This is a genomic window from Gammaproteobacteria bacterium (genome assembly GCA_028817225.1).
In the GTDB taxonomy this organism is placed as follows: Bacteria; Pseudomonadota; Gammaproteobacteria; order Poriferisulfidales; family Oxydemutatoraceae; genus Oxydemutator.
This window is the reverse complement of record JAPPQC010000047.1, coordinates 1-57671: the sequence shown is the minus strand read 5'-3', so window position 1 is coordinate 57671 and position 57671 is coordinate 1. Positions and strand designations below refer to the sequence as shown.

Here is a 57671-nt window from a genome sequence, read left to right as displayed (position 1 = left end):
TCGCCGACTGTTTCGCGCGTCTCGGCGCCGCCGGCAGAAAGGCGCTGGTGCCGTACCTGATGGCGGGCGACCCGTCGCCCGGCGACACCGTGCCGCTGATGCACGCGCTGGCGGCGGCGGGCGCCGACATCATCGAACTCGGCGTGCCGTTCACCGACCCGATGGCCGACGGCCCGGTCATTCAGGCCGCCGGCGAACGCGCGCTGGCGGCGGGAATGAACCTGACGAAAGTTCTCGGACTGATGCATGAATTCAGGCGCGACGATGCGCGCACGCCGGTCGTGCTGATGGGCTACCAGAACCCGATTGAGGCGATGGGCGTCGAGCGTTTCACCGCCGCCGCCGCCGCCGCCGGCGTGGACGGCGTGCTGACGGTGGACCTGCCGCCGGAAGAGGCCGGCGGGTTGCTCGGCGCGCTGGGCGCACCGCAGTCGCCGGCGCCGATCTTTCTGCTGTCGCCGACGACGACGCCGGAACGAATCCGGCGCATCGTGTCGGTGGCGCGCGGCTTTGTCTATTATGTGTCGCTGAAGGGCGTGACCGGTTCCGACCGCATTGACCCCGCCGACATCGCGCCGAAAGTCGCCGCCATCAGGCAACTGACGGATTTGCCGGTCGGCGTCGGCTTCGGCATCCGCGACGGCGACACCGCCGCGCGCATCGCGCAAATGGCCGACGCGGTCGTCGTCGGCAGCGCGCTGGTTGGCGTTATCGCCGCCGCCGGCGACGCACCGGCGCGGCTGTCGGCGGCGTCGCAATTCGTCGCCGGCCTGCGCCGCGCGATGGACGCCGCGGTGCGCGCGCCGGCGGCGGCGGGCGAGGTGGCGTGATGGGCTGGTACGAGAAACTGATTCCGTCGCGGATACGCGCCTCCGGCGGCGGCAGCCGCAAAATCCCGGAAGGGCTGTGGCACAAGTGCCCGGCGTGCGGCGCCGTGCTCTACCGCCCGGAACTGGAGGAAAGCCTTGATGTCTGCCCGCGCTGCGGCCACCATCTGCGGCTGTCGGCGCGCCGCCGCCTCGACCTGTTTCTGGATGCGGGCGGGCGCGAGGAAATCGGCGGCGACCTTGAGTCCGCCGACTTCCTGAAATTCAGGGACAGCCGGCGTTACCGCGACCGCCTCGCCGACGCGCGCAAACGCACCGGCGAGAGCGAGGCGCTGGTCGTCGTCAAGGGCGCGCTCGAGGGGCGCGCGCTGGTGGCGGCGGCGTTTGAGTTCGGCTTTATCGGCGGCTCGATGGGCTCGGTCGTCGGCGAGCGTTTCAAGCTGGGCGTCGAACGCTGCATCAGCGACGGCGTTCCGCTGGTCTGTTTCTCGGCGAGCGGCGGCGCGCGCATGCAGGAGGCGCTGGTGTCGCTGTTGCAGATGTCGAAGACCGGCGCGGCGCTGGCGAAGTTGTCGCGCCGCCGCCTGCCGTTCGTGTCGGTGCTGACCGACCCGACGATGGGCGGCGTCTCGGCGAGTCTGGCGATGCTGGGCGACATCATCGTCGCCGAGCCGGGCGCGCTCATCGGCTTCGCCGGGCCGCGCGTCATCGAGCAGACGGTGCGCGAACGCCTGCCGGAGGGCTTTCAGCGCAGCGAGTTTCTTCTGGAACACGGCGCGATTGACATGATCGTGCCGCGCGCCGGGATGCGCGCGCGCATCGCCTCGATGCTGTCGCTGCTGGCGCCGCCGCCCGCCGAAGCGCCGCCGTCGTAGCCGCGCGGCCCGAAGCGGCGCATCACCTTGCGGCGGCGGGCGAGGCGGAGTCTCCGCAACAGGCCGCCGTATTCAGACACATCGTCAGGCGAGAAATTCGGCGGTGGTTCGCGCGATGCGCCGCGCGTCGTCGGCGGTCACATGCGGGTGGCACGGCAGCGTCACCAGGCAGTCGCGGATGCGCCGCGCGCCGGGGAAGCGCGCGGCGTCCACCTCCATGCCCTGGTCCACATACATCCAGCTGGCCTCGATGCGGCGCCGGTGCAGGTGCGCGATCAGGCCGTCGCGCGCGCCGGCGGCGACGAGGCACGGGTAGCGGATGTAGTGCGTCTTGCCGAGGCCGGGGTCGCGCTCGATCAGTTCAACGCCGCGCGCGCCGCCGAGCGTCTCCTCGATGATGCCGGCGTTGCGCCGCCGCACCTCGATGTGGTGTTCCAGTTTCTCCAGCAGCGCCATGCCGACGCCGGCCTGAAAGTCGGAGACCGAATCGAGCGCGCCGCCTTCCGGCGCGTAGTCGTATTCGGCGCGTGTCTTGCGGATGGTGTCCTCCATCGAGAAGCGCCGCCGCAGGTTGACTTTTCCGATTTGCGCGGCTTTGATGAAAAGGCCGTAGGCGTGCGGATTGGTCAGGATTCTGAACGCCGCCAGCGTCAGCATCCGGCGCCCGCGCGGGCGCCGCCGCGAAAACCCCGGCACCCGCTCCATGGCGTCGCCGTGGCGGGTGACGACCGCGCCGCCGCCGATGGGCAGCGCCTTGCCTTCCTGGAAGTTGAGTATCGCAAAGTCGCCGAGCGTGCCGAGGCGCGCGCCGCCGGATTCGGTGCCGATGCCGTAGTCCACGCCCTCGACCAGCGCCGCGCCGCCGGCCTTGCACGCGGCGGCGATGTCGCGCACCGGGTAGGCGAGGCCGAAGAGGTTGGCGCAGACCACGGCGCACACCTGCGACAGGTCAATGCGCCGGAAGCATTCCATGTCGAAGGCGAGCGTGCACGGGTCGGTGTCGCAATACTCGATCTCAAGGCCCGCGGCGAGAATGCCGTGCGCGAAACTGGGGCAGGAGTAGCGCGACAGCACGACCCGGCGGCGCGTCGAAGTTCCGCGCACCGCCAGCATGCACGCCTTGACCGAACGCATCAGCGAGCCGAATGTGCAGGCGTGCGCGCCGCCGAACCAGGCGCCGAGCGCGCGCTCGAATTCGGCGACGCCGTCGCGCGCGGCGGCGGCGCGCGCGCCGCGCGCCAGGTCGGCCCAGGTTACCGGCGTGACGGCGGCGGCCAGGAATCTCATGTCGCGCGGGGAGTCATCGGTTTGCGGGATGATTTGATGCGGTTGCGGTTTGATAGAATACCGAGTTTATCCGGTTTTTCATGAAAACGACATCTGAAATCAGGCGGTCTTGCGCGCGCCTGCGCGAGTGACCGTGAACGGGACGGCCATCAACCGCGCCGGCGCCGCGGACGACCTGCGGTGCTGGCTCAGGCGGCACAAGCGCGCCCACCCGGCGGAGATAGAACTCGGGCTTGAGCGCGTGCGCGAGGTCGCGCTGCGCATCGGGCTGCTGCCGGCGCCGTGGCCGGTCGTCACGGTGGCCGGCACCAACGGCAAGGGTTCGACGGTGGCGCTGCTTGAATCCATTCTGCGCGAGCACGGCTGCGCGACCGCGAGTTACACCTCGCCGCACATTCACCGCTACAACGAGCGCATCCGCGTTGGCGGGGAGTGCGCCGGCGACGCGGCGCTGTGCGAGGCGTTTGAGGTCATCGAGCGGCAGCGCGGCGACATCAGCCTGAGTTTCTTCGAGGTCGGCACGCTGGCGGCGCTGTGGCATTTTCACCGCTGTTCGCCGGATGTCGTCATTCTGGAGACCGGCCTCGGCGGGCGGCTCGATGCGGTCAACATCGTGGACGCCGATGTCGCCGTCATCACCGGCATCGGCATTGACCACACCGAATGGCTCGGCAGCGACCGCGAGTCCATCGCCGCCGAGAAGGCCGGCATCGCCCGCCCCGGCAGGCCGTGCATCTACGGCGACCCGCAGCCGCCGCGCGGCGCCATCGAGCAGTTGACGCGGCGCGGCGTCGCGGTCGAGCGTTTCGGCGTTGACTTCAACTACCGCAAACACGACCACGGCTGGGACTTCGTCGCGCGCGGCGGCGGCCTTGAGAATCTGCCGCCGCCGGCGCTCTACGGCGAGATTCAGTTGCAGAATGCGTGCTGCGCGCTGGCCGCGCTCGCGCACTTGCGCGGCCATTTCCAGGTCGCGCCGGACGCGGTGCGCCGCGGACTCGCCAATGTGCAACTGCACGGGCGCTTCCAGATACGGCGCGTCGCGGCGCCGGACGGCGAACGCCTGCACATCTTCGACATCGCGCACAACCCGCACGGCGCCGAGGTCATGGCCGGCAACCTGCGCGCGCTGGACGGCACGGGGCGTTTGCACGCGGTGTTCTCGATGCTGTCGAGCAAGGATGTCGAGGGCGTCGTCCGGATCGTCGCGCCGCTGGTGGACTGCTGGTACCTGGGCGAGGCCGGGTCGTCGGACGCGCTGCCGCTCGCGCAACTGTGCGAGATTGTGCGCCGCCACGCCGGCGCCGGCACGGTGCGGCATTTCCCGTCGGTCGCGCAGGCGTACCGCGAGGCGGCGTCGCACACAGGCGGCGGCGAACGCCTGCTGGTGTTCGGCTCAATGCTGACCGTGGCCGAGGCCCTGGCCGGGACGGCGCCGGCGGCGCGATGACCGATGCGCCGGGATATCTTGTGTATGCATCCGTCGGCTCGACCGGAGGCCTGATACACAACTTTTCCAACCTGGGAACGCAAATCAGGGAGGCGGCCTGCCTGGGGCGCACGCTGGTTGTGCCGCCTCCCAACCTGGAGGCCCGGCACAACCGCGGACATCTTCCGCCGCCCGGCTGGAGCCGCTACACGGATCTGGAGAATTCCCTGTTGCGAATACAGTACAGAAACGGCGACAGCAGGGATTGCCAGCTGTCCGTCGTGTCGCGGGATGATTTTGGCTCGCTCGGAATCCCGGACACGGAATGCCTGCGCCTGCCCGGTGTATCCCCGGTCTCCGACGGGCAGAACCGCGACTACCGCGTCATCTCCAAAACGCTGCCCGCCGATGCGATGACCCACGCCACCATTCCGCTGAATCACTACTATGATCGTGCGCGCATTGCCGGCATCGGAGTGGGGTTCAAGCCTTCCGCGCTGGTGGAGTCGCTGGCAGGCCCGGTGCTGCGCGCCCTCGGCGAAGAGTATGCCGCCGTGCATTTCAGGATTATCCGGCTGGAAGGAGTGCTCAGCCGGAGGAAATTCCCCGGTTTCGGGGCCGTGTGCGGCTGGCTCACCAACTGCTTCGTCAAGGATTTGAAGAGGCTGATTCCGCGCGGCATGCCGTTGTACTTCATGACGAACCACCATGCCGGGAATTATCACGAGCATCTGGCGAAACATTTCACGGTTTTCACGCACCGCCGGTTTCCGGAATTGAGGCGGCTGTTGTCGCCGTCCGAAGGGCCGCCGGACAACTACCTGCTGGCGCAGACGGAGTACCGCATCTTCGCGTCCGCCGACATCAGAATCGGCACCAAAGAGTACGGCGCGCCGACGCCGATTACCCGCTACCTGATCATGGCGGGTGAGAAGCCGGACAGCGGGCCTCCCTTCAATCTGGTCGAGGCCTCCGGCAATTTCCTGGTGCGCGTCCTGAAACGCGACGGCCACCTTTGAGGGTTTCGGCCTTTGCCGGGAATTCCCATATAATAAGGGCATGGAGCAGCCGATGAAGGAGAGGCTTGCGGGGGCCGTGATTGTCGTGGCGCTTGCGGTCATTGTGCTGCCGGCGTTGTTTGACGGCGAGGGCTACCGCGAGTTTTCGCAGGTCAGGATTGAGGCGCCGGAAAAACCGGCGATTGTTTTCGGGCAGCATTTTCCGGCGCTTGAGCGGGCGCAGGGGGAGGCCGCCGGCACGACCGGCACGGCGGTGCGGCGGGCGCCGATGAAAGGGCCGCTGCGGGCGGCGGCGCCGGTTGTCCGCGACGGCGCGGCGCGGGCGCCCGACGGCGCGGCGCGGGCGCTGTGGGTTGTGCAGGCCGGCGTTTTTTCGGTGCGGGAGAACGCCGACAGTTTGCGCGCCACGCTCAGCAAGGCGGGGTTTGATCCGGTTTTCTTCAAGGAAGCGCAGGACCGGCGGGGCGCGCCGGTTTATTTCGTCAGAATCGGCCCGCACAAAAGCCGCGGCGCGGCGGAGCAAATCGTCCGCGACCTGAAAAAGAAACACGGCATCACGGCGCTGGTCCGCTCGCAGGGTGACGACGACGACGGCCACGGCGGTTGAACGGCATCTGCGACAATGGCATATCCCGATATTTTCACCCCGGTCGTTGACGGCTGAACGGAGTCTGCGGCGATGGCGTATCTCGATATTTTCATCTTTGTCATTGTTTTTGTCTCGATGGTGCTGGGCATTTACAAGGGTTTTGTCCGCGAGGTCGCGTCGCTGGCGACGCTGTTGCTGGCGTTTTTCGCCGCGTTTCGTTTTGCCGACTACCCGCTGCGCTGGCTGCCGGAGGAATGGCGCGGGCGCGAACTGGCCGTCGCCGGCCTGACGGCGGGCGCGGAAGACCTTGCGCGGGCGGCGTCCTTTGTCGCCATCGCGCTGCTGGTGCTGGTTGTCGGGCGCTTCATCGCGCGCCGCATCAACCGCGCCGTCAACGCCGGCGCGCTCAGCGGCGCCAACCGCTTTTTCGGCGGCGTCTTCGGCCTGGTGCGCGGCAGCGCCATCGTCGTTTTGCTGGTGCTGCTGTTCAGCCTGACCGAGGTGCCGTCCTCGCCGTGGTGGCGCGGCGCGCTGTTTCTGCCGCCGTTTCTTGAAGGCGCGGGCTTCGTCGTGTCGGTGCTGCCGGAACCGTACTCGGACTACTTCATGCTGAACCCCGGCCTGCGGCGCGGCGCCGACCCGGAGGACTTCATCTGATGTGCGGCATTCTCGGCATCCACAGCCACGCGCGCGTCAGCCAGACGCTCTACGACGGCCTCGTGCTGCTCCAGCACCGCGGCCAGGACGCCGCCGGCATCGTCACCTGCGGCGACGGCAAGATTTACCAGCGCAAGGGCAACGGCCTGGTGCGCGATGTGTTCGATTCCGGCCACCTGCACGGCCTGCGCGGCAACACCGGCATCGGCCATGTGCGCTACCCGACCGCCGGCAGCGGCAGCGAATCGGAGGCGCAGCCGTTCTATGTCAACAGCCCCTACGGCATCGCGCTCGCGCACAACGGCAACCTGACCAATTCCGAACGCCTGATCGCCGAGTTGTTCGACCAGGACCGGCGCCACATCAACACCGAGTCCGACTCCGAAATTCTGCTGAATGTGTTCGCCCACGAGTTGCTGAACCAGCGTTCGCTGGTGCCGGGGCCGCGCGAGGTCTTCAACGCCGTCAGCCGTCTGCACCACCGCTGCCGCGGCGCCTACGCCGGCGTCGCGCTGCTCGCCGGCTTCGGCCTGCTGGCGTTCCGCGACCCGCACGGCATTCGCCCGCTGATTTACGGCGTGCGCGAGAGCGGCGCCGGCGCCGAGTATCTGTTCGCGTCGGAAAGCGTCGCGCTGAAGTCGTTCGGCTTTGACATCGTCCGCGATGTGGCGCCGGGCGAGGCCATCTACATTGACCGCGACGGCGAACTCTACGCCGAGCAGTGCGCGCGCTCGGCGCGCTACCACGGCTGCATCTTCGAGTATGTCTATTTCGCGCGCCCGGATTCGGTGATGGACGAGGTCTTCGTCCACAAGGCGCGGATGCGCATGGGCGAGAACCTCGCCGACAAGGTCAAGCGGCAGTGGCCCGACCACGACATTGATGTCGTCATTCCGGTGCCCGACACAAGCCGCACCGCGGCGCTGGAATTCGCGGTGCGGCTGGGGCTGCGCTACCGCGAGGGTTTTATCAAGAACCGCTACATCGGCAGGACTTTCATCATGCCGTGGCAGACCGAGCGGCAGAAGTCGGTGCGCCAGAAACTGAATCCGCTGGAGCCGGAGTTCAAGGACAAGAATGTGCTGCTGGTGGACGACTCCATCGTGCGCGGCACGACCTCGCGCCAGATCATACAGATGGCGCGCGACGCCGGCGCCAGGAAAGTCTATTTCATGTCGGCGTCGCCGCCGGTGCGCCACCCGAACATCTACGGCATTGACATGCCGGTGCCGGGCGAGTTGATTGCGCACGGGCGCACGCCGCGCCAGGTGTGCGATGTCATCGGCGCCGACCGCCTGATCTACCAGGACCTGAAGGCGCTGGTGGACTCGGTGCGCCGCGGCAACCCGGCGCTGAAGCGTTTCGATTGCTCGGTGTTCGACGGCGACTATGTGGTCGAGCCGGAGAGCGGCTATTTCGACCGGCTGGAACGGTTGCGCGGCGACGACGCCGGGCGGCGCGGCGGGCGCGGTTCCGGTCTTCGCAGCGTCGGCTGAGCGGCGCGCGGGGTGAAGGTCGTGCGTCCGGGCTTCGACTGGCGCGGTCAGGCGAAACGCCTTTGCCGCGAATACCCGCGGCGCGCGCACCTGCCGCTGGCCGTCGTGGACCCGGCGACGCAGCAGTTGTGCGTTGTTTCCGGGCGCCGCCTGCGGGCGTGCTACCCGGTCTCGACCTCGCGCTACGGCCTCGGCGGCGACGAGGGTTCGTGGCGCACGCCGACCGGCGCGCATTATGTCTTCAGGAAAATCGGCGACGGCGAGCCGCTGTTCTCGCGTTTTGTCGCGCGCCGCCCGGTCGGGGAAATCGCCGAACCGGACGCGCCCGGCGGCGATGACGCCATCTGCTCGCGCATCCTGCAACTGGCCGGCCTGGAGCCGCGCGTCAACCGCGGCGGCGCGCGCGATTCGCTGCGGCGCTGCATCTACATTCACGGCACCGTGGATGAAAAGCACATCGGCTCGCCGGCGTCGGTCGGCTGCGTGCGCATGAAGAACGACGACATCGTCGCGCTGTTCGGGCAACTCGCGCCGGGTTCGCTCGTCTATATCCTGGACGGCGCGCCGAAGTGACGGCTTCCTGCGGGGCGTCCGCCGCGTCCGCCGCGCGCGCCGACCTGGCCGACATTTTCAACGCCGGGCTGGCGCGCGTGCGCGGGCGCGACGCGGTTCGCGCCTACTTCGCCGCGCATCCGCCGCCGCCGTCGCCGGTGCATCTGGTCGCCGTCGGCAAGGCGGCGTCGGCGATGGCCGCCGGCGCGTTTGATGCGCTGCCGCAGCACATTGAACGCGCGCTCGTCATCACCAAGCACGGCCATCTGGATGACGATCTGGCGCGGCGCCCCGGCGTGCGCTGCATTGAGTCCGACCATCCGGTGCCGGGCGCCGCCAGCCTTGAGGCCGGCGCGGCGCTGCTCGACTGCCTCGGTTCATGGGCGCGCCCCGGCAACCGCTTTCTGTTTCTGCTGTCGGGCGGCGCGTCGAGCCTGGTCGAGGCGCCCGCCGACGGCCTGACCCCCGGCGGCCTGGAACATCTGACGCGCGCGCTGCTTGACAACGGCCTGGACATCGCGCGCATGAACACGGTGCGGCGCGCGGTGTCGCGCATCAAGGGCGGGCGGCTCGCGCCGCACCTGAACAACTGCCCGGCGCTCAACCTGCTGATTTCCGATGTGCCGGGCGACGACCCCGGCGTCATCGGTTCGGGCCTGCTGACGCCGGTGCGCGAGACCTTCAACGCCGCTGATTATCCGCCGCAAGTCGCCGCCGCGTTGCAAGGCGTTCGCGCGGTGCCGGCGCCGGACGACGCCGCGTTCGCCGCCATTGAGACGCACATCATCGCGCGGCTGGCCGACGCCCGGCGCGCGTGCCTGCAAAAGGCCGCAGCGCTTGGCCACGACGCCGCCGACCCCGGCGATTTTCTCGACGGCGACGCCGCCGACACCGCGCGCCAGGTCTGCCGGCGGCTGTGCGAGGCGCGGCGCAGCGTGTTGGTGCTCGGCGGCGAGACACTGATGCACCTGCCCGACAAGCCGGGGCGCGGCGGGCGCAACCAGCATCTGGCGCTGGCGGCGGCGGCGGCGATTCAGGGGCGCGACGATGTGTTTCTGCTGGCCGCCGGCACCGACGGCACCGACGGCCCGACCGACGCCGCCGGCGGCGTCGTGGACGGCGGCACCATCGCGCGCGGCGAAAGCGCCGGACTGTCCGCCGCCGACTGCCTGGCGCGCGCCGACAGCGGCGCTTTTCTGGAGGCGTCGGGCGACCTCATCGTAACCGGCCCGACCGGAACCAATGTGATGGACCTGGTCATCGGCCTGAAGTTGGCCTGAGTTCTGTTTTCAGATTGCGCCGGGCAGCGCCGCCGGTGTATGGACTTGGGCATCAGCCTGGGTTGGCCTGAGTATTGTGTTGAAGGTGCGCCGAACAGCGCCGCCGGTGTCAGTCCGGCGGGCGCGTGTGCAGGCGTCCGTTGTCCAGTTCAAGCACGCTGCCTTGTTCGTACCAGTCGCCGAGCACGATGCGCTGCGCCGGTTCGCCGTCCACCGTGAAGTCGTGAATCGCCGGGCGGTGGGTGTGGCCGTGTATCAGCCGCCGCACCGAGAAGCGGCGCATGCAGGCGGTGACGGCGCGCTGCTCAACATCCATCACGGTCTCGCTCTTGCCGGCCATCGCGCGGCGGCTGCTTTGGCGCAGCGACAGCGCGATGCGCCTGCGCCAGTCGAGTTTCAGACGCCGCGCCGCCGCCATCGCCAGCGGGTGGCGGATGATGCGGCGGTAGCGCTGGTAGCCGGTGTCGGCGGTGCACAGCAGGTCGCCGTGCATCAGCAGCGTCGGGCGGTCGGCGTCGAGGACATGCAGGTCCGGCAGCAGGCGGCAGCCGGTGCGCCGCGCGAATTGCGCGCCGGCCATGAAGTCGCGGTTGCCGGCGATGAAATAGACCGGAATGCGCGCGCCGAGTTCGGCCAGCGCCCGGAAGACGCCGGCAAATTCCTCCGCCGGGTCGTCGTCGCCGACCCAGTAGTCGAACAGGTCGCCGAGGATGAACAGTTGGTCGGCGCGCCTCGCGCGGCCCCGCAGGAAGCCGGCGAAGCAGTCCATGATGTGCGGGCGTTCGGGACTGAGATGGCAGTCCGAGACGAACAGCGCGGTCATTCAGCCGCGCCGCCCGCCGCCGCAAACGGCGTCATGATTCGCCGGCGACAGCCGCCTTCCTGATGGTGACGGCTTTTTCGGGCACATCGCCCGCCGCAAACGGCGTCATGATTCGCCGGTGACAGCCGCCTTTTTGATGGTGACGGTTTTTTCGGGCACATCGCTGTACGGGCCGGCGCGCACGGTCTTGCCGGCGGCGATCTTGTCCACCACATCCAGCCCCTCGACGACCTTGCCGAACACGCAGTAGCCCCAGCCCTGCGCGTTCTGCGCCTTGAAGTCGAGAAAGGCGTTGTCTTTCAGGTTGATGAAGAACTGCGCCGTCGCCGAGTGGGGGTCGTTGGTGCGCGCCATGGCGATGGTTCCGCGCAGGTTGCGCAGGCCGTTGTCGGCCTCGTTCTTGATCGGCGCGCGCGGCGTCCGCTGCTGCATGCCCTCCTCAAAGCCGCCGCCCTGAATCATGAAGTTCGGAATGACGCGGTGAAAAATCAGGCCGTCGTAGAAGCCGTCGCGCGCGTAGGCGAGGAAGTTTTCGGTCGTCACCGGCGCCTTGGCCGGGTTGAGTTCAACGACGATGTCGCCGAGGCTGGTCGCAAGGCGCACGCGCGGGGCGTCGGCGTCGGCGCACGCCGTCATGCCCAGCGCCAGCAGTGTGCAGCAGGCGGCGGAAAAATTCGGAAGCAGTTTAGACATGGTTTGTATCCCGGGTTGGTGGTGAATCAGGTCTTATATGTTACCCGTTCTCGCGCCGGTGTCCACAACCGCCGCCCGCGCCTGCGTTATGGCGCTTGCGTTATAATCGGGCGCGGCGGGGCATGGCGCAGTCTGGGAGCGCACCTGCTTTGGGAGCAGGAGGTCGGAGGTTCAAATCCTCTTGCCCCGACCACGGCGCCTGTAGCTCATCTGGAAAGAGCATCGGTCTTCTAAACCGGAGGTAGCAGGTTCGAGTCCTGCCAGGCGCGCCAGAGGTGGGCGTAGCTCAGTTGGTAGAGCACAGGATTGTGGCTCCTGATGTCGTGGGTTCGAGTCCCATCGCTCACCCCACCCCCCGCGCCGCCAAAGGCGCGAATTGGCCGGTGAACGGCGGTTCGGGTATAATGCCGCGCCTGGACAGGGGCATGCACGGCCTTTGTTCCCGCACATGCACCAGGTGTGAACAGATTCCATTCATTCGCTTTTGCGACCCTGTCTCTCGTCGTCGGCGCGGTCTTGTACCCGGGCGCGGCGACGGCGCAGGCGCCGGAGGTCTCGATTGCTCCGGCGAACCAGACTGTCAGCGAGGGCGGCAACGCCGTCTTCACGATAACGGTGCACGGCACGACGGCGATGGCGACGACGGCCACTTACAGCATCACCGGCGTCGGCATCTCCGGTTCGGCGCAGCCGCAGGACCTCGGCGCTCCCGGCACGACAACGCCGCTGGAAAGGTTTTTGTCGGCGCAGGAAGTGCGCGTCGAGGCTGGCACGAATGCCACCGCCGACATCACCATTCCGGTGTTGCGCGACGGGCGCAACGAGGCGGTTGAACTCTTCGCCGTCCGCCTGACCGGCGCCGAAGGCGGCGCCACCGCGCTGTCCGGCAGCCGTTTCGCCGTCGTCGAAATCAGCGCCAGCGCCGACTTCATCCTGTCGCTGCAAGGCCCGGCGACCGCGGTCGAGGGCGACACCGCCGAATACGACTTCCTCATCAGCGGCGACGCGCCGGTCAGCACGCTGCAAGTGCCGTACGAAGTCGCCGTCGGCGGCGCCGCCGCGCCCGCCGACCTGCAAATCCTGACCCCCGGCGCCACGTCCTTCGGCGGCGCCCCGGCGGCGGCCACCGGCTACCTCGCCATCGCCGCCGGCACCACCGCCGGCACGCTGCTGGTTCGCATCGCCGACGACGATGTCACCGAGACGGCGGCGGAATCCATCCAGGTGTCCGTCGGCGGCGCCCCGTTCCGGGGCAACGACGGCGTCTTTCCCATCATCGGCGCCGCGCGCAGCGTGCAGACCACGCTGACCGACCCGTCTGATGGCCGCGTGCTGCTGTCCGCAGGCCCCGCCGCGGCGGTGGCCGAGGGCGCCACCGCGACTTTCACCGTGCGCGTTGTCGGCACCATCGCCGACACGACCACGGCCACTTATGTTGTTTCCGGTTTCGGCGCCAACCCGGCGTCTGCGGCGGACTTCGCCGGCGGTGAATTCCCGTCCGGCGAAGTCGTCATCCCTGCGGGCGCCAATCCGTCCGCGATGATGGAACTGTCCATTCGGGACGACGACAGCCTGCCCGAAGGCGAGGAAACCTTCCGGATTTTGCTGACCGGCGCCGAAAGCGACAGCGCGGTGGCGCCGGCGGCCAATTCGCTGCTGGTCGCCGCCATCGCCGCCGACGGCGTTATCATCGCCGGGCCGTCGGCGGAAGTCGCCGAGGGCGGCGAGGCCGTTTTCACCGTTACTGCGCGCGGGCAAACAACGCAGAACACCGTCGTAACCTGGTCGGTGTTGCCGGGCGTGTCGTCGCCGGCGTCGGCGAACGATTTCGGCAACGCCGGCAACACCGCGCCGCTCGCGGCATTCCCGGCCAGCCGCATGCTGACCATCACGCCGGGCGTCAACAGCACCGCCCAAATACGCCTTCCGGTGTTCAACGACGCCGGCAACGAAGGCGCCGAGACTTTCAGCGTGTTGCTGACCGGCGCCGAGGGCGGCATGACCGCGACCGGCCCGCCGCCGCAGGACACGGCGTCGGCGACCATCGCCGAGAGCAACGACGATTTCACTTTCACCTTCACCGGCCCTTCCGCGGTGGCGGAGGGCGATGTGGCCGACTACACGCTGCGATTGCAGGGCGGCTATCCGCTGACGCAAGACCTCGTCGCCACCTGGATCATTGACTCCGCGACCAGCCCCACCACGGTGGACGGCGGCGACTACCAGGTGCTCGCGCCCGCGGGTTTCGGCGGGCACGGCGCAAGCAACCGGAATTTGACGATTCCCGCGGGCGGCGACAGCGCCGTTGTCCGCATCCGCTTCATCGCCGATTCCGTCGCCGAGGCGGCGACCGAGACGCTCGCGGTGTCGGTGAATGTCGCGTTTCAGGGCAACGGCGGCGTTTTCCCGCTGCCGGCTTCCGGCGTCAGCGCCAGAAACCCGAACCGGGTCGGCGTTGATGTCGTCATCAACGACCCGCCCGCGCGCCGCGTGATTCTGGACGCAGGCCCCGCGGCGCCGGTGGCCGAGGGCGCGAGCGCGACCTTCACCGTGCGCATACCGGGCGCCAGCAGCGCCACCACGGTTCAATATGTTGTCGCCGGCAGCGGCGACAATCCGGCGGCGGCGGCGGACTTCGCCGGCGGCGTGTTTCCTTCCGGCGGCGTGGTCATCGCCGAGGGCACGAATTCCAGCGCGACGATTGCGATACCGCTCGCCGCCGACCTCACGACCGAGGAGCGCGAAACCTTCACGCTGACGCTGACCGGCGCAAGCGCCGAAAGCACCGAGCAGCCGACGCTGCCCGCCAACCCGTCGCGTGAGGCGGCCATCGCCGCCGACGCCGTCGGCGTCGTCAGCCTGTCCGGCCCCGCGGCGCCGGTGGCCGAGGGTGCGAACGCGGCCTTCAGCGTGCGCCTGTCCGGCGCAATCAACGGCGACGCGCAGGTGCGTTACCGGGTCACAGGCACCGCTGCCGGGGCGCGGCCCGCCGACTTCGGCGGCGGCCTGGACAGCGAGTTCCCCGAGGGCGTCCTGACGCTGGCCGCAGGCACCGACACCGGCGTCAACCTGGAGATTCCGGTTCACGACGACAACCGCAACGAAGCCGACGAAGCCTTTGAGGTGTTTCTGGAACTGGTGACCGCCCGTGTCGGCGGCGTCACGCTTCGCCTCGCGTCAACGGCGGGCGTCGCCGTTGTCATTGCCGACAACGATCCGGTCGTGGCAACGCTCACCCCGCCGTCGCAGCCGGTCAGCGAAGGCGACGACGCGGTCTTCACCGTCGAGTTGGCCGGCGGCGCGCGCGACAACGACCTGACGATGGCCTGGCAAACCACGCAGACCGGCGCGATGAACACCGCCGAAGCCGGCGACTTCGGCGACCGCGCCGCCGCCGCGAATTTTCCCGCCGGCACGCTGACCTTCGCGCCCGGCGACAGCCGCATGACCGCCGAGGTTGCCGTCTTCAAGGACTTTGTGACGGAGGGGGCGGAAACCTTTGTGTTTGAACTGGAGCGCGCAACCGGCGCCGCCGGCGAAGTGCCCGCGGCGATGACGGCGACGGCGACCATCGCCGCGAGCGACTCCAGAGACCGCGTGTTTGCCGTCGCCGGGCCGGACAGCATTGCCGAGGGCACCACCGCGATGTATTCCGTTGTTTTCGAGTCCGGCGCCGACATCGCCGGCGGCGGGCTGACGCTGAACTGGGCCATCGAGGGGCGCGGCGCGGTCGCGGCGAACGCCGACGACTTCATCACCGCGCAAACAGGCAGCGTGGCCTTTGCCGCGGGCGACGCCGCCGGCACGAGCCGCAGCATCGCCGTCGCCGTCGCCGACGACGCGCTGGCCGAGGGCCGGGAAACCTTCGCGCTGGTGTTTGATGAAACCACGGTCGGCGTCCGGCAGGCGCCGGTCGCGTCCATATTGGACGACGATGAAGTCACCGTCGCCTTGAGCGGCGGCGGCGCGACATCCGAGAGTCTCAGCGTCTCGTTCACGGTGACATTGGGCGGCAGCACGCGCCAGAACACCGCCGCGATTCCGTGGCGCATCGCCGCCGATGCGTCCGCCGCGACGGCGAACGCCGACGCCGCCGACTACGAGCCGGACAGCGGCTTTTTCATCATGGAACCCGGCGCCACGACGGCGATGGTCAGCGTAACCGCCGTGGATGACGAGGTGACCGAGCGCGCCGAGGTCTTTGTGATGCATCTGGACGAGGCGGCCCGCGGCGCGGGAGTGCCGCGGATGCTGAACTCATCGCAGAGCGCGACCATCGCCCAAAGCGACCCGCGGCGGGTGGTGTTTGAGCGCACCGGTTATCTGATCAGCGAGGCGGCGCCCGGCGCCACCAACACCGCCAACCCGCGGCTGCGGTTTGAGCCGCCCGGCACGGCCGGGGAGGATGTGACGGTGAGGCTTGCGCCGCTCAGCCTGAGCATCCCCACGAGCATGGGCGTTGTCGCCGGCACCGGGGATTACCGCTTCTTCAACGCCGCCGGCGATACGGCGCTGCCCGCCGGCACGGCGAACACGCGGGTAACACTGCCCGCCGGCGAGACGGGCGCGCCGGCGAAAATCGCGATACCGCATGTGAACGGGTACGAGACCACCAGAACGCTGGGCCTTGTCATTGATGACGCGCTGATTGGCGGAACCAGCGCCAGCGGGCTGGTCACGGCGGGCGAGGCGAGCACCACCGGCATCACCATTCAGGAAGATGACCGTTTGGTGTTTGGCTTCTTGAGAGACCGGCATGATTTTGTTGAAGATACGAGATCCGACCCGGGGTTTTTCGTGCAGATAACGAATGTCGGCGCAAACCGATTTGACGGCCAGCCGGCTTTGCGGATTGTTTTTCGGGGATCTTTGCAGGAAATCCTGCGCGATACCGTTGTTCCGAGTCTTCCGAGTCTTGGGCGCGTATTTACACGCTCCTTCGGATTGAACTCTACCATTGAGGTCAGTAACTTTGACATCGTTGATGACAGTGTTGGGCTTGAAGATGAAGAGTTGTTCGATGTTCGCATCCTTACGCATGCTGAAGCCAGGGAGTTGGGTGAGCAGCAGGATCCGAGAATTGCCGCCAACTTTTCCCCGGTGCAGGAGACAGTGCTGGCGGTATTGGACAACGAGTTTATTCGGGAAAATCGCTGGAGGATAGACCGCAACACTGCCAGAACAACCCCCATCCGGGTATCCGAATCGCAGGGAACCTTGAGGCCGGATCAGGCTCCGCATCTGTCATCGGCCTCGGTGCGGGATGTGGATTTTCCCTGGGAGACGGGCGCCGCGCCCGGCGCCATGTTTGACGCCGTGGAGGGTCAGGACTATCGCCTGACCACATCCACATCCATCAGGCGGGGAGCACGGAGCAACACATTTGATTCGAGAGTTGTCCATCCTCCGCTGGTTCTGATTGACGACGATGTCGCGGAAGAAGACAAGGCGTTTCAACTGAGTTACGACAGCGGACAGGTGGTCGCGGGATTTACCAGCGGCTTGGAGATTCATAGAACAACCAGAACAATCATCATCGCGGACGACGACGACATCCGGGTTGATTTTGAGCAGGCGGAATACACGCTGGCCGAAGGCGTGACGACGACGATTTGCGTCGTCGTTCCCGGCTACAGTCTCAACCGGACGGTGACGGCGAGCGTCGCCGTGAACAGCGTCACCGCCGCGCGCGACACGGATTACACGCTGACCGGCGACGGCCGCCTCGCCGATTTCACGAGTTCCGCCTCGGAGCAGAGGCGCTGCCTGAATCTGGAGATTCTGGACGATTTGGTGTCGGAACCGGACGAGGTGTTCACACTGAGCCTTCAGTTTGACGGCAGTTCGGGGTCGCGGGTCGCGTCGGCGCGGCCCACCGCCACGGTGACGATAGACGACGAGACCCCCGTCGGGTTCAGCACTGTTGTCGGCAACAGTCTCTACGCCGACACCCCGGAGATGCTGGCCTGCGATGATTGCGGCGACGACAGCCGAATTGCCTATCAACTCGCCAACCCGGTCGTCAACGGCGCGACCTTCTCGTTTGACGCACAGGCGCGGCTGACGCCGCCGGACGGCGCCGCGCGCAGCGCCTTTTTGTCGCAGACGACATTCGGCATCGCCCACGACGCCGCTGTCCTGAACAACTGCCGCGCCGCGAGGGCCGGCCTGACCGCGACCCGTCAAGACGGGTTCTATCTGCAAACGGCGATGACGGCGGCGACCGGCACGACGGCGTGGACTTTCACCGCCACAGGCGCCGATGCCTACGACGCCGGCGACGCCGCCGCCAACCGCACGCGCTTCGGCGAACTGACGACGGACTACCGCGACCTGTTCCGTGTGGAGTGCGACATCGCCGACACCGCCACCCGCACCGATGTCGGCATCGCCGCAGTCGGCTGGAGCGGCCTGCGAACGCTGGTGGCGGGCGGGCGCGACCGCGGCCATCTGGCGTACGCCGGCAACCGCTTCGACGACATCGCCACCAACGGCGACCCGTGGGCGGTGGAGGTGAATCTGTACGGCGACGGGCGGCGCGTTGACTTGGTGATGAGCGAGCCGCTGCAAGGGCCGCTTTCGCCGGCGGTTTTCGCGCACACCGGCGGCGGCGTTTCCATCACCGCCGCCGCGCTGGCGTCGCCGCGCGTCATTGAACTGACGCTGTCGGGCGATTCCGCCGGCGGCGCCGTCGCCGTCGCCGCCGGGCAAAGCCTGACGGCGGGCGACGGCGCGAGCGTCGCCGCCGGCTACCATCTGGCGCGACTGCCGGCGCACGACAACGCCGCGCCGGAGATGACGGCGGCGTCGTTTGACAACAACGACACCGTGCGCCTCGCCTTCAGCCCCGACTTCAACGCCGCCGCCGTCTCCACCGCCGACTTTGTGCTGTCGGTGCTGAACCCGGACGGCATCACCGGCGTCGAGGTGGTTTCGCTGGCGACCGACTCGAACACGACGGCGACGCTGGTTGTGCGCACGCTCGGCGGCGCCGTTCAGGAAGGCGCGGCGCGCTCGGCAAACGGCGCCGAGCGGCTGCAAATCCGGCTGGCGCGGAACTTCGTCGGCGACATCACCGACAATGTCGCGGACGCCGAAGACCACCCGGCGGAGACGCACCAGACGCCGTCGCGGGCGCTGGCGTTCGGCGACGACCTGAGGCCGGGGCTGCTCGAGTTCACGGCGGTCAACCGGACATCGGCTTCCGGCGGCTATGTGATGAATTTCCGCGCCCGCTTCAGCGAACGCGTGAACCTGCAAAGCAGCGGCATCCGCGTGCTGGAGGTGAGCCTCGCAGGCGAAAACACCGGCGGCCAACTCGCGAACGATGTGAATGTGATGGTGACGCGGCAAAGCGCCGGCGCCGCCAGCGCGACCTACGCGATTGCGCTCGGGCCGCTGACGCCGTCGCAGTACCCGCCGGCGGGCTTCGGCTACACCGTTGAATTGATCGCCGCCGCCATCGCCGACGACGCCGGCAACGCGCTGTTCCCCGCCGAAGACCGGCGCGCGACGATGGGCGGGCACAACCGCCGCGGCGCCTTCCACACCTCGGAAGACCTTGTTGCGCCGACGCTGATGAGCGCCCGCCTCGACGACGCCAACGCAAACCTGACGCTGACCTTCAGCGAGCCGGTGCAGTTTGACGCGGCGACGGGCAGCATTGCCGACATTGAAATCACCGACAGTCCGGGCGGCTGGATTACGACGGCGGCATTGACATCGTTTCCGACGATTCCGGCGGGGGGCAGCACCGAGGTGCGGTTCGCCGTCGCGACACAGGGGCCGCCGCCGCTGAACGGCGCCTCGCCCGAAGGGCGCGAGCGCGCGCGCATCACGCTGCTGACCTACACCGGCGACGCCGGCATACGCTGGCAGGATGCGACCGGCAACCTGCTGGCAAGCGGCGAGACGGCGGACTTCGGGTTCAACGACAACGCCGCGCCGGTCATCGCCGCCGTCGAGGCGCAAGCCGGCCTTGTCGCCGGCGGCACGACGAGACGGGTTACATGGACGGTCACTTTCACTGAGCCGGTCACCGGCGTGGCGGCCAACAGTTTTGACATTTACGCGCTGGCCTCGAGCACCGCGAGCGTCAGCGACGCCCAATCCCGCCGCGGCGCCGACACCTTCGCCGGCGCGGGTTTCGAGTTCACCGCCGCCGCCTCGACCGCCGGTTACACCATTGAACTGGCCGAGCCGTCGGGCGCGCCGTTGTATTACCTGCCGGCGACGACCGACACCAATGTCATCCGCGAAGTGCCGCCGAAAACCCGCGCCCTCGGCGGCGTCGTGCAAACCGGCCCCGACGGCGCGCGCGGCGTGCTGACGCTGCGCGACGAGACGCCGCCGCGGCTGACCGCGCCGCCCTCCATCTCGACCGGCAACACGACCATCATCTACCGCTTTGACGAGGATGTGCGGCGCGCGGCGGCGACAACCGACGCCCTGGTTGCGCTGTTCAACGCCGGACTCTCGACGGCGTCGGCGGCGTCGCTTGCCGGCGACCCGGCGGGCTACGACCGCACCGCGGTCCTGAACGACGCCATCAGCGGCATCCGCGTAACCGGCGCGGTGCTGGAGGCGGGGGAATTGCGCCTTGCGCTTGAAATCAGCGGGCCTGCGCCGCTGGACGGCGCGGTGCCGGTCACGGCGACGAATTTCCTGCAAATCGCCTTCCCCGAAGGCGCCATCGAGGACATCCCCGCCGGCGGTTTTGACGGCAACAGCGTGGCGGCGCGCACCGACTTCTTCACGCTGCACGACACGGCGGCGCCGCGGGTGGTTTCGGCGGCGGCGCGCGGCGATGCACAGGAAAACCCGGACACCACCTCCAGCGCCGGCTGGACGGTTGTTTTCACCGAGCCGGTCAGCGGCGTCGGCAGCGGCGACTTTGTCGTGTGCGCGGTGGACGCCGCCGCCGATTCCTGCGCCGATGAAACGGCGCTGGGCGGCACGGTCGTCAACGCCGACAGCATTGTCTCGCGCGAATACATCGTCTCGACCGGCAGCCTGGTCCAGCGGATTGGCGCGCCCGTTTTCTACCGCCTGCAAGTGGATGAGAGCGCGACCATCGCCGCAAGGGACGCGCCGGGGCAGGGCATCGAGGGCCTGCCGTTCACCGGTGATGCGCACGAGGTGGCGGACACCGTCGCGCCGGTGCTGACGGGCGCCTTGATGGACTTTCCCGCGGGCAACCGGGCGACCGCGACGCTGGTGTTCAACGAGGCGGTCACGCTGAACGACTTCGCGGCGCGCGCGCAGATTGCCGTCACCACCTCCAGCGAATGGATAACCGGTGCGGCGCTTGCCGGCGATGCCGTGGCCGACGGCGCCAATTTGCACATTCCGCTGCAAACCAGCGGCGCGGCGCCGGTCAGCGGCGGTTCGCCGGACGGCGTCGAGGCCATCACCGTCACGCTCGCCGCAGGCGCCGTCGCCGATGCGGTGGCGGACGCCAACAGCGCCGAATACCGGCGGCAACTGGCCTTCCCCGAGAACGCGCCGCCGCAGTTGCGGCTGCGCGCGCCGGGCGCGCCGGTGCCCGACTTCCGCCGCCACCGGGTTGCGCCCGACGGCGGCGGCACGCTGATGATGGCCTGGCGGCTTCGCTTCACCGAGGCGGTGGCCGGCGTCAGTACCGACAGTTTCACGCTGTTCTCGGCGCCGGAGGTGGCCGAGGGCGCCGACCTCGCCGCGCTGGCCGACAGCCTGACGAGCGACGCCGGCGTGATGAACCTGGCGACATCGGCGACGGCCTATTCGTCGTTCACGGCGGCGCCGGTCACCGACGCGCCCGCGGTTGCGATGACATCGGGCAGCGTCGTGTATTCCGACACATGGGAATTGACCGTCACCGGCCTGTCCGCAATCAACATCACGACGACGACGCTGGCGCATTACATCGTGCGCCTTGAGCAGACGCAGGCGGCGGCGCGAATCAGCGACGACGAAGGCCGGTCTTTTGCAAACTATGCGCCGGCGCGCCCGGTCTGGAGCGAGGTGCAGCCCGCCGGCGATGCCAACGCGCCGCAGGTCGGCGCCGCCGCGCAGGCGACGGCGGTGCCGGGCAGCCCCACCGAACTGTTGCTGGAAGTAACGATTGAGGATGTGCTGACGACGGCAAGCGCCGCGACTTTCATGAACAACTTCGGCGTGCGCAGCCGCAACGGCGCGGCGGTGCCGCCCGCCGGGCCGTTCGCGACGGTGTCCGGCATGGAACTGGTGCGCTACGGCGCCGCGACCGATGTGCGGGTGGCGGTCGGCGAGGACGAGACGACGCTGACATTCCGCGCGCGCCTGACGGGCACGCTCGACAACGGCGAGTCGGCGGTCGGCGGCGAGCGTTTCCGGTTCACGATACCGGGCGGGCGGCTGACCGACATTTTCGGCAACACGCAGAACGACGACATGACTTTCACGGCGACCGTTCCGGAGAGCGGCGCGCCGGAGGTGGCCGAGTTTTCGGTGCTGTCGTCGGTCGAGCGCGCGCCCAACACCGGCGTGTTTGATTTGCGCTATCTGCTGGCGTTCACCGAGCCGGTCACCATTTCAAGCGCCGCGCTGGCGCTGTATTCGGCGCCCGGCAGGAATCAGCCGCCGCTGACGAGGGCGGGGGCGGTGCCAATCGGCAATGTGCTGGACGGCGCGCTCGCCGCCGGCATCCCGCCTTCGTCGGTGGCCAGTTCGATGTCGCAGGCGAGGGTTGTCGTCGCATACAACGGCGTGCAGCGCCCGGAACGGATGGTTCGCGGCTATGCGATTTTCCTGCGCGACACCGGCGCGACGGAAAGCATGGCGCCGATGACCAGGACGCTTGAGGATTGCCCGTACTACGACACCGACGAGACGATGACGGGCTGTTTGTCGGCGTCGGCGGATGTGTCCGATGTCTCGCCGCCGCGCCTGCACGGCGCGGGCTACGCCGGCAGCCGTTTGTGGCTGCGGTTCGACGAACCGGCGCGGGCGCTGGCCGCCGGCGCGGAACTCGCCGACGGCGATGCGCTGGAAGGTTTCGAGGTGCTGCCGGGCCATCAGATGGGGCAAATGACGAGCGCCAGCGTCGCCGTCGAGCGGGCGGCGTACCGCGTTTCGGCGCAACCGGGCGCGGCGCGCATCACCGGCATAGAACTGCAACTGGACACGGTGATTCAGGGCACCGAAACCGCGGTGTGGGTGCGCTATACGCCGCCCGCCGCCGGCGCCGGCATTTACGACAACGCCGACCTGCGCGGCCTGAACGCCGCGCCCAACCGGATTGCGCGGGTTCTGGAACTGCGCGTGGCCGAGGGCCTGACCGACGACGGCGACGGCGACGGCATTCCGGATGCGGCGGAAATTGAATACGGCGGCAATCCGCTGGCGCCGCTGTCGGACGCCGAGCGTGCGGCGCTGCCGCAAGTCGTGTTGGGCCGCGGCGTTTCGGACATCGCCCGCATCGCGTATTCGGGCATCCGCGTGCTCGGCGCCGACGCCCATCTCGGCATCGGCACGACCGGCACCGTCGCCGCCAGGCTCACCGCCTGGTACCTGAGCGACACCTTCGGCTACACGCCGGCGCCGGGCGAACCCGGCTACGGCTGCACCGGGCGCTTCCCGGCCAATTACCGGGCGCCGGTGGCGCGCGGCGGCTGCGCGGTCGTGGATTTTGCCGACATCCGGGCCGGCGTTGAGCACCGGATCGGGTGGCTGGCGGCGGACGCGGCGGGCTACTGGCTGCCGCAGGCCACGACAAGCACGCTGTCTGAGCAGCGCATCGTCCGCGTGCCGGAATTGAACATGAACAGCGAACGGCTGTTCTTCCTGGCCGCCGACGCCGACTCGGCCACGGTTGCGGTCGAGGCGAACCACGACGGCCCCGAGGCGGCGTCGGATTTGACGCTGTCGTTCACGACCGGTGAGATGCAGACGGGCAGGAAAACCTTTTCGTTCACGGTCGCAAAAAGCGCCGTGACCGCTTCGCGCACCTGGGGCATCGCCGGGCTGTCGGGCGCCGGCGCGTCGTTGTGGCGTGCCGGCACCGACACCGCCGCGCTGACGGCAAACAGTTATTCGCTGGGGCTGGCGACGCAGACGACGGTGGTGCGGCTTGGCGACGACTCGCTGCCGCCGACGGTCGGTTCGCCGGTGCTGTTCAGCGGCGCCGGGCGCGGCGACGGCGATGTGCGTTCGGTGCTGTCGGCGGGCGTGTTCGCCGTCCAACTGCCGGTCGAGAATCCGCACCCGAGCCTCGCGCCTGTGGTGACCGCGACCGGCGCCGGCGCCGCCGCGTTGTCGGCGCTGTCGGCGGTGCGTTCGGGCGCCGACATTGAAGTCGCGCTGACGGTGGCGGCGGTTACGACGCCGACTTCGGTGACGCTGCGCATCTCGGCGCCCGGGCGCGGCGCCACCGCGACGGTGACGGTTTCGTGGCCGATTGTGCCGTCGGCCCATGCGCTGGCGGCTGTGGCCGCAAGCGACGGCGACCGGGACGGCATCGCCGACGACAGCGATTTGTACGAAGACGACAGCGGCCTGCCGGTGGCGGTGCTGGACACGGACGGGAGCCTTGCGGGCGCCGATTCGTGGCACCACATCCGCCCGGTGCTGCCGGGGCAAAGCGTGCGCCTCGGCGCGGCGACGCTGAGGCGCGCGGCGGACAGGGAAGACCTGATGCCCGGCGCGGCGCCGTCGTACGACACCTGGGCGGCGTCGTTCTTCGATGTCGAGGGCTTTGAAGTGGTGTATGATTTCAGCGTGTATGATGTGGATTACTCATCGGGGATGGCGCAAAACTCGACCGCGACGACGGTGGCCGGAGGCCGCGCCGGCGTGATCATTCCGCTGCCGGAATCGCTCTATGCCGACGCCAACCTGGCGCTGTTCAAATACCGCGAAGACGGCGCCTCCGAGCCGTTCGCGGCCTTGCCCGGCGGCAACGACTATGGCTTTGCACCGCTCGCCAACGGCGCGTGCCCCGACGACACCGGGGCTGCGGACAGCCCGTACCGCGACAGCGGCGGTCTCAGGCGTCCGAAGTCGGGCGGCGACGCCTGCCTGGTGGTTTATGTCGCCGACGGCGGCGAATATGACGAGGATGAGGCGCTTCCCAACGGCGTCGTCCACGATCCGCTCGGGCTGCGCGCCGGTGGCGGCGGCGGAGTCGGCGCGGGCGGCGGCAGTTTCGGTGTTGCCGGGCTGCTGATGCTGATGCTCGGCGCGCTGTGCATGTTTTTGCGGCGGCGTTTTCCGAACGCCGCGCGCGGTGCAGGAGGAAAGGCATGACGCGGGGCGCGCTGGCGCTGATGGCTGGCCTCGCGCTGGCGTCGCCGGTTTGCGCCGACACCGGCGCGGCGAAGAAGGCCGTGGACGGCCTGGTGCAGGAATTGCTGACCGAGGTCAAGGCCAACAAGGCGCTGTATCAGAACAACGACGACGCGCTGTTCCGGCTGATTCGCCAGCGCATTCTGCCGGCGGTGGACACCGCGACCCTGAGCCGCCTGGTGCTCGGCAGGCACTGGAAGGGCCTCGGCGACGGGCAGCGCCGGAATTTCACCGCGGCGATGGAGTCGCTGCTGATACGCAGTTACGGCAAATCGCTGACACTGCTGACCGAGGTGGACCGGATTCGTTTCCGCGCGCCGCAGAAGGCGGGCGGCGGCAAGTATGTGCTGGTCGCGAGCGATGTCACCTTCGAGGCCAACGAGCCGCCTCTCAGCATCAACTACATGATGCACGACAGGAACGGCAGATGGCAGGTCTTCGATCTGGTGATTGACGGCCTCAGCCTGGTCAAGCAGTTCAGGCAGAGTTTTGACCGCGAAATTCGCGAAGACGGCTTTGATTCGCTGCTCAGGCGCCTGAACACCGCCTCCTGAGCGGTGCGGCGGGCCGCGGCGGGCATGGAAAAACTCTACATCAAGGGGGGGGGCGAGCCGCTCGAGGGCCGCGTGCGAATTTCCGGCGCCAAGAACGCGGTGCTGCCGGTGCTGGCGGCGACGCTGCTGACCGACGAGTTGATGACCATCGGCAATGTGCCGCACCTGAACGATGTGACGACCACCATCGAACTGCTGCGGCAAATGGGGATTTCGGTCGTCATTGACGAGCGCATGAACCTTGAGGTCAACAGTTCAACCATCAGCAATTTCTTCGCGCCGTACGAGGTCGTCAAGACGATGCGCGCGTCGGTGCTGGTGCTGGGGCCGATGCTGGCGCGCTACGGCTACGCGCGGGTGTCGCTGCCGGGCGGCTGCGCCATCGGCTCGAGGCCGGTCAACATCCACCTCGACAGTCTGCGCAAGATGGGCGCGAAGGTGGATGTGGACGACGGCTACATCATCGCCAGCGCGCCGTGCATGAAGGGCGCCGACATTGAACTGCCGGGGCGCACCGTCACCGGCACCGAGAACCTGCTGATGGCGGCGACGCTGGCGCGCGGCACGACGACCATCCGCAACGCCGCGCGCGAGCCGGAAGTCGTTGACCTGGCGCGCTGCCTGCGCAAGATGGGCGCCGACATCGCCGGCGAGGGCGGCGATGTCATCACCGTGCGCGGGCGCGAGCGGCTGCACGGGTGCGGTTTCGATGTGCTGCCGGACCGCATCGAGACCGGCACCTTCCTGACCGCCGCGGCGATGACCGGCGGCAAGGTCAGGCTGGAGAACACCAGCGCCGGGCTGGTGGACACCATCCTGTGCAAACTGACGGAATCGGGCGCGCACATCAACACCGGCAACGGCAGCATCGAGATTGACATGCGCGGCGGGCGCCCGCGCGGCGTCAGCATCGAGACCGCGCCGTACCCGGCGTTTCCGACCGACATGCAGGCGCAGTTCACCAGCCTCAACGCCGTCGCCGAGGGTTCGGGCGTGGTCACCGAGACGGTGTTCGAGAACCGCTTCATGCATGTGCAGGAAATGCAGCGCATGGGCGCCGACATCGTCGTGCGCGGCAACTCGGCCTATATCACCGGCAACCGCCGGCTGAAGGGCGCGCCGGTGATGGCGACCGATTTGCGGGCGTCGGCGTCGCTGATACTCGCCGGCCTCGTCGCCGAGGGCGAGACCGTCGTGGACCGGATTTACCACATTGACCGCGGCTACGAGTGCATCGAGGAGAAACTCTCGCAACTCGGCGCCGACATTCACCGCGTGTCGGCGTAGCGGCGCGATGACCGCCGCGCGTTTCAGAATCGCCGTCGCCAAGGGGCGGCTGCTGCGCGAGGCGCTGCCGCTGCTCGGGCGCGCCGGCCTCGCGCCGGACGGCGACCCGCTGCGCGAGCGCCGCCTGGTGATGCCGTGCACGGACGACGGCGGTGCCGAGATTGTCATCATCCGCGCCGCCGATGTGCCGACCTTCGTCGAACACGGCGCCGCCGATTTCGGCATCGCCGGCAAGGACATGCTGATGGAGCACGCCGGGCGCGGCTACTATGAGTTGTGCGACCTCGGCATCGCCCGCTGCCGCATGGTCGTCGCCGGCCCGGCGCGCCGCCGCGCGCCGCCGCGGCGCCCGCGCGTGGCGACCAAATATGTCGCGACAGCGCGCCGCCACTTCGCGCAGGGCGGGCGCCAGGCCGACATCGTCAAACTCTACGGCTCGATGGAACTGGCGCCGATCCTCGGCCTGTCCGACCTGATTGTGGACTTGGTGGACACCGGCGAGACGCTGCGCACCAACGGCCTCGCCGAGATCGAGGAGATTGCCGCCATCAGCGCGCGCTTGATTGCAAACCGCGCTTCCATGAGAATAAAGGGTTCGGCGATGCGCGCCGTCGCCGAACGCTTCGGCGCCGCGGCGCGCCCGGAATGACACGATGAGATACCAGACCGACGATCTGAAAATACGCGAAATCAGGGAACTGGTCGCGCCCGAGGCGCTGGTCGCGCAACTGCCCATCAGCGACGGGGTGTCCGAATGCGTGCACCGTTCGCGCGAGGCGGTGCAGAACATCCTGCACGGGCGCGATTCGCGCATCGTCGTCGTCGTCGGGCCGTGCTCGGTGCACCATGTGGATTCGGCGCTGGAATACGCCGGCAGGCTGCGCCCGTGCATTGACGACTACGCCGGCGCGCTGCACATCATCATGCGCGTTTATTTCGAGAAGCCGCGCACGACGGTCGGCTGGAAGGGGCTGATCAACGACCCCGGCCTCGACGACAGTTTTGACATCAACCGCGGCCTCAGGACCGCGCGCAGCCTGCTGCTCGACCTGAACAGCCGCGGCGTGTCGGCGGCGACCGAGTATCTCGACCTGGTCAGCCCGCAGTATGTCTCCGACCTCATCAGTTGGGGCGCCATCGGCGCGCGCACGACCGAAAGCCAGTCGCACCGCGAACTGGCGTCGGGGCTGTCGTGCCCGGTCGGCTTCAAGAACGGCACCGACGGCAACATCCAGATTGCAATTGACGCGCTGCGTTCGGCGTCGCGCCCGCATCACTTTCTGTCGGTCACCAAGCAGGGGCGCTCGGCGATTTTCTCGACCGGCGGCAACCGCGACTGCCACATCATCATGCGCGGCGGCAAGCAGACGAACTACGACGCCGGCAGCGTGGACGAGGCCGCGCGCAGGCTGACCGAGGCCGGCCAGTTGCCGAAGATGATGGTGGACTTCAGCCACGCCAACAGCCTCAAGCAGCACCGCCGGCAGATGATCGTCGGCAAGGCCGTCGCCGACCAGTTGCGCGCCGGCGAGGAGCGCATCATGGGCGTGATGGTCGAGAGCAACCTGGTCGAGGGGCGGCAGGACCTCGAGCCGGGCAGGGAACTGGTGTACGGCCAGAGCATCACCGACGCCTGCCTCGGCTGGGACGACACCGTCCCGCTGCTTGAGCAACTGGCCGAAGGCGTCGAGGCGGGCCGCGCCGCGCGCGAGCGCTGACGCTGCGGGGCCGTTGTCGCAACGCCGCATTCCGCCGCCGCCAACGCAACGCCCCGCCAAAGCAACGCTGCTCAACGCCGCATTCCGCCGCCGTCCGTCATGCCGTCCGCCGCGCCGATTGAAATCACCCGTCTGAGCACCCGCGACAGCGGGTTTGACGACGGCCTGCGCCGTTACGCGGCGCGCCACGCCGATGCCGCCGCCGATATTGAGGCGCGCGTGCGCGAAATCATCGGCGCTGTGCGCGAGCGCGGCGACGACGCGCTGGTGGAATACGCCGCGAGCCTTGACGGGCTTGCAGTCAACGACGCCGCCGAATTGCGGCTGCCGCCGCAGCGCGCCGCCGCCATCGCCGCGTCGGCGCCGCCGGAAGTCGCGCACGCGCTGGAACAGGCGGCGGACAGAATCCGGCGCTACGCCGAACGCCAGATGCTCCATGACTGGCAGTTTGAGGACGACGACGGCGCGCAGTTGGGGCAGCGCGTAACGGCGCTGGAGTCGGTCGGCATTTATGTGCCCGGCGGCAAGGCGGCGTATCCGTCGTCGGTGCTGATGAACGCCGTGCCGGCGCAGGTGGCCGGTGTCGGGCGCATTGTCATGATGGCGCCGGTGGCCGACGGCGCGCCGGACGCGGCGGTGATGAAGGCGGCGGAAATCGCCGGTGTGTCGGAGATTTACACGCTCGGCGGCGCGCACGCGGTGGCGGCGCTGGCGCACGGCACGCGCAGCGTCGCGCCGGTGTGCAAGATTGTCGGCCCCGGCAACGCCTGGGTCGCCGAGGCCAAGCGCCAGGTCTTCGGGCGCGTCGGCGTGGATTTGATCGCTGGGCCGTCCGAGATTCTGGTCATCTGCGACGGGCGCACCGAGCCGCGCTGGATTGCGTGCGACCTGTTCGCGCAGGCCGAGCACGACGAGCAGGCGCGGGCGATGCTGCTGTGCCCCGACGCCGGCTATCTGGACCAGGTGCTGCGCTGCATGAACGAACTGATCGGCGACATGCCGCGCGCCGGCATCATCCGCGCGTCGCTGCGCGACTTCGGTCTGATGGCCGAGGTCGGCGATCTGGACGAGGCCGTCGCCATCGCCAACCGGTTGGCGCCGGAGCATCTGGAACTGTCGGTCGAGCGCCCGGATGAACTGCTTGGCGGCGTGCGCAACGCCGGCGCCGTTTTCGTCGGGCGCCACACTTCCGAGGTGCTCGGCGATTACTGCGCCGGGCCGAACCATGTGTTGCCGACCGGCGGCAGCGCGCGCTTTTTCTCGCCGCTCGGCGCGCACGATTTTCAGAAGCGCACCAGCGTCGTGCGCTGCACGCCGCGCAGCGCCGACCGGCTGGGGCGGGTTGCGCGCAGCCTGGCGCGCGCCGAGGGGCTGTTCGCGCACGAGGCGTCGGCGCGCTGCCGCATGACGCGCTGATGGCCGTGGACCGGATACGCGCCGGCAACGACGCCCTGGCCGGCGCGTTGCGCGAACGGGCGTCGGCGGGCGGCGGCAAATGACGGCGCTGGCCGACATCGCCGACTACGCCGACCGCTGTCTGGAAACGGCGCGGTTTCAGGACTATTGCCCGAACGGCTTGCAGGTGGAGGGCGCGCGCCCGGTGCGCCGCCTGGTTTCCGGCGTGACCGCGTGCCTTGATTTGATCGAGGCGGCGGCGCGGCGCGATGCCGACGCGCTGCTGGTTCACCACGGTTATTTCTGGCGCGGCGAGTCGCCGGTGCTGACGGGCATGAAGGCGCGGCGTCTGCGGCGTTTGCTGGAAAGCGGCATCGGCCTGCTGGCCTACCATCTGCCGCTCGACGCGCACCCGCAACTCGGCAACAACGCGCAACTGGCGCGGCGGCTGGGGCTGCGTATTGAGGGCGTGCTGGACAGCGACCGCAGCGCGCCGATTGCGATGCACGGCGTGCTGGAGGCGCCGTGCGACGCCGGCGAATTGCAGCGGCGCATCGAGCGGGCGCTGGCGCGCAAGCCGCTGCTGGTGGACGGCGGCGGCGGGCCGGTGCGCACCGTCGGCTGGTGCACCGGCGCCGCGCAGGACGACATTGAATACGCGGTGCGCCTGGGCCTGGATGCGTTCATCAGCGGCGAGGCGTCGGAAAGAACCACCCACATCGCGCGCGAAGAGGGCGTGCATTACTACGCCGCCGGCCACCACGCGACCGAACGCTATGGCGTGCAGGCCCTCGGCGAACGCCTTGCGCGGGAGTTTTCCATCGAGCATGTCTTCATTGACATTGACAACCCGGTTTGACGGGGCGCTGAATGGCCGGGGCGGTTGACGGGCCGGCGGCGGGCGCCGATGGATGGGCGGCGGGCGTCGTTGACGAACCCGCCGGCGGCGTTTTTGCCGTCGCGCCGCCGCCTGTACAGGACAAAAACCGCGAAAAGCGCTTGTCTGGCGGCGGCAAAACGGTTATCATGCGGGATTGTTCACGCGCCGGAGTCGGCTGACTTCCGGGGCGCCCCCTCTTCATGTCGGACGAGTACAAACTGGATACCAAACGGCGGCGTTTTCTGCGGACGCTGGCCGGGCTGATTGGCGGCATCGGCGGCGTTGTGTCGGCGTGGCCGTTTGTCAGGATGATGAGTCCGAGCGCGAGGGCGCAGGCGGCGGGCGCGCCGGTCGAGGTGGATTTGTCGAAGATAGAACCCGGCGAAATGATCCGCGAGGAATGGCGCGGCAAGCCGGTGTGGATTGTGCGCCGCACGCCGCAGATGCTGGAATCGCTGCGCGAGTCGGAATCGCACCTGCGCGACCCGGTCTCGGACTTCTCCGAGCAGCCGCAATACACGAAGAACCCGCACCGCTCCATCAAGCCCGAATACCTGGTGCTGGTGGGGGTTTGCACCCACCTCGGCTGCTCGCCGACCTTCCGCCCGGATGCCGCGCCGGAGGACCTCGGCGAACACTGGCCGGGCGGGTTTTTCTGCGCCTGCCACGGCTCGCGCTTTGACCTGGCCGGGCGCGTCTATCGCAGCGTGCCGGCGCCGAAGAATCTGGAGGTGCCGCCGTACCGCTTCGCCGGCGGCGACCGCATCATCGTCGGCGAGTCCGGGGAGGACAGCGCGTGACGGAAAAGGCCGGCGGCCTCATCGGCTGGATAGACGAGCGCTTTCCGCTGACGCGGCTGTGGAACGAGCACCTCGCCAAATACTACGCGCCGAAGAACTTCAACCTGTGGTATTTCTTCGGCTCGCTGGCGCTGCTGGTGCTGGTGATGCAGATTGTGACCGGCATTTTCCTGACGATGCACTACAAGCCGGACGCGGCGCTGGCCTTCGCGTCGGTCGAGTACATCATGCGCGATGTCGAGTGGGGGTGGCTGATACGCTACATGCACTCGACCGGCGCCTCGGCGTTTTTCATCATCATCTACCTGCACATGTTTCGCGGGCTGATGTACGGCTCCTTCAAGAAGCCGCGCGAACTGCTGTGGCTGATCGGCATGTTCATCTACCTGACGCTGATGGCCGAGGCGTTCATGGGCTATCTGCTGCCGTGGGGGCAGATGTCGTACTGGGGCGCGCAGGTCATCATCAACCTGTTCGGCGCGATTCCGTACATCGGCCCCGACCTGGCGGTGTGGATACGCGGCGACTATGTGGTGTCGGACGCCACGCTCAACCGCTTTTTCGCCTTTCATGTCATCGCGCTGCCGCTGGTGCTGGTGGGGCTGGTGTTTCTCCACATCATGGCGCTGCACGAGGTCGGCTCGAACAACCCCGACGGCATCGAGATCAAGGCCGACAAGGACGCCGACGGCAACCCGCGCGACGGCGTTCCGTTTCACCCGTATTACACGGTCAAGGACATCGTCGGCGCCGTCGTCTTTCTGCTGCTGTTCACCGTCGTCGTCTTTTATGTGCCGGAGATGGGCGGCTATTTTCTCGAGCACAACAACTTCGTCGAGGCCAACCCGCTGCTGACGCCGGAGCACATCTCGCCGCTGTGGTATTTCACGCCGTTCTACACGGTGCTGCGCGCGATTCCGGACCCGTGGTACGGCGTGCTGGCGATGACGGCGTCCATCCTGATTCTGTTTTTCCTGCCGTGGATCGATCGCAACCCGGTGAAGTCGGTGCGCTACCGCAGTTTTCTCTACAAGGTGAACCTGGCGTTTTTCGTCATCGCCTTCGTCTATCTCGGCTATCTCGGCACGCTGTCGGTCAACCCGCTGCGAACCGAGATGGCGGTGCGTTTCAGCGAACTGTATTTCCTGTTTTTCTTCGTGCTGTGGGTGTACAGCAAAAGGCGCACGGCGGCGTTTTACATCATCTGGTTCGCGGCCCTCGTCGGCCTGATTACACTCTACGATTATGTGCGCGGCTACGACGAGATCTGGCCGCTGATTGTGCCGGGCTGGCTGATTCCGGCGGTCTATCTCGCCATTCACCTGCTGTTGCCGATGGTCGAGCGCCTCGGCAGCGACAAGGCGGCGCCCGCCAGGGTGCGGATGTGAGCGCGCGGGCGGCGGCGGCGCTGCTGGCTGCGCTGGCGGCTGCGCCGGCGCCGGCGGCGGCGGCGGATTTGGGCTATCCGCTGCAGGCGGTCGAGATCAGCATTCACAACCACGCCGCGTTGCAGCGCGGCGCGAAGTATTTCGTCAACTACTGTTTGAGTTGCCACAGTTCGCGTTATGCGCGTTACCAGTGGGTCGGCGAGGACCTCGGTCTGTCGGAGGAGTTGGTCAGGGAAAACCTGATTCTGACCGGCGGCAAGATTGGCGACCTGATGACGGTCGCGATGCCGGAGGACAAGGCGCTGGAATGGTTCGGCGCGCCGGCGCCGGATTTGACGCTGGTGGCGCGTTCGCGCGGGGTGGACTGGCTCTACACCTACCTGAAGGCCTTCTACCTGGACGAGTCCCGTCCGATGGGGGTAAATAACGCGATATTTCAGCATGTTGCGATGCCGCATGTGCTGTGGGAGTTGCAAGGATGGCAGCAACCGGTGTATAAAGAGAACGGCGGAGCCAACGGCGACCGGCGGGTGATTGCCGGTTTTGAACTGGTCAAGCCCGGTTTGCTGTCCGAAGAGGAATACGACGAGGTCGTGCGCGACCTGGTCACTTTTCTTGCCTATCTGGCCGAGCCGGCGGCGCTGAAGCGCGAGAAATCCGGAATCTGGGTTATCCTGTTTCTGTTGCTGCTGCTCGGCGTAACTTATTTTCTGAAACGTGAGTACTGGAAAGACATCCACTAAGAAGAAGGCGAACGCTTCGGTGAAAGCCAAAGCGAACGCTGCGGCGAAGGCCAAAGCGGACGCCGTGGCGAAGGCCAAGGCGGACGCCGCGGTGAAAGCCAAGGCGGAGGCCGAGGCGAACGCCAGGGCGGAGGCCGCGGCGAACGGCGCGCCGGACGAGCAGCCGGACGACCAGATCGAAGATCAGTCTGAGGAGCAGGGCGACGAGCAGGCCGACGGCAAGACGACGCTGCTGCCGGACCGCCAGATTGTGATGACGCTGTTCTCCGGCTCGCTGTGCCCGCTGTGCCACCGTGTGCGGATTACGCTGGCCGAGAAGGAGATTGACTTCAACACGGTGCCGGTGGACGGCGCCAGGCCGCCCGGCGATTTGTCCGAGATCAACCCCTACAACTCGGTGCCGACGCTGGTGGACCGCGACATCGTCATCTATGATTCGCGCACCATCCTCGATTACCTGGAAGAGCGCTTTCCGCATCCGCCGCTGATGCCGATTGATCCGATGCGCCGCGCGCGCCTGCGCCTCGGCATGTACCACATCGAGACCGACTGGTACCCGCAGTTGAAGAAGGCGCAGTCGTCAAACCGCAAGGTCGCCAACAAGGCGCGGAAGGTGCTGGAAGAGGCGCTGCTGTCGCAGGTCTCCATCTTCCAGTCGAGCCGCTATTTCCTGAACGACGAGTTCAGCCTGCTCGATTGCAGCCTCGCCTCGATTCTGTGGCGCCTGCCGCCGCTGAACATCACCTACGCCTCCAACAGGCGGCTCAAGCCGGTGTGGCAGTACGCCAAGCGGATTTTCGAGCGGCCTTCGTTCCGCCTGAGCCTGACCGAAGCCGAGGCCGACCTCGCGCCCCGGTAAACTGCGGCCTTGACCTCGCGGCGGCCCTATCTGTTTCGCGCGATCCACCAGTGGATTGTGGACAACGGCTGCACGCCGCACATTGTCTTCAATCTGCTGCACCCCGGCGTGCGGATGCCGCCCGGCCACGACAGGAACAACCTGGTTACGCTGAACATCTCGGCGGACGCGGTGCGCGATTTTGTGATGGACGACGAGGCGGTTTCTTTCAGCGCGCGTTTCGGCGGGCGCGCCGAGATGGTCGTGGTGCCGCTGGACGCGGTGCTGATGATTTACGCGCGCGAGAACATGCAGGGCATGATGCTGTCGGACAAGGCGCCGTCGTCCGGCGCGCAGCCGCCGGCGGCGCAACCGCCGCAACCGCAATCGCCGGCGCGGCAATCCTCGGCGCCGGCGCCGAAGAAACGCCCCGGCGGCCCCAATCTGAAACTGGTGGAATAAGCCCGGCGCCGGTCAGCGCCGCAATCGTTTGCACCGGCGCCGGAGAAACGGCCCGGCGGCTTTAATCTGAAACCGGCGGAACAAGCCCGGCGCCGGTCAGCGCCGCCACTTGATTGAGCAGCCGATGCTCGGTGTCTGTTTTTTCGGGCCGCGCCCGGTCTCGGCGACCTGCTTCATCGCTTCGTAGAGTTCGCGCGGCGCGTTGTCGCCGGTCTTCACCGGGCCGCTGTCGTCGAGGCGCCCGCGAAACTGGAGTTTGCAGTCCTTGTTGTAGCCGAAGAAGTCGGGCGTGCAGACGGCGCCGTAGGTTTTTGCCACCTGCTGGCTTTCGTCGTAGAGATAGGGAAACGGGTAGCCGAATTGTTTGGCGACCTTCTTCATGTTGTCGAACGAGTCTTCCGGGTATTCGGCGGGGTCGTTCGACATGATGGCGACCGAGTGGATGCCGTGTTTCAGCAGGTCGTTGGTGTCGCGCACCAGTTTGCGCTGTATCGCCTTGACGAACGGGCAGTGGTTGCAGATGAACATCACCAGCAGGCCGTTGTCGCCCATGCAGCCGCGCAGGTCGTGCGTTTTGCCGTCTGTGCCGGGCAGGCTGAAGTCCGCGGCGGCCAGGCCGAACTCGCAGACCGGGGTTGTTTTTGCCGCCATGGGGTCGTCGCTCCGGGTGAGGCGGGTAGCATACGCCGCTTTTCGCGCCCTTTCAAGCCGCGCGGCGGATGACCCGGCGCGTGTGCTTGGTATAATGCCCGGTTTGTTCCCGCCATGGAGAAACTTTTCACCTCAGAGTCGGTGTCCGAAGGGCACCCGGACAAAATCTGCGACCAGATTTCCGACGCGGTTCTGGACGCGGTGCTTGAAGCCGCGCCGTCCGGTGCGCGGCGCGGCGTTCGCGTCGCCTGCGAGACGCTGGTCAAGGACAACCGCGTGGTGCTGGCCGGCGAGATCAGCGCGCCGGTGGGCGTTAATTACGAGGCGGTTGTGCGGCAGGTCGTCAACGACATCGGTTACGACCGCCCGGAACTCGTCTTCAACGGGCACACCTGCGCGGTGATGTCGCTGCTGGGCGAGCAGTCGCCCGATATCGCCCAGGGCGTGGACCGCGACGCCGCCGACGACCAGGGCGCCGGCGACCAGGGGCTGATGTTCGGCTACGCCACCAGAGAGACCGACGCGCTGATGCCGGCGCCGATTGATTACGCCCACCGCCTTGTCAGGGAGCACTCCGAAGTGCGAAAAAACGGCGCCGTCCAGTGGCTGCGCCCGGACGCCAAGGCGCAGTTGACCTTTCGCTACAAAGACGGCCGCCCCGTCGGCATTGACGCGGTGGTGTTCTCGACACAGCATGACGAGGGTGTGAAGCAGTCCCGGATTAAGGAAGCGGTGATGGAGACGATTATCAACCCGGTGCTGCCGAAGAAGTGGCTTTCATCCGCCACCCGCTATTACATCAACCCGACCGGGGCCTTTGTCATCGGCGGGCCGGACGGCGACTGCGGACTGACCGGGCGCAAGATCATCGTGGACACCTACGGCGGCATGGCGCGCCACGGCGGCGGCGCCTTTTCCGGCAAGGATCCGTCCAAGGTGGACCGTTCGGCGGCTTACGCCGCGCGCCATGTCGCCGCGAACATCGTCGCGGCGGGGCTTGCCGAACGCTGTGAGGTGCAGATTTCGTACGCCATCGGCGTCGCCGAACCGACTTCGGTCAGCGTCGAGACTTTCGGCACCGGCGCCATTGATCACGTGTGCATTGAGAGACTGGTACGAGAGCACTTCAAATTGCGTCCGGCGGGAATCATTGACGCGCTGGATTTGCTGCGCCCGATTTACCGGCGCACCGCCGCCTTCGGCCATTTTGGCAGGCGCGACGAGGATTTCACATGGGAGCGCCGCGACAAGGCCGACTTGCTGCGCGACGCGCTGCCAGGCGCGCGCAAATAACCAACCAAAGGGGGAAAACATGAACCAACCGGCAGAAAACCTGAAAGAAGACCACCGCGTCGCCGACATCGCCCTCGCCGGGTGGGGGCGCAAGGAGATTGCGATTGCCGAGACCGAGATGCCGGGGCTGATGGCGCTGCGCGAGCGTTACGCCGGCGACAGGCCGCTGCAAGGCGCGCGCATCGCCGGCTGCCTGCACATGACGATACAGACCGCGGTGCTGATCGAGACGCTGATTGAACTGGGCGCCAGTGTCCGCTGGTCGTCGTGCAACATCTTCTCGACCCAGGACCACGCGGCGGCGGCCATCGCCGCCACCGGCGTTCCGGTGTTCGCGTGGAAGGGCGAGAGCGAGTCGGAATACTGGTGGTGCATCGAGCAGACGCTGCAAGGCCCCGGCGATTGGGCGCCCGACCTGCTGCTCGACGACGGCGGCGACCTGACCGGCTTTGTCTGCGAGCGCAGGCCGGAGTTGCTGGCGTCCATCAAGGGGGTTTCCGAGGAGACCACGACCGGCGTCAAACGGCTTTACGAGATGCAGCGCCGCGGCCTGCTGAAGACGGTGGCGTTCAATGTCAACGATTCGGTGACCAAGTCGAAGTTTGACAACATCTACGGCTGCCGCGAATCGCTGCTCGACGGCATCAAGCGCGCCACCGATGTGATGATCGCCGGCAAGACCGCCGTTGTCTGCGGCTACGGCGATGTCGGCAAGGGCTGCGCGCAGTCGCTGCGCGCGCAGGGTTGCAGCGTCTTGGTGACCGAGGTGGACCCGATTTGCGCGCTGCAAGCGTGCATGGAGGGCTACCGCGTGGTGGCGCTGGACGATGTCGCCGACACGGCGGATATTTTCGTCACCGCGACCGGCAACTACCGCGTCATTTCGTACGACCACATGCAGCGCATGAAAGACCAGGCGATTGTCTGCAACATCGGCCATTTTGACAACGAGATTGATGTCGCCTCGTTGAAGAAGAACTGCCGCTGGGAGAACATCAAGCCGCAGGTGGACCATGTCATCTTCGCCGACGGCAAGCATCTGATTCTTCTGGCCGAGGGGCGGCTCGTCAACCTCGGCTGCGCCACCGGCCACCCCAGTTTCGTGATGTCGAACTCCTTCACCAACCAGGTGCTGGCGCAGATTGAACTGTGGCAAAACGGCGGTGGCTACGACAGCGGCGTCCATGTGCTGCCGAAGAAACTCGACGAGGAGGTCGCCCGCCTGCACCTGGACAAGGTCGGCGCGAAACTGACGGAACTGACCGCCGAACAGGCCGACTACATCGGCGTGCCGGTGGACGGCCCGTACAAGCCCGACCACTACCGCTATTGACCGCGCGCCGCGCGCTGCGGGCATCCGCGGCCCGTCCGGGCGCCGCCGGCGCGGAACGCGCGGCGGAGCATCTGCCGCGCATTTACCTGGAACAACGCCTTGGCGAGGGCGCCGGGCTTGAGGTCGCGGACGGCGCCCATCACCATCTGCTTCATGTTCTGCGGATGCGCGCGGGCGGCATGGTGCGCGTCTTCAATCATCTCGGCGACGAGTTTCTGTGCCGGGTCGAGTCGGTGTCGCGCCGCGCGAGCGCCATCCGCTGTGAAAGCCGGCTCGCGCCGTCCGCCGAACCGGCGCTGGATGTGCGCCTGTATCTGGCGCTGTGCAAGAGCGATTACATGGACTCCGCAATCCGGAAAGCCACCGAACTGGGCGTCTCCGGCATTCAGCCGCTGGTGACATCGCGCAGCGCGCCGGTGCGCGGCGCCGCACGGCTTCGCCACTGGCGCGGCATCGTCATCGGCGCGTGCGAGCAAAGTGGCCGCGTCGCGCTGCCGGAACTGGCCGAGCCGGTTGATCTGGCGGCGCTGCCGCCCGTCGCCGGCGATGAACCGGCGTTCGTGCTGCACCCCGGCGCCGACGCCATTCCGGACACGGTGCGCGCCAGGCCGCGCCGCGCGCACCTGCTGGTCGGCCCGGAAGGCAGTTTGAGCGACGACGAAGTCCGCCGCGCGGCGGAGGCCGGTTTCAGGCCGACCGGACTGGGGCCGCGCATTCTGCGCGTCGCAACCGCCGTCGCCGCGGGTGTTGCGCTGCTTCAGTATTTGTACGGCGACTGGTGAGTTGTTGCCGCCTTGGTGTTCACCGGAACAAGCGACGAATCCTGAAGGGAAGCCATCTGAAAATCAGGTGGCGAGCCGCATGGAAGAAGAGAGACGGCAGAGCCGGCAGCAAATAGCGCAGCCTGCGGAGGGTGTCCGCGCTGCGGGCGGAAAAGCCCTGCCGCGCGGCTTTTTCGGCGTGCAGTTTCAGGCACAAATCCGCGTAGCGGGGAACCAGTTTCTCCCAGGAGAAATTCTCGATGCCGTATTCGCGTATCTGCTCGCGGTGGCGCAGCGATATTTCACGGTTGCGCGCAATCTCGGCCTCGACGAAGGCGACATCGGTTATCTTTTCGTCCGGGATGACGGTAATCCACGGCAGTTTCGTGTCCAGATTGGCCGATGCGGCGGTGCTGACGACAACGCCCAGCCCGCAAACCAGCGCCTCCAGAACGACCAGCGGGGCGGCAATCTCGGATTCGCTCAGGATGACCAGGTTGGCGTAATCCGACAAGTGTTCATGGACAGTGTCGCGTGTCCACGCTCCGAGATAATTTTTGCGCGATCTGTCGAATTCGCTGTCATGGTATGGCCCGACGAAATCAACCGAGTCTATCGCCTGGTAGAGGTGCTGCCTCTTGCGGCGCGTGACAAGCCCCAGATAGATGCTGCGGTTTTCATGCAGCGGTGTTTTGCGGAATTTGAATTTGCGGTGGTCGGCGCCGTTCTGCACCACAAAGACTTCGGCGGGGTTGTATCCCAGGTCGAGAAACACCTTTCTCCAGGCCGGGGTCATGACAAAGACATACAGGCCGGTTTTCAGGTATTGAGCAAGTGTGTTTTTGATATAAACGAATACCTGCCCTTTCCATGATTCGTCCGTCTCGGGTTGATGTATGGTATAAATTTTCACAGGAACGCTGATATTGTTCAGGAGGTACACAAGCTGGATAGCATGCGTATGCACGATATCGGGCCGGCACCGGTTGATTGTGTCAATAATCCTGCTTCGGTCGTCTGTGTGGATGATGACCACCTCGTGCCCGAGTTTTTTCAGCCAGGTGCTGTAGTCCCACACAATGGTTTCTATCGAACTTTGCCCTTTGGGCGGCATGGAGCCGTCAATGACCGGCGAGATCAGCGCCCAGGTCAGGGATGGTCGCGGCGGGTTGTCCGGGCTATTGATTTCAGGCATGGTTTTCTATCCGGAACAGGCGGCGGATTTTGCGGGGGAGTGATGTGAAAATCAGACGGCGAACCGCATGAAAGAAGAGAGACGGCAGTGCCAGCAGCAAATACCGAAGCCTGCGGAGGGTGTCCGCGCTGCGGGCGGAAAAGCCCTGCCGCGCGGCTTTTTCGGCGTGCAGTTTCAGGCACAAATCCGCGTAGCGGGGAACCAGTTTCTCCCAGGAGAAATTCTCGATGCCGTATTCGCGTATCTGCTCGCGGTGGCGCAGCGATATTTCACGGTTGCGCGCAATCTCGGCCTCGACGAAGGCGACATCGGTTATCTTTTCGTCCGGGATGACGGTAATCCACGGCAGTTTCGTGTCTAGATTGCCCGATGCGGCGGTGCTGACGACCACGCCCAGCCCGCAGACCAGCGCCTCCAGGACGACGAGCGGGGCAGCGACTTCGGCTTTGCTGAGGATGACCAGGTTGGCATAGTCCGATAAATGCTCGTAAAGAGTGTCGCGCGTCCATTCTCCCAGATAATTTTTGTGCGTTTTGTCGAATTTTTTGTCATCACTCAGAGGGCCGGCGAAATCAATCGAATCAATCGCCTGGTAGAGGCTTTGTTTCTTGTTGACCGTGATCTGCCCCAGGTAGATGCTGCGATTTTCATGCAGCGGCGTTTTGCGGAACCTGAATCTGCGGTGGTCGGCGCCGTTCAGTGTCACAAAGACTTCATCGGGGTTGTATCCGCAGTCGAGAAACACTTTTCTCCAGACCGGAGACAGGACAAAGAAAAACAAGCCGTCTTTCAGATATTGAACGAAATGTTCTTGCAGAGACCCCCAGGTGGCCCGTTTGCCCAACCTGTACCCGGAATGACTGGTGAATATTTTCACCGGGACGCGGATTTTGTTCAGAATATCGGCGAAATTATGCTGATGCACATGCACGATATCGGGTCGGCACCGGTTGATTGTGTCAATAATCTTCCGCCGGTCATCCGTGTTGACAATCACCACCTTGTGCCCGAGCTTTTCAAGCCAAGTTTTGTAACTCCAAATGATGTTTTCCACCGCGCCCCAGCCTTTGGGCGGTATGGACACCGGCGCGTAAGCCTGCCCAATCAGTGCCCAGGTGAGGGATTGCCGCGGCGGGTTGTCCGGGATACCGGTTTCAGGCACGCCGCTTTGCCATGATTCAGGATTGGTAGTTTGCGGCGACATATTCGTCAATCAGGCGCTTGAAGTCCTCGGCCAGATTGTCGCCGGACAGCGTTACGCTGCGCTTGCCGTCAATATAGACCGGCGCCGCCGGGCGCTCGCCCGAACCCGGCAGGCTGATGCCGATGTTGGCCTGCTTGCTTTCGCCGGGGCCGTTGACGACGCAGCCCATCACCGCGACTTTCATGTTCTCGACGCCGCGGTGCTTGTCTTTCCATTCCGGCATTTTGCGTTCGAGGTAGTCGTGTATGTCGCCGGCCAGTTGCCGGAAGTGGTCGCTGGTCGTGCGCCCGCAGCCGGGGCAGGCGGTGATGGCCGGCGCGAACGAGCGCAGTCCGAGGCTTTGCAGGATTTCGCGGGCGATCAGCACCTCTTCGGTGCGGCTTTCGCCCGGCGCCGGCGTCAGCGAGACGCGGATGGTGTCGCCGATGCCTTCGTGCAGCAGTATCGCCAGCGCCGACGCCGACGCGACGACGCCCTTTCTGCCGAGGCCGGCCTCGGTCAGGCCGAGATGCAGCGGGTAGTCGCACAGCGCGGCGAGGCGGCGATAGACGCGGACGAGTTCACGCACATCGCTGAGCTTGCACGACAGCACAATGCGGTCGTGCGCCAGGCCAAGTTGCTCGGCGCGGCGCGCGCTGTCGAGCGCCGACTCAATCAGCGCCGCGCGCGTGACGGCCTCGAGCGAATGCGGCTGCGGCAGCGCCGCGTTGTCGTCGAGTCTGCGTTTCAGCAGGTCCTGGTCGAGGCTGCCCCAGTTGACGCCGATGCGCACCGGCTTGCCGAAGCGGCAGGCGCTTTCAATCATCTGCGCGAATTGCGGGTCGCGGCGCGCGCCGCGCCCGACATTGCCCGGGTTGATGCGAAGTTTGTCGAGGTGTTCGGCGCATTCGGGGTGCTGGCGCAGCAGTTTGTGGCCGTTGAAGTGGAAGTCGCCGACCAGCGGCGCCGCGACATTCTTCGCCGCGAGACGCTCGGCAATCCGCGGCACCGCGCGCGCCGCCGCGTCGTTGTTGACCGTGATTCGTACCAGTTCCGAGCCGGCCGCGGCCAGTTCAGCGATTTGCGCGGCGGTTTTTTCCACATCGGCGGTGTCGGTGCTGGTCATGGACTGCACCGCGACCGGATGCCCGCCGCCGAGCACGACCCCGCCGACGCGCACCGCGACCGACGGGCGCTTTCTTGAAATTTCGCTTTGCGTTTCAGGCACGGCTTGTCACCGGAATAAACAGCGGATTCTGTAGGGAAGCGATCTGAAAATCAGGTGGTAAGGAACATAAACAAAAAGGAGAGACGGCAAGGCCGGCAGTAAATACCGCAGCCTGCGGTGAGTGGCCGTCTTGCGGTCGGAGGGAATCTGCCGCGCGGTTCTTTCGGCGTGCAGTTTCAGGCACAAATCCGCGTAGCGGGGCACCAGTTTCTCCTGGGAGAAATTCCCGATGCCGTATTCGCGTATCTGTTCGCGGTGGCGCAGCGATATTTCACGGTTGCGCGCAATCTCGGCCTCGACGAAGGCGACATCGGTTATCTTTTCGTCCGGGATGACGGTAATCCACGGCAGTTTCGTGTCTAGATTGCCCGATGCGGCGGTGCTGACGACCACGCCCAGCCCGCAGACCAGCGCCTCCAGGACGACGAGCGGGGCGCCCACTTCGACTTTGCTCAGGATGACCAGGTTGGCGTAATCCGACAAATGCTCGTAGAGGGTGGCGCGCCCCCACTCTCCCAGATAGTTTTCACGCGTTTTGTCGAATTTTTTGTTGTCGTGAGGCCCGACAAAATCAACGGAATCAATCGCCTGGTAGAGGTGCTGTCTTTTGTTGTGGTCAATGCTTCCCAGATAGATGCTGCGGTTTTTGTGCAGCGGCGTTTCGCGGAAGTTGAATCTGCGGTGATCGGCGCCGTTTGGTGTAACAAAAACTTCGGAGGGGTTGCATCCGAGTTCAAGAAACGTCTTTCTCTGGGCCGGAGACAGGGCAAAAACAATCAGGCCGTCTCCCGGATATTGAACGAGATATTTGTGCAGAGACAGAAAGGCGCCCAGTTTGTATATCCTGTACCCGGAATGACTGGTGAAGATTTTCACCGGAACGCGGATTTTGTTCAGAACATCGGCCAAATCGTGTTGATGCAAATGCACGACATCGGGTTGATGCCGGTTGATTGTGTCAATAATTTCGCCCCGGTCGTGCGTATTGATGATGACCACCTTGTGCCCGAGTTTTTCAAGCCAGGTTTTGTAGTCCCATAGTATGGTTTCCACTGCGCCCCAGCCTTTGGGCGGTATGGATATCGCCGCGCAAGCCTGGCCAATCAATGCCCAGGTGAAGGATTGTCGCGGCGGGTTGTTCAGGTTGTTCATTTCGGACATGTTGCTTTGCCATTATAATGAAAGCCTTGGAGTTATGCACGGATGCGGCTGCCCGAGGTTATACTATGCCGGAGCGGGCGCGTCGGGCCACTCGCTTGTTTCGGCGGTTGCCCGCGCCGTTGTGGAAAGCGGGCGGCGGCGAGGGTTCGCCGTCAACGGGATGAATGACAACAGGAGAAAACGAGATGTTGAAATCGGATAAACGGTTCGGAATCGGGACAAGAGACCGGGCGGGGCGGGGTGGCCTCGGGCGCGCCGCGTGTTTGCGGCGCAGGCGCCCGCTTGCTGCGCCAACTGCCGCGCTGGCCGCGGCGCTGTTTGCGGCGCCGGTCGCGGCGCAGGACGCGCTGACGGTCGTGTCGTACGGCGGCGCCTACAGTTACAGCCAGATCAAGGCATACCACGAGCCGTTCACGGCGAAGACCGGCATCCGCATCCACGCCGAGGACTACAACGGCGGGCTGGCCGAGATTCAGGTGCAGGTGCAGTCGGGCAACATCACCTGGGATGTCGTGGACATGCCGCTGGCGCGTGTGGTGCGCGGCTGCGACGAGGGCCTGTTGGAGCCGGTGGACATCGCGTCGTTTCCGCCGGCGCCCGACGGCACCCCCGCCGAGAAGGATTTTCTGCCCGAGACGCTGCAATCGGAATGCGGCATTCCGCTGATTGTCTGGTCCACGGTTTTCGCCTACGACGAAAGCCGCTTCCCCGGCGACAAGCCCGCCAGCCTGGAGGATTTCTTCGACCTGGAAAAATTCCCCGGCAAGCGCGCCCTCAGAAGGTCGCCGCGCTCGACCCTCGAGTTCGCGCTGATGGCCGACGGCGTGCCGGTTGACAAGGTGTATCAGACGCTGGCGACCGACGAGGGGCTGCGGCGCGTGTTCGCCAAACTGGACACCATCAAGGAGCATGTGGTCTGGTGGACAGCCGGTTCGCAGCCGCCGCTGATGCTGGCCGACGGCGAGGTGGTGATGGCGACCTCGTACAACGGGCGCATTTTCAACGCCTGGAACAAGGAGAAAAAGCCGTTCAAAATCGTGTGGGACAGGCAAGTCTGGACCAAGAACTTCTACACCATCGTCAAGGGCACGCCGCGCTACAAACAGGCGCTTGAATTTGTCAGGTTCGCGAGCGACACGCAGCGCCTCGCCGACCAGGCGCGCTACATTTCCTACGGCCCGGCGCGGCATTCGGCGATGGCGATGATCTCGACCCACGCCGAGACCGGCGCCGACATGGCGCCGCACATGCCGACCACGCCGGAACATTTCCGCCATGTGCTGGAAAGCGACTTTGAGTGGTGGGCCGACTACGGCGACGAAATGACCGAACGCTTCAGCACCTGGCTCGCGCGCTGACGCACGCCGCGCCGGCGCCGGCGATGAAAACCGGCGCCGCACGCGGCCTGGCCACACCAACCACACCGGAGTCTGCCGATGTCAAACGATGAAATCCACAACCGCGTGACGGCGCTCGAACGCCACCTTCGCAACATGAGGATGGCGGTGATTGTCGTCGTCGCCTTCTTTCTCTACGAGTCGCTGATGCCGCCGGAATTGCGCCCGGGGCGGCAGGCGAAGATCGAGGACAGCGTCAAGACCAGGGAACTGGTGCTGGTCAACGAATCCGGCGACGCGCGCGCGCGCCTCGATGTGACCGACGACGGCGGCGCCCGGCTGGTGCTGCGCGACGGCGCCGGCAACCGCGTCCGCGTCGGCGCCGGCGCGCTCGTCGTCGGCGTCCGCGACGGCGCCGATGTGGTCGAGCAACTGCGTGTCGGCGCGCGCGGCATCGAGGCCTACGACCGCGCCGGCAATGTCGTCGGGCGGCTGCCGTGAACATCGTCCGGATGGCTGGCTGAATGGCGCCGGTCTGCGTCAGTTTCCGCAAGGTCTCGAAGAACTACGACCGGCAGTCGTGGGTCGTGGACAACCTCAACCTTGATGTGTACGAGGGCGAGTTTCTGACGATGCTGGGGCCGTCGGGTTCGGGCAAGACGACCTGTTTGATGATGCTGGCGGGCTTTGAGGAGGTCACCAGCGGCGAAATCCTGATACGCGGCGAGCGCGTCAATGACATCCCGCCGCACAAGCGCGGCCTCGGCCTGGTGTTCCAGAATTACGCGCTGTTTCCGCACATGACGGTGGCCGGCAACCTGGCGTTTCCGCTGCAGGTGCGCGGCATGGACAAGGCCGAAATCCGCGCGCGCGTGGACGAGGCGCTGGAGATGGTGCATCTGTCCGGGCTGGGCGGGCGCTTTCCGGCGCAGCTGTCGGGCGGGCAGCAGCAGCGGGTGGCGCTTGCGCGCGCGCTGATTTTTCATCCGACGCTGGTGCTGATGGACGAGCCGCTGGGCGCGCTCGACAAGCAACTGCGCGAGCGGATGCAGTACGAGATCAAGCGCCTGCACGAGCAACTCGGCCTGACGATGATATATGTGACGCACGACCAGGGCGAGGCGCTGACGCTGTCGAGCAGGGTGGCGGTGTTCAACGAGGGCCGAATCCAGCAGATTGACGCGCCCGACTCGATTTATGAACATCCGTCCAATGCGTTCACCGCCGGCTTCATCGGCGAGAACAACCTGCTGCAAGGCGCGCTGCTGGAACTCGACGGCGACACCTGCGCGGTCGAGGCCGACGGCGGCGGGCGCCTGCGCGGAACGCCGGTCGGCGTCGCCGCCGGCGACGGCGGCGCCGTGTTGCTGGCGGTGCGCCCGGAGAGGGTGCTGATCAACCCGGATGGCGATTGCGCCAACGCGCTCGACGGGCGCATCAGCGACCTCGTCTATCTCGGTGATTACATGCGCGCCGTCATTGAACTTGGCGGCGGCGGCGAACTGGTCGCCAAATACCCGAACGACCGCGGCAAGCGCGACATCGAGACCGGCCAGTCGGTCAAGGTGGGCTGGCACCCGGAGGACTGCCGCGTGTTCCCCGCGCCGCCGCCGCCGCGCGCCGAAGCCGGGAAGGGCGAATGACGGGCCTGCGGCGGCGCCATCGGCGAACGCCGCGGCGCGCGGCGGGCGCGCCGGCGCACACGCGACAGCGCGCGGCATGAACGGCGACGGCAAACCGGTCTTTGACGCCGGAAAAATCGCCGGGCTGGACGCCGCTTTTGCCGTCGTGCGCGCCATCGGCGTGCCCGAAGAACAGAAGATTGAAGATGAGGATCGCCGCCAGCACCTGGTGCGCGGCGTCGCCGCCGGCCTGCACCGCTCGCGCGCCTTTCTGCTGGTCGCGCCGCTGCTGCTTTTTCTGGCCATCACCTACCTGATGCCGATTGGCGGCATTTTGTTTCGCAGCGTGGATGATTCGGCGCTTCAGACCTGGATGCCGAAGACCGCGGCGGCGTTCGCGCAGTGGGACGGCGCCGGCCTGCCCGACGACGACATGCTCGCGGTTTTCGCCGCCGAACTCGGACAGGCGCGCAGGGAACACACGATAGGCCGGGTCGCCAACCATCTCAATTACCGGATGAGCGGCATGCGGAGTTTGTTCAACAAGGCCGGGCGGCGCCTCGCCGCCGGCGCCGGGCCGCCGGACGGCGCCGGGCGCTGGCGCGAATGGCTGGTTGAACTCGACCCGCGCTGGGGCCGTCAGCAGACCTGGGCGACCATCAAGGCGGCTTCGGGCCGCTACACATCGGCCAACTACCTGGCGGCGCTCGACCTGCACCGCGACGACGACGGCGGCGTCGCGCGCCAGCCGGAAGGCAAGCGCATCTATCTGAGGATTTTCCTGCGCACGCTGTGGGTCAGCCTCGCGGTGACGCTGTTCTGCCTGCTGCTGGGGTTTCCGATCGCCCACCTGATGGCGGGGCTGCCGCCGCGCATCAGCAACTGGCTGATGATCATGGTGCTGCTGCCGTTCTGGACATCGCTGCTGGTCAGGACGACCAGCTGGATTACGCTGCTGCAATCGAGCGGCGTCATCAACAGCACGCTGGTGTGGCTCGGCCTGATTGGCGACGACGAGCGCATTCAGATGGTGTTCAACCTGACCGGCACGGTGGTCGCGATGACCTATGTGCTGCTGCCGTTCATGGTGCTGCCGCTGTACAGCGTGATGCGGGGCATTCCGCGTTCGCTGACGAGCGTCGCCGTGTCGCTCGGGGCGACGCCGCTGACGGCCTTTGCGCGGGTCTATCTGCCGCAGACGCTGGTCGGCGTCGGCGCCGGCAGTCTGCTGGTGTTCATGCTGGCGGTCGGCTATTACATCACGCCGGCGCTGGTCGGCGGGCAGAGCGGGCAGTTGATCAGCAACTTCATCTTCTACCATATCAAGGTGTCGCTGAACTGGGGCTTCGCGTCGGCGCTCGGCGTGATTCTGCTGGCCGCGGTGCTGCTGATTTACTGGGTGTACCACAAACTGGTCGGCATCGAGAAGATGCGGGTGTCGTGATGGCGGCGCACGCAAGGGCCGGTTCCGCCGCCGGGCATTGGATGTTCCGCGTCGTCTGCGGGCTGGTGTTCGCCTTCCTGATGCTGCCGCTGGTGGTCATCATCCCGCTGTCGTTCAACGCCGAGCCGTATTTCACCTTCACCCGCGAGATGCTGACGCTGCAACCGGAGGGTTTCTCGCTGCGCTGGTACCGCGACATCGCCGACAACCCGCAGTGGCTGCTGTCGGTGAAGAACAGTTTCATCGTCGCCTTTTTCGCGACGCTGCTGTCGGTGGTGCTCGGCACCGCGGCGGCGGTCGGCCTCGACCGCCCGCGTTTCCCCGGCAAGACGCTGATTCTGGGCGTGCTGATCTCGCCGATTGTCGTGCCGATCATCATCTCCGCCGTCGGCATGTTCTTTTTCTATTCAAAGATCAACCTCGGGCAGACGCTGACCGGCTTGGTGCTGGCGCACACGGTGCTGGGTTCGCCGTTTGTCGTCATCACCGTCAGCGCCGCGCTGTCGCGCCTGAACCCGGCGCTGCCGCGCGCGGCGGCCAGCCTCGGCGCGCCGCCGGCGCGCGCCTTCTTCAAGGTGACGGCGCCGCAAATCGCGCCGGGCATTTTCGCCGGCGCGCTGTTCGCGTTCGCGACCTCGTTCGACGAGGTGGTGGTCGTGCTGTTTCTGGCGGGTTTTGAGCAGCGCACGATACCGCGCCAGATGTGGGCCGGCCTCAACGAGCAAATCAGCCCGACGATACTGGCCGTGGCGACGCTGCTGATTCTGTTCTCGGTGCTGCTGATTGTCACCGCCGAACTGCTGCGGCGGCGTTCGGAGAAGCGCTCGCTTCAGGCCTGAACGCGGACACTTCGGGCTGGCGCCCCGGGCAGGACTCGAACCTGCAACCTTCCCCTTAGGAGGGGGACGCGCTATCCAGTTGTGCCACCGGGGCGAAGCGGGCCGTACTATACACCACGCGCGGCGAACTGCGGTTGGACGATGTCGGCGGGACTGGTTTTTGTGCTGGGCGCGCTGCTGCCGGCGGCGCAGGGCGAAGTCGCCGCCGCGCGCGAAGCGTCGCCGCGCGAGATTTCGGTGTGCACGGCGCGCTTTCCTTTCGGGCTTTTCATGGACGAGGAATCGGTGTTCCGCGGCTGGATGCGGGCCGCCGGCGCCGCGCGCACGCGGTGCGGGCCGGGCAGCGGCGAGGTGCGCGCACGCGCCGTCCGGCTCCGCGCCGGCGACGGCGCCAACCTGTCCGGCTGCCTGTTCGCCGCGCGCGGCGCGGCGCCGTCGGGCTACGCGCTGATCGCGCAGGGCAACGCCTGGACGGCGCGTGATGTCGTCGAGACCTTCCTGCCGCTGGCCGCCGCCCACCCGGGCATCCGGTTTCATGTGTACGACTTCAGGGGCTACGCCGGCTCGGAGGGCAACCCGTTTCTGCACGCGATCATCGAGGACTACAAAGACATCCTGAACCATCTGCGGCGGCAATACGAGGGCGCCGACGCGCATCTCTACGGCTTTTCGTTCGGCGGCATCGTGCTGATGAACGCGCTCGACGGCGCGGCGGCGCGCGCCCCATACCGCAGCATCGTCATTGACTCGTCGCCCGGCACGGTCAATTTCGGCCTCTACAACTGCGACGATGAATACAGCCCCGGGCGGCGGCTGGACAACTCCGGCCCGTGCCGCAATGTCGCCTTTCTGCGCTCGCCGGGCGATTATGTGGTGCCGCTGGCGCGCACGCAGCCGTTGTGGGACGCGGTCGGGCGCTGCGGCGGCAGGCGTTTCGGGTATTCGGCGAGGCGCTGCCCCGGCGCGAGAGGCGAGTTCAACCACCCGTTCCAGGGCGAGGGCGCGGCGCTGGCGAAGTGCCGCCTTGCCCGCATCGGCTTAGAGTTGTTCGGCCCGCGCTGACTGGTCGGCGCCGGCGTCGGCGACGCTGCCGTTCCAGTTGTCCATCCGGTGTTCGACGACGACGCGGGTCGAGATGCCGCCGCGCATGCGGAATTGCGCCGTCAGGCGGATGAAGCGCGGGTTCAGCAGCGTGCACAGGTCATCCACTATCTCGTTGCTGACGGCCTCGTGGAAGGCGCCGCGGTCGCGAAAGCCCCAGATGTAGTTTCTCAGACTTTTCAGTTCGACGCACAGGCGGTCGGGCACATAGACGAGGGACAGGTGCGCGAAGTCGGGCTGGCCGGTCAGCGGGCACAGGCAGGTGAACTCCGGAATCCCGATTTGGATGGTATAATCCCGCCCAGGCCGAGGATTGCCGAAGGTTTCCAGATTTTTGCTGATGGGGCCGGACAAAGTAACACTTCTCCCCGCGGGTGCGAGTGGATGCGAGCGCCGATTTTAGCGGAAGTTCCGGAGCAATTCCAATGCCGCCCGGGCGATGAAACTCACAAAGATCAAACTCACCGGATTCAAGTCTTTCGCCGACCCCACCGCGATCGAGATTGCCGGGGACATGACCGGCGTCGTCGGCCCCAACGGCTGCGGCAAGTCCAACATCGTGGACGCGGTTCGCTGGGTCATGGGGCACACCGCGAGAAACATCCGCGCCGCCAACCTGCAGGATGTCATTTTCAGCGGCACCCGCTCGCGCAAGCCGGTCGGGCAGGCGTCGGTCGAGTTGATTTTCGACAATGCCGACGGCTCCTTCGGCGGCCAGTACGCGGCCTACGGCGAAATCTCGGTCAAGCGCATCGCCGACCGCAGCCAGGAATCGAAATACTTCATCAACAACACGCGCTGCCGCCGCCGCGATGTGTCGGACCTGTTTTTCGGCACCGGCCTCGGCGGGCAGAGTTACGCCCTCGTCCAGCAGGGCATGATCGCGCGCATCATCGAGGCGCGCCCGGAGGAGATGCGCCTGTATCTGGAAGAGGCCGCCGGCATCTCGAAGTATCACGAGCGCAAGCGCGACACCGAAGTGCGGATGCGCCACACGCGCGACAACCTCGACCGGGTGCTCGACCACCGCGAGGAAGTCGCAAAGCAGGTCGAGAAACTGAAGCGCCAGGCGCGCGGCGCCGAGAGGTTCAGCGAACTGAAGCGCCTGAAGGAACAACTCGAGGCCCGCGTCGCGCTGCTGGAATTCAGGCGCCACGACAGCGAGCGCGCCGCCTGCGACCGGCGCGTCTCCGGCCTGCGCCTTGAACTCGACGCCAACCAGGCCGACCTGCGCGGCGTCGAGGCCCGCACCGGCGAACAGCGCGCCGCGCACGACGGGCAGAATCAGGCGCTGAACGACGCGCGCGAGAAATTCTACCGGCTGAACGCCGACATCTCCGGCATCGAGCAGGACATCGCCCACCGCCGCAAGAACGCCGAGCAAATCCGCCGGGAGGAGTCGGCGGTTGCCCTTGCGATGGACAAATGCCGCGACCGCATCGGCGAGCAGGAGTCGCGCCTCGCCGCCGACAACGCGCGGCTGGACGAATCGCAGTCCGCCGCCGCCGCCGCGCGCGACGAGGTCGCGCGGCTGGAGGCGGCGCTGCAACAGGCGGAGCAGCAACTGGCGCAGGCCGGGCGCGAATGGGAACGCCACCACAGCGACGGCAGGCAGTCGCTGGAGGCGGCGGAGGTCGGCAGGGTCAAACTGGAATACTGCGACAGGGAACTGGAAGACATCGCGCACGCCGCGCACGAAGTGGCCGGGCGCCGCGCGGCGCTGGATTTGCCGGCGCTGGAGGCGCAATGTTCGGAGTCGGCGCAATTGCAGGCGCGGCGCGAGCGCGAAGCGGCGGACTGCGGGCGCGAATACGACCGGCTGGCGGCGGCGGTCGCCGCCGTGCGCGACCAACTGCATCAACAGCAGGGGCTGCTGCACGAGGAGCAGGTCGGGTTGCAGGACATGCGCGGGCGGCTGGCGTCGCTGGAGGCGCTGCAACAGGCGGGCCTCGGGCGCGACCGGCAGGCGTTCACCGAATGGCGTCAGCGCCACGGCCTGGACGATGCGGCGCAGATGGTCGCCAAAATCGAGGTCAACGACGGCTGGGAGTCGGCGGTTGAACTGGTGCTGGAGGCTTTTCTGGAAGGCGTCGAGGTCGCCTCGCTCGACGATCACGCGGGCCACGCCGGACAGATTGATTCCGGGCGCCTGGTGATGTTCGAGCGCGGCTCGCAAGAGAACCGGGCGGACAAGCCGTCGCTGGCCGACCAGGTGCGCGCCGACGCCGGCGTGCTGGCGCTGCTGCGCTGCGTGTATCCGGCGGACGACCTGGCGCAGGCGCTGGCGCGGCGTTCGCAACTGGCCGACCACGAATCGTTCATCACCCGCGACGGCGTCTGGGTCGGGCGCCACTGGATGCAGTTGCGAAAGGACGCCGACGAACAGGGCGGCGTGCTGGTGCGGCGCAAGACGATGGAGCAACTGACGGCGGACATTGAAGTCGCCGGACGCAAGGCGGCGGAATTGCGGCAGGAACTGGATTCGGTGCGCCGCAAACTGGCGCAGGACGAGACGCAACTGGAGGAAGTGCAGGGCAGGCGCGCCGGCCTGCTGGAGCGCGCGACCGACGCCGGCGGCGACTTGCACCGGCGCAAGGCGAAACTCCGCCATGGCCAGGAGTTGCTGGCGGAACTGGAGCAGCAGGAACAGCGGCTGTCGCAGCGGCGCGAGGCGGCGCAGACACAGCGCCGCGAACTGCTGAAAGCGCACGAGGAGGCGCTGGCTTCCACCTCGGACTACGATTCGGGCCGGGCCGATTTGCAGCGCCGCCGCGCCGACGGCGAACAACAGGTGGCCGATGCCCGCGCCGGGCTGCACGACGCCCGGCAGCGACTGCACGAACTGGAAGTCGGGCGGCAGTCGCTAGCGGCGGGGCTGGAAGGCGTCGTCGAGAACATCGCCCAGACGCGCCAGCAATACGCCGAGCTGGAACAGCGCGCCGCATCAATGAAGCGCGTCGCCGCCGATTCGCAGCATCCGATTCAGGAGCGGCAGGACGAACTGCAGGGCCTGGTCAACGAGCGCGCGCTTTGCGAGCAGGCGGTGCGGGCCGGCAATGAGGAACTGGAGGCGGTGCAGGCGAAAATCCGCGAACTGGAAAACCGCCACAAGGAACTGGAGGCGGCGCGCGAGGCGCTGCAACAGCGCCATGAGCAGGCGCGCATGGAGGAGCAGGCCAGCCGCATCCGCTGCGAGGACTGGCAGAAGAAAATCGGCGAGTGCCGCTGGACGCGCGAGCAGATTGAAAGCGAACTCGACCCGGCGGCGACGCTGGAAAGTTGCCGCGAGGAACTGGAGGCGGTGGAGCGGCGCATTCACCGCCTCGGCGCCATCAACCTGGCCGCCGCCGAGGAATACAGGGAGGAAAGCGAGCGCAAGGAATACCTTGATTCGCAGTGCGAGGATTTGACGACGGCGCTGGAGACGCTGGACGCGGCCATCGCGCGGATAGACCGCGTCAGCCGCGAGAAATTCAAGAGCACTTTCGAGAACATCAACAACCGGCTGGAGGATGTGTTCTCGCGGCTGTTCGGCGGCGGCCAGGCCTACCTGCAACTGAATGAAAACGACTGGCTCAAGGGCGGCGTCTCGATCATGGTGCGCCCGCCGGGCAAGCGGCTGTCCTCAATCAACCTGTTGTCGGGCGGCGAGAAGGCGCTGGCGGCGATGGCCGTCGTGTTCTCGATTTTCGAGCTCAGGCCGGCGCCGTTCTGCGTGCTGGACGAGGTGGACGCGCCGCTGGACGAGACCAATGTGCTGCGCTTTTGCGAATTGCTGAAAGACATGAAAGACCGTGTGCAGTTCATCGTCATCACCCACAACCGCCTGACGATGGAGAACATGGCCTGCCTGGTCGGCGTCACGATGGGCGAGCCGGGGGTGTCGCGGCTGGTCTCGGTCAATATCGAGGAAGCCGCGCAGATGGCGGGCTGACATCGGGAGCGGGTGATGAGCGAGTTGCGCTGGATATTGCTGCTGATTGGCGTGCTGATTGTCGCCGGCGTGTACGGCTACACGCGCTACCAGCGCCATTTGCGCGACGAGGCCAGTTTCGGGCGGCGCGGCGCGCAGCGCGATGTGCTGGATGTGCGCGGCGACGAGCCGGTGATTTCCAGCACCGAGGAGATGGTGGATGCGTCCGACCTGCCGCCGATTGAGTTTGAGCCGGGTGATGGCGAGGCGCCCGGTGATGGCGGCGACGCCGGCGATGACACCGCCGCAGGCCGTCGCGACGGCGCGGCGCCGGAAAAAGCGCGGGAGATTCTGATTCTGCATATCCGCGCCGCCGAAGGCGGCCCATGGCCGGGAGAGGCCGTTGCGCGCGCCGCAGAGAGCGCCGGGCTGAAGCAGACCGACAAAAAAATCTTTCAGTATTTTTCTCCCGAATCGGAACAGGCGCTGTTTCATGTCGCCGACATGTTCAAGCCGGGCGTCTTTGATTGGCAACGCCTCGGCGAGGCGCGGCTGCGCGGCCTGAGTCTGTTCATGCAACTGCCGGTGCATTGCCCGGCGCCGGAGGCGTTTGAGACGATGCTGAACTGCGCCCGGCGCCTGGCGGAGTCGCTCGGTGGCGAGATGCTCGACGCGCGCCGCCAGCCGCTGACCGAAGAGGCTCTGGCCGATATGCGGGCGCTGTGCGGGGCGCACGACAGGCCGCAGACCGGGCGGGGCTGACGGCGGTGGCCGTCCCGCCGGCCAGGCGCGCCGAACAACTTCGCCGCCGGATAGAAGAACACAACCACCGCTATTATGTCCTGAGCGATCCGGCGATTGCCGACGCGGAATACGACCGTTTGTTCCGCGAACTGGAGGACATCGAGCGCCGCCACCCGCGGCTTGTCACGCCTTCCTCGCCGACGCAGCGCGTCGGCGCGGCGCCGCAAAGCCATTTCGCGCCGGTTTCACACGCGGCGCCGATGCTGTCGCTTGAAAACGCGCTGGACCGCGCCGAACTGGAGGCCTTTGACAAGCGCATGCGCGAGAGTCTGGAACAGGACGCGGTGGAATACAGTGCCGAACCGAAGATAGACGGCGTCGCCGTCAGCCTGCTGTATGAATCGCTTGAACTGGTGCGAGCCGCGACCCGCGGCGACGGCCTCACCGGCGAGGACATCACCGCCAATGTGCGCACGATACGCTCGGTGCCGCTGCGCCTGCACAAGGCTGGCAAACCGCCGCCGCGGCTTGAGGTGCGCGGCGAGGTGTACATGAGCAGAAAGGGGTTTGCGCGGTTCAACGCCGGCGCCGAAAAGCGCGGCGGGAAAACCTTTGTCAACCCGCGCAACGCGGCGTCCGGCAGTCTGCGCCAACTCGACCCCGCCGTCACCGCCGCAAGGCCGCTTCAGTTTTTCTGCTACGGCGCCGGGCCGGACGCCGGCGCGCCGCCGCCGTCGCTGCACACCGAAGTGCTGGAACGGCTCAGGGCGTGGGGGCTGCCCGTCTGCGGGCACGCCGGCGTCGCGCGCGGCCTGGGCGAGTGCGTCGCTTTTTACCAACGCATGATGGAATTGCGCGGCGAACTCGACTACGAGATAGACGGCGTTGTGTACAAGGTCAACCGGATTGCCGACCAGCAGACATTGGGCGTGCGCTCGCGTTCGCCGCGCTGGAGCATCGCCTGCAAGTTTCCCGCCGAGGAGCGCGAGACGGTGGTCAGGGCCGTCGAGTTTCAGGTCGGGCGCACCGGCGCGCTGACGCCGGTGGCGAGGCTTGAGCCGGTGGCGGTCGGCGGCGTCACCGTCAGCAACACGAGTTTGCACAACATGGACGAGGTGGAGCGCAAGGATGTGCGGATTGGCGACACCGTTGTCGTGCGCCGCGCCGGTGATGTGATTCCGCAGGTGGTGCGGGTGGTCGCGGACAAGAGGCCGAAGCGGGCGCGCAAGGTCAAGGCGCCGAAGCGGTGCCCGGTTTGCGGCGGCAAGGTCGTGCGCGGCGAGGACGAGGTCGCGGCGCGCTGCATTGAGAGTCTGAGTTGCCCGGCGCAGCGCAAGGAAGCCATCCGGCATTTCGCGTCGCGCCTTGCGGCGGACATTGAAGGTTTGGGCGAGAAACTGGTGGAGCAGTTGGTGGAGAAAGGGCATATCAAGGATGTGTCCGACATTTACGCGCTGGACGCGAAGACGCTGGCGGAACTGGACAGAATGGGCGAGAAGAGCGCGCAAAACCTGGTGGCCGCGATAGACAAAAGCCGCGACATCAGCCTGGAGCGTTTCATCTACGCACTCGGCATCCGCGAAGTCGGCGAGGCGATGGCCAGGGCGCTCGCACGCCATTTCGGAGAACTGGAGCATTTGATGCAGGCGGACGAGGCCGCGCTGACGGACATCCGCGATGTCGGCGAAGTCGCCGCCCGGCGTTTGCGCGAGTGTTTTGATGACGACAGAAACCGCAAGGTCATCAGGCAACTGCAATCCAACGGCGTGCGCGTGCAAAAGGCCAAAGTAACCGGGCCTGGCCCGCTTGAAGGCAAGGTATATGTCATCACCGGCACCCTGTCCATCCCGCGCAGCGAGGCAAAACGCCGCCTTGAACTGGCGGGCGCGAAAGTAACTTCGGCAGTCACATCCAAAACCACGGCGCTGATTACCGGGAAAAATCCGGGCAGCAAACTTGAAAAGGCCGAGAGGCTGGATGTTGAAGTGCTGGATGAGAAAGCTTTTCTGGCGTTGACGGGGAAGTAGGGTATGATTATTTTTCAAACTGAACTCATTAACCCAAAAGGAGGATGAATAAATGAGATTTGCAGTATATGGCCCTTATGACTTAGGCCGGGATTCTTCCGGCTGGATTGGCAAGGAGTCCAAAGCCCAGTTCTGGAAAGAAATTGAAGATGAGGTGCCAGGTTTGTCGGGTGCGTGCGGATGCTATGTATTCCGTGTGGCTGCCGGTGGAGGTTCCAAGCCTTGGTATGTTGGAAAAGCAGAGAAGCAAGCATTTAAGACTGAATGTTTTTCAGCTGACAAAATGAACAAATACAATAAGGTTTTTTCTAACAGACAACGTGGTCGTCCGCAACTTATTTTTTTGGCGCAAGTTACGGAGAAAAAAAATGATTTCCGCAAGCCTACGACAGGTCAACGGCCATTTATCCAGGCATTGGAGTCAATATTAATTGGTAAAGCCTTTGAAAAGAATTCAGAACTTCTGAATATACAAGGCACTAGAAAGACTCAAAGGCTTGTGGTTGAGGGCTTTTTGAATACATCGCAATTGGCTCGTGGGGGTCCTGCCAAGGAGCTGCGGGACACGTTCAGGTTGCCAGCTCACAAACAGAAACTGAAATGAAATATCAGATTGCCGTTGAGAAAACAAAAACCGGTTATTCGGCTTATTCGCCGGATGTGCCGGGGTGCATCGCGACCGGAGAGACGAAAGACGAGGTTGAGCGCAACATCAAGGAAGCCATTGAGTTTCATCCTGAAGGGTTGCGTCTGGAGACTCAACCACATTGATATAGCTGCCGGGTGAACTGTCTCCCGATTCCCCTTACTTTGCACAACTGCTCCGGATGCTGAGAGCAAGAGCCTTTGCCTCCTGCTTTCCCTGTAGGGACAGAAAACTGCGCCCTGGTGCGTCCATTGATTGCAAGAGGCAGGCGGCTGCGTTGTTGTTTGCCGCCTGAGTTT

General features: G+C 66.5%; 44 protein-coding genes, 4 tRNA genes and 1 pseudogene (1 of these 49 running past the window's edge). 39 read left to right on the top strand and 10 right to left on the bottom strand.

Translation table 11 applies throughout. The features are described 5' to 3' along the window. Positions 1-830, top strand: partial view of a tryptophan synthase subunit alpha gene (gene trpA, locus OXU50_06755; protein ID MDD9869572.1) — the 3' portion only. The gene continues 10 nt to the left of window position 1, outside the view; 830 of the gene's 840 nt are visible here — the last part of the coding sequence; the start codon falls outside the window, past its left edge; the stop codon is at positions 828-830. Then, positions 830-1681 (top strand): annotated as a pseudogene (accD, locus tag OXU50_06750) (acetyl-CoA carboxylase, carboxyltransferase subunit beta). The gene trpA and the pseudogene accD overlap by 1 nt, the downstream one beginning before the upstream one ends. A 105-nt stretch (positions 1682-1786) precedes the next feature. Here the strand turns inward: accD and OXU50_06745 are convergent. Continuing rightward, positions 1787-2989, bottom strand: coding sequence for a DegT/DnrJ/EryC1/StrS family aminotransferase (locus OXU50_06745; GenBank protein ID MDD9869571.1), 1203 nt, complete (start codon positions 2987-2989; stop codon positions 1787-1789). A gap of 133 nt (positions 2990-3122) precedes the next feature. Between OXU50_06745 and folC the strand changes: the two genes are divergently transcribed. The 7 genes from folC to OXU50_06710 all read left to right on the top strand — a co-directional run bounded on the left by folC (position 3123) and on the right by OXU50_06710 (position 10011). Further along, positions 3123-4439 carry a bifunctional tetrahydrofolate synthase/dihydrofolate synthase gene (gene folC, locus OXU50_06740; protein ID MDD9869570.1) on the top strand — a complete coding sequence of 439 codons (1317 nt, stop codon included), beginning with the start codon at positions 3123-3125 and terminating at the stop codon, positions 4437-4439. Then, positions 4436-5437: a hypothetical protein gene (locus OXU50_06735; protein MDD9869569.1), complete on the top strand. Its 1002-nt coding sequence runs from the start codon at positions 4436-4438 to the stop codon at positions 5435-5437. Before folC ends, OXU50_06735 begins: the two co-directional genes overlap by 4 nt. A 40-nt stretch (positions 5438-5477) precedes the next feature. Continuing rightward, complete coding sequence (locus tag OXU50_06730) at positions 5478-6044, top strand: SPOR domain-containing protein (GenBank protein MDD9869568.1); 567 nt, start codon at positions 5478-5480, stop codon at positions 6042-6044. A 72-nt stretch (positions 6045-6116) separates the two neighbouring features. Then, entirely contained in the window at positions 6117-6683 is a 567-nt protein-coding gene (locus OXU50_06725) for a CvpA family protein (protein MDD9869567.1), read from the top strand. Next, positions 6683-8179, top strand: coding sequence for an amidophosphoribosyltransferase (purF, locus tag OXU50_06720; protein ID MDD9869566.1), 1497 nt, complete (start codon positions 6683-6685; stop codon positions 8177-8179). The genes OXU50_06725 and purF overlap by 1 nt, the downstream gene beginning before the upstream one ends. 12 nt (positions 8180-8191) lie before the next feature. Beyond that, positions 8192-8752: a L,D-transpeptidase gene (locus OXU50_06715; GenBank protein MDD9869565.1), complete on the top strand. Its 561-nt coding sequence runs from the start codon at positions 8192-8194 to the stop codon at positions 8750-8752. After that, entirely contained in the window at positions 8749-10011 is a 1263-nt protein-coding gene (locus OXU50_06710; GenBank protein ID MDD9869564.1) for a DUF4147 domain-containing protein, read from the top strand. The genes OXU50_06715 and OXU50_06710 overlap by 4 nt, the downstream gene beginning before the upstream one ends. Before the next feature lie 109 nt (positions 10012-10120). On the opposite strand, the gene OXU50_06705 is transcribed toward OXU50_06710, so the two are convergent. Continuing rightward, positions 10121-10834 carry a UDP-2,3-diacylglucosamine diphosphatase gene (locus tag OXU50_06705; GenBank protein ID MDD9869563.1) on the bottom strand — a complete coding sequence of 238 codons (714 nt, stop codon included), beginning with the start codon at positions 10832-10834 and terminating at the stop codon, positions 10121-10123. A gap of 105 nt (positions 10835-10939) precedes the next feature. Beyond that, a complete protein-coding gene (locus OXU50_06700; GenBank protein MDD9869562.1) occupies positions 10940-11470 on the bottom strand; it encodes a peptidylprolyl isomerase in 531 nt (176 codons plus the stop codon). 173 nt (positions 11471-11643) lie between these two features. Between OXU50_06700 and OXU50_06695 the strand changes: the two genes are divergently transcribed. The 16 genes from OXU50_06695 to OXU50_06620 all read left to right on the top strand — a co-directional run bounded on the left by OXU50_06695 (position 11644) and on the right by OXU50_06620 (position 34894). Beyond that, positions 11644-11720: transfer RNA gene (locus OXU50_06695), tRNA-Pro, on the top strand. Between the two features lie 2 nt (positions 11721-11722). Continuing rightward, a tRNA-Arg gene (locus tag OXU50_06690) sits at positions 11723-11799 on the top strand. 3 nt (positions 11800-11802) lie between these two features. Next, positions 11803-11878 (top strand) — tRNA-His (locus OXU50_06685). 108 nt (positions 11879-11986) lie between these two features. Then, positions 11987-24790, top strand: a complete 12804-nt coding sequence (locus OXU50_06680) for a hypothetical protein (protein ID MDD9869561.1) — start codon at positions 11987-11989, stop codon at positions 24788-24790. After that, positions 24787-25383 (top strand): ABC transporter substrate-binding protein, encoded by a 597-nt coding sequence (locus tag OXU50_06675; GenBank protein ID MDD9869560.1) that lies wholly within the window; start codon positions 24787-24789, stop codon positions 25381-25383. Before OXU50_06680 ends, OXU50_06675 begins: the two co-directional genes overlap by 4 nt. 24 nt (positions 25384-25407) lie before the next feature. Further along, on the top strand, positions 25408-26670 hold the full coding sequence (murA, locus tag OXU50_06670) for a UDP-N-acetylglucosamine 1-carboxyvinyltransferase (GenBank protein MDD9869559.1): 1263 nt from the start codon (positions 25408-25410) through the stop codon (positions 26668-26670). A gap of 7 nt (positions 26671-26677) precedes the next feature. Further along, a complete protein-coding gene (hisG, locus tag OXU50_06665; protein MDD9869558.1) occupies positions 26678-27319 on the top strand; it encodes an ATP phosphoribosyltransferase in 642 nt (213 codons plus the stop codon). Positions 27320-27323: 4 nt separating this feature from the next. Further along, complete coding sequence (locus tag OXU50_06660; GenBank protein ID MDD9869557.1) at positions 27324-28388, top strand: 3-deoxy-7-phosphoheptulonate synthase; 1065 nt, start codon at positions 27324-27326, stop codon at positions 28386-28388. A gap of 99 nt (positions 28389-28487) precedes the next feature. Beyond that, complete coding sequence (gene hisD, locus OXU50_06655) at positions 28488-29804, top strand: histidinol dehydrogenase (protein MDD9869556.1); 1317 nt, start codon at positions 28488-28490, stop codon at positions 29802-29804. 79 nt (positions 29805-29883) lie between these two features. Continuing rightward, positions 29884-30642, top strand: coding sequence for a Nif3-like dinuclear metal center hexameric protein (locus tag OXU50_06650; protein MDD9869555.1), 759 nt, complete (start codon positions 29884-29886; stop codon positions 30640-30642). A gap of 11 nt (positions 30643-30653) precedes the next feature. Continuing rightward, a complete protein-coding gene (locus tag OXU50_06645; GenBank protein MDD9869554.1) occupies positions 30654-30842 on the top strand; it encodes a hypothetical protein in 189 nt (62 codons plus the stop codon). A 21-nt stretch (positions 30843-30863) separates the two neighbouring features. Further along, positions 30864-31463 carry a ubiquinol-cytochrome c reductase iron-sulfur subunit gene (gene petA, locus OXU50_06640; protein ID MDD9869553.1) on the top strand — a complete coding sequence of 200 codons (600 nt, stop codon included), beginning with the start codon at positions 30864-30866 and terminating at the stop codon, positions 31461-31463. After that, entirely contained in the window at positions 31460-32851 is a 1392-nt protein-coding gene (locus tag OXU50_06635) for a cytochrome b N-terminal domain-containing protein (protein MDD9869552.1), read from the top strand. The genes petA and OXU50_06635 overlap by 4 nt, the downstream gene beginning before the upstream one ends. After that, positions 32848-33594 carry a cytochrome c1 gene (locus OXU50_06630; protein ID MDD9869551.1) on the top strand — a complete coding sequence of 249 codons (747 nt, stop codon included), beginning with the start codon at positions 32848-32850 and terminating at the stop codon, positions 33592-33594. The genes OXU50_06635 and OXU50_06630 overlap by 4 nt, the downstream gene beginning before the upstream one ends. Before the next feature lie 19 nt (positions 33595-33613). Next, positions 33614-34453, top strand: coding sequence for a glutathione S-transferase N-terminal domain-containing protein (locus OXU50_06625; GenBank protein MDD9869550.1), 840 nt, complete (start codon positions 33614-33616; stop codon positions 34451-34453). A 9-nt stretch (positions 34454-34462) separates the two neighbouring features. Further along, entirely contained in the window at positions 34463-34894 is a 432-nt protein-coding gene (locus OXU50_06620; protein ID MDD9869549.1) for a ClpXP protease specificity-enhancing factor, read from the top strand. 96 nt (positions 34895-34990) lie between these two features. On the opposite strand, the gene OXU50_06615 is transcribed toward OXU50_06620, so the two are convergent. Continuing rightward, positions 34991-35545 (bottom strand): thioredoxin family protein, encoded by a 555-nt coding sequence (locus OXU50_06615; protein MDD9869548.1) that lies wholly within the window; start codon positions 35543-35545, stop codon positions 34991-34993. A gap of 114 nt (positions 35546-35659) precedes the next feature. On the opposite strand from OXU50_06615, the gene metK reads away from it, so the two are divergent. From metK to OXU50_06600, 3 genes are read left to right on the top strand one after another with little or no spacing between them, the layout of a single operon-like run. After that, on the top strand, positions 35660-36838 hold the full coding sequence (gene metK, locus OXU50_06610) for a methionine adenosyltransferase (protein MDD9869547.1): 1179 nt from the start codon (positions 35660-35662) through the stop codon (positions 36836-36838). Positions 36839-36857: 19 nt separating this feature from the next. Beyond that, entirely contained in the window at positions 36858-38171 is a 1314-nt protein-coding gene (gene ahcY / locus OXU50_06605; protein MDD9869546.1) for an adenosylhomocysteinase, read from the top strand. Further along, complete coding sequence (locus OXU50_06600; GenBank protein ID MDD9869545.1) at positions 38168-38953, top strand: 16S rRNA (uracil(1498)-N(3))-methyltransferase; 786 nt, start codon at positions 38168-38170, stop codon at positions 38951-38953. The genes ahcY and OXU50_06600 overlap by 4 nt, the downstream gene beginning before the upstream one ends. Before the next feature lie 19 nt (positions 38954-38972). Here OXU50_06600 and OXU50_06595 read toward each other — a convergent pair whose 3' ends face one another. The 4 genes from OXU50_06595 to OXU50_06580 form a co-directional block, all read right to left on the bottom strand. Beyond that, positions 38973-40127 carry a glycosyltransferase family 4 protein gene (locus OXU50_06595; protein MDD9869544.1) on the bottom strand — a complete coding sequence of 385 codons (1155 nt, stop codon included), beginning with the start codon at positions 40125-40127 and terminating at the stop codon, positions 38973-38975. After that, a complete protein-coding gene (locus tag OXU50_06590; GenBank protein ID MDD9869543.1) occupies positions 40120-40908 on the bottom strand; it encodes a hypothetical protein in 789 nt (262 codons plus the stop codon). The genes OXU50_06595 and OXU50_06590 overlap by 8 nt, the downstream gene beginning before the upstream one ends. Positions 40909-41305: 397 nt before the next feature. Further along, complete coding sequence (gene ispG, locus OXU50_06585; protein ID MDD9869542.1) at positions 41306-42538, bottom strand: flavodoxin-dependent (E)-4-hydroxy-3-methylbut-2-enyl-diphosphate synthase; 1233 nt, start codon at positions 42536-42538, stop codon at positions 41306-41308. 6 nt (positions 42539-42544) lie between these two features. Next, the gene (locus OXU50_06580) at positions 42545-43591 is read right to left on the bottom strand and encodes a glycosyltransferase (protein ID MDD9869541.1); all 1047 of its coding nucleotides are present in this window, start codon (positions 43589-43591) and stop codon (positions 42545-42547) included. Between the two features lie 293 nt (positions 43592-43884). Between OXU50_06580 and OXU50_06575 the strand changes: the two genes are divergently transcribed. From OXU50_06575 to OXU50_06555, 5 genes are all read left to right on the top strand, one after another. Further along, on the top strand, positions 43885-45057 hold the full coding sequence (locus OXU50_06575; GenBank protein MDD9869540.1) for an ABC transporter substrate-binding protein: 1173 nt from the start codon (positions 43885-43887) through the stop codon (positions 45055-45057). A gap of 78 nt (positions 45058-45135) precedes the next feature. Beyond that, positions 45136-45537: a hypothetical protein gene (locus OXU50_06570; GenBank protein MDD9869539.1), complete on the top strand. Its 402-nt coding sequence runs from the start codon at positions 45136-45138 to the stop codon at positions 45535-45537. A gap of 23 nt (positions 45538-45560) precedes the next feature. Next, the gene (locus OXU50_06565; protein MDD9869538.1) at positions 45561-46679 is read left to right on the top strand and encodes an ABC transporter ATP-binding protein; all 1119 of its coding nucleotides are present in this window, start codon (positions 45561-45563) and stop codon (positions 46677-46679) included. Positions 46680-46755: 76 nt separating this feature from the next. Further along, on the top strand, positions 46756-48102 hold the full coding sequence (locus tag OXU50_06560) for an ABC transporter permease (protein MDD9869537.1): 1347 nt from the start codon (positions 46756-46758) through the stop codon (positions 48100-48102). Beyond that, positions 48102-48941 carry an ABC transporter permease gene (locus OXU50_06555; protein MDD9869536.1) on the top strand — a complete coding sequence of 280 codons (840 nt, stop codon included), beginning with the start codon at positions 48102-48104 and terminating at the stop codon, positions 48939-48941. Before OXU50_06560 ends, OXU50_06555 begins: the two co-directional genes overlap by 1 nt. 17 nt (positions 48942-48958) lie before the next feature. On the opposite strand, the gene OXU50_06550 is transcribed toward OXU50_06555, so the two are convergent. Further along, a tRNA-Arg gene (locus OXU50_06550) sits at positions 48959-49035 on the bottom strand. Positions 49036-49082: 47 nt separating this feature from the next. Here OXU50_06550 and OXU50_06545 point away from each other — a divergent pair. Continuing rightward, positions 49083-50003, top strand: coding sequence for an alpha/beta hydrolase (locus tag OXU50_06545; GenBank protein ID MDD9869535.1), 921 nt, complete (start codon positions 49083-49085; stop codon positions 50001-50003). Here OXU50_06545 and queF read toward each other — a convergent pair. Then, on the bottom strand, positions 49980-50396 hold the full coding sequence (queF, locus tag OXU50_06540) for a preQ(1) synthase (protein ID MDD9869534.1): 417 nt from the start codon (positions 50394-50396) through the stop codon (positions 49980-49982). The genes OXU50_06545 and queF overlap by 24 nt on opposite strands. 85 nt (positions 50397-50481) lie before the next feature. Here queF and smc point away from each other — a divergent pair, with 85 nt between their 5' ends. Genes smc through OXU50_06515 form a run of 5 tightly spaced genes read left to right on the top strand, consistent with a single transcriptional unit; the run spans position 50482 to position 57497 of the window. Continuing rightward, positions 50482-53976, top strand: coding sequence for a chromosome segregation protein SMC (gene smc, locus OXU50_06535; GenBank protein MDD9869533.1), 3495 nt, complete (start codon positions 50482-50484; stop codon positions 53974-53976). A gap of 15 nt (positions 53977-53991) precedes the next feature. Continuing rightward, positions 53992-54717, top strand: coding sequence for a cell division protein ZipA C-terminal FtsZ-binding domain-containing protein (locus OXU50_06530; protein MDD9869532.1), 726 nt, complete (start codon positions 53992-53994; stop codon positions 54715-54717). Continuing rightward, positions 54714-56726, top strand: a complete 2013-nt coding sequence (gene ligA, locus OXU50_06525) for an NAD-dependent DNA ligase LigA (GenBank protein MDD9869531.1) — start codon at positions 54714-54716, stop codon at positions 56724-56726. The genes OXU50_06530 and ligA overlap by 4 nt, the downstream gene beginning before the upstream one ends. A gap of 52 nt (positions 56727-56778) precedes the next feature. Then, entirely contained in the window at positions 56779-57330 is a 552-nt protein-coding gene (locus OXU50_06520) for a hypothetical protein (protein MDD9869530.1), read from the top strand. Further along, complete coding sequence (locus OXU50_06515; GenBank protein MDD9869529.1) at positions 57327-57497, top strand: type II toxin-antitoxin system HicB family antitoxin; 171 nt, start codon at positions 57327-57329, stop codon at positions 57495-57497. Before OXU50_06520 ends, OXU50_06515 begins: the two co-directional genes overlap by 4 nt. Positions 57498-57671: the final 174 nt, after the last annotated feature.

Bases quoted from the DNA above. Each gene is read 5' to 3' on its own strand.
- OXU50_06745 (MDD9869571.1), bottom strand. From the start codon at position 2,989: ATGAGATTCCTGGCCGCCGCCGTCACGCCGGTAACCTGGGCCGACCTG.
- OXU50_06530 (MDD9869532.1), top strand. From the start codon at position 53,992: ATGAGCGAGTTGCGCTGGATATTGCTGCTGATTGGCGTGCTGATTGTC.
- OXU50_06660 (MDD9869557.1), top strand. From the start codon at position 27,324: ATGAGATACCAGACCGACGATCTGAAAATACGCGAAATCAGGGAACTG.
- OXU50_06645 (MDD9869554.1), top strand. From the start codon at position 30,654: ATGGCCGGGGCGGTTGACGGGCCGGCGGCGGGCGCCGATGGATGGGCG.
- smc (MDD9869533.1), top strand. From the start codon at position 50,482: ATGAAACTCACAAAGATCAAACTCACCGGATTCAAGTCTTTCGCCGAC.
- OXU50_06565 (MDD9869538.1), top strand. From the start codon at position 45,561: ATGGCGCCGGTCTGCGTCAGTTTCCGCAAGGTCTCGAAGAACTACGAC.
- OXU50_06545 (MDD9869535.1), top strand. From the start codon at position 49,083: ATGTCGGCGGGACTGGTTTTTGTGCTGGGCGCGCTGCTGCCGGCGGCG.
- ahcY (MDD9869546.1), top strand. From the start codon at position 36,858: ATGAACCAACCGGCAGAAAACCTGAAAGAAGACCACCGCGTCGCCGAC.
- OXU50_06615 (MDD9869548.1), bottom strand. From the start codon at position 35,545: ATGGCGGCAAAAACAACCCCGGTCTGCGAGTTCGGCCTGGCCGCCGCG.
- OXU50_06560 (MDD9869537.1), top strand. From the start codon at position 46,756: ATGAACGGCGACGGCAAACCGGTCTTTGACGCCGGAAAAATCGCCGGG.
- hisD (MDD9869556.1), top strand. From the start codon at position 28,488: ATGCCGTCCGCCGCGCCGATTGAAATCACCCGTCTGAGCACCCGCGAC.
- OXU50_06705 (MDD9869563.1), bottom strand. From the start codon at position 10,834: ATGACCGCGCTGTTCGTCTCGGACTGCCATCTCAGTCCCGAACGCCCG.
- OXU50_06575 (MDD9869540.1), top strand. From the start codon at position 43,885: ATGTTGAAATCGGATAAACGGTTCGGAATCGGGACAAGAGACCGGGCG.
- hisG (MDD9869558.1), top strand. From the start codon at position 26,678: ATGACCGCCGCGCGTTTCAGAATCGCCGTCGCCAAGGGGCGGCTGCTG.
- OXU50_06595 (MDD9869544.1), bottom strand. From the start codon at position 40,127: ATGCCTGAAATCAATAGCCCGGACAACCCGCCGCGACCATCCCTGACC.
- OXU50_06555 (MDD9869536.1), top strand. From the start codon at position 48,102: ATGGCGGCGCACGCAAGGGCCGGTTCCGCCGCCGGGCATTGGATGTTC.
- OXU50_06730 (MDD9869568.1), top strand. From the start codon at position 5,478: ATGGAGCAGCCGATGAAGGAGAGGCTTGCGGGGGCCGTGATTGTCGTG.
- purF (MDD9869566.1), top strand. From the start codon at position 6,683: ATGTGCGGCATTCTCGGCATCCACAGCCACGCGCGCGTCAGCCAGACG.
- OXU50_06520 (MDD9869530.1), top strand. From the start codon at position 56,779: ATGAGATTTGCAGTATATGGCCCTTATGACTTAGGCCGGGATTCTTCC.
- OXU50_06515 (MDD9869529.1), top strand. From the start codon at position 57,327: ATGAAATATCAGATTGCCGTTGAGAAAACAAAAACCGGTTATTCGGCT.
- OXU50_06675 (MDD9869560.1), top strand. From the start codon at position 24,787: ATGACGCGGGGCGCGCTGGCGCTGATGGCTGGCCTCGCGCTGGCGTCG.
- OXU50_06570 (MDD9869539.1), top strand. From the start codon at position 45,136: ATGTCAAACGATGAAATCCACAACCGCGTGACGGCGCTCGAACGCCAC.
- petA (MDD9869553.1), top strand. From the start codon at position 30,864: ATGTCGGACGAGTACAAACTGGATACCAAACGGCGGCGTTTTCTGCGG.
- OXU50_06650 (MDD9869555.1), top strand. From the start codon at position 29,884: ATGACGGCGCTGGCCGACATCGCCGACTACGCCGACCGCTGTCTGGAA.
- OXU50_06700 (MDD9869562.1), bottom strand. From the start codon at position 11,470: ATGACGGCGTGCGCCGACGCCGACGCCCCGCGCGTGCGCCTTGCGACC.
- OXU50_06725 (MDD9869567.1), top strand. From the start codon at position 6,117: ATGGCGTATCTCGATATTTTCATCTTTGTCATTGTTTTTGTCTCGATG.
- murA (MDD9869559.1), top strand. From the start codon at position 25,408: ATGGAAAAACTCTACATCAAGGGGGGGGGCGAGCCGCTCGAGGGCCGC.
- metK (MDD9869547.1), top strand. From the start codon at position 35,660: ATGGAGAAACTTTTCACCTCAGAGTCGGTGTCCGAAGGGCACCCGGAC.
- OXU50_06735 (MDD9869569.1), top strand. From the start codon at position 4,436: ATGACCGATGCGCCGGGATATCTTGTGTATGCATCCGTCGGCTCGACC.